Source organism: Streptomyces sp. NPDC050416 (genome assembly GCF_044458845.1).
Taxonomy (GTDB): Bacteria; Actinomycetota; Actinomycetes; order Streptomycetales; family Streptomycetaceae; genus Streptomyces.
This window is the reverse complement of record NZ_JBITII010000002.1, coordinates 843,721-900,114: the sequence shown is the minus strand read 5'-3', so window position 1 is coordinate 900,114 and position 56,394 is coordinate 843,721. Positions and strand designations below refer to the sequence as shown.

Below are 56,394 nucleotides of genomic sequence, written 5' to 3'. Positions count from 1 at the left end.
GACGGAGGGGTTTGCGAACTCCCCCAGCAGCCGGCACTCCATGCTCTGCCACTCGTGCCCGTTACGGTGCGTGCGCACGTCCTCCAGCTTGAGTTGGGAAAGATCGAGCAGTTCCGACTCTATGACGGATTTCGCGTGATCCATGTTCTGCGGCCCTCCCCGTCCCGGGCCGCGCGGCCCGACCCTGCGTTTTCATGATGTCCCAGCACCGCATGACCGGAAACCCCGAGCCGCGTAATCCGGCCTCACGTCCCGCTGCCGTCCTGTTGCTGCGAGAACTCCGGCATCCTCAGCAAGACAGCGAAAAGGACGTCCCGTTCGCGGGTGCCGGTGTCAACGAACGAGATGGCCTCCCACAGCGCCCGCAGGCCGCCGTGGAAGGTGATGCAGGTGTCGATCAGACCCAGCAGTTCGACGCGCAGAACGGACGACCTCGGGATGCTGGTCGCCAGCCGTCGCGGTAGCCGCCGCAGGACGGCTTCCCTGGAGCCCGGATCAGTTATTGCCGGCAGGTCTTCCAGTGCTTCCACAAGTGCCTTGCGCAGGGCCGGTTCCGAGGCCTCGCAGTCGGCCGGACCGGTGGCACGTGGCCGTTCCGCAGGCGGAGTGTGTGGGCCTTCGGGCATCGAAGACTCGGAGGCCGGTTTGCTCCGGGCCCGCACAACCGTGGGAGTACCGGTGCCGCCGGACCGGAGAAAGGCTTCCCCTGCGTGGGCGGCCAAAAGCTGGTACCAGTCCCGGACGTCGGGGGGCAGCACGGAGAAGGTGGTGAAGACCAGAGCACCCGCGACGAGAGACAGCAGCAGCTGGTCCTGCCAGGGTTCGCGCCACTGGCCCATCACCTCGGCAGCGGTGTCCCTGATGCAGTCGACCCGCCGAACGGCGTCCGCCGGGAGCAGGCCGACGTGATCCTGGTGCGGGTCGATGAGGTAGTCCAGCAGTGTCTGCCGCTGCTGCGCCGACTGCGGCTGTCGGACAACGGGTGCGAGCCCGGACAGAACCAGCATGGCGATGTCCCGGCTCAACGCGCCGTCCGCACGGAAGCTGCCCAGATCGATGAGCCGGTAGGCCCGTTCGTTCAGGACACCGCGCCGCACCGGGACGACGATGTTGTCCGGATGGAGATCGCCGTGTGTCAGTCCCGTCAGGACCGACAGGTTCCGGTCGGGGAGGTCGGTGTGCCCGCCGATCATCAGATAGGGGTTGGGGAGGTGCCGGCCCGCCGCCTCGAACCACGGCCGCGAGGTGCCGGCCAGGCCCGCTCGGTGCCGCCACGGACCGAGGGAGCCCTCGGTGACCCCCGCGGTCTGCAGCTCCCGGCGTAAAAACGCCGAACTCCGCATCCGTAAAGGGGCAGTCACGTCCCGGTTCCACTCACTCAGTGTGCCCCGGGCCACGGCTGCGGCTGTGCGCGCGAAGTTTTCCCCCTCCAGCGCGCCCAGCGTGAGGGCGTCGCGCAGGCCTTCTCCGGCGATCGCCTGGAACATCAAGGCGCCACCGCTCTTCAGCGGGTAGGGAGCAAAGGCCTGCTCGACGAGGTGGTCGGATGCGAATTCCCGGGGCGAGAGGCGCAGCGCCTGAGAGTGCCGTCTCGGTTCGGTGCGGTGCGGACCCTCCGGCAGGACCTTGAGGACGATCACCCGAGGTGGCGGTGCGGTTTCCAGGGCGACCAACACGGCGCCGGTGTATCCCGTTCCGGAAGGCAGCCAGGACGGCAGCAACAGACGGACCGACTGGTCGTTCAGTTCGGCCCAATCGAGCACTGCGTGCGCCACGTCCGAGCCCAGGTGGTCGAGCATCTCGGCGATGTCGGGGACCGCAGCCACGTAGCCTCCTGAAACCGCCCCTCGGACACCGGTCCCGCCGCGCAGCCGGCTGGCTGATGGGCGCATCAGTCTTCCATGTGCGGTGCGTCCCTGCCAGAGGCAGCGCGTCCAGGTCGGCCCGGCCGGGGAGGCCGAAGGCCGCGCCGATCCAGGTCGGCACGGACAGCCCGTCCTCGCGCATGGACCGTGCCGTCCTCAGGTGCGACTCCTGGATGTACGCGGGTGGCCTGGAGTCCTCCGGCAGGTCCTTCGCCGTCGCGGCGGTCGCCGGGCTGAGCGTCCATTCGACGCGTCGCCCAGGCCGGACCTCGCAGCGCTGGATGTCAGTGGTTCGCGCGGGGCGTCTCCGTTCGCAGTTGGACAGACCCGATGAGGGCAATGGCGAGGCGGCTGCCGACCACACGGGGTGTCGCCGGATTTCAACGGAACGGATGGCCTCTCGAACGGCGATACGCGGCCCGGGCGGTGTGCTCAGTTGACGGCACCCGAGGTGAGCCGGTCCAGGTAGGCGTGGAGGGCGCCCGCGCCCTCGACCATGCCCCGGGTGCGGGCCGTCAGGGCCGCCCCGCGCGCCGCGATCGTCGCCCGCAGGGCGTCGCTGCTGCCCTCCCGGTGCAGCCCCTGAAGCACCGGGCGGATCTGGTCGAAGAGGTAGTGACTGCGGCGCAGCGTGTGCACGAGCCGGGCGTCGCGCACATCGGCGGGTTCGTAGACGCGGTATCCCGTGCCGCGCTCGCGGCCCGGCGTGAGCAGCCCGGCCTCCTCCCACACCCGCAGCGCGGACGTCCGCACGCCCAGCAGTGCGGCGACCTCCCCGATGCGCAGCCCGCCGGAGCGCGGCAGCGGGGCGGGCGGCTCGGCCGCCAGCAGTTCCAGGGCCTCGCTCGCGGCCCGCAGGGAGACCCGCTCCTCGTGCAGGGCGGCATGCGCGGCGTCGACCAGGGCGAGCGCGCCCGGCACGTCGTCCTCGTGCAGGGCGCGCATGATCCGTGTCGCCGTCAGCGGCCCGTACCCCCGCATCAGGGCCCGGTACGCCAGCAGGGCGCCGCGGTGCGTATCGGTGAAGACGCGGTAGCCGGAGGCGGTGCGCTCGGCGGGCGGCAGCACTCCGGCGTCCTCGTAGTTGCGGATCTGCTGCGTCGAGACACCGGCCAGCCGGGCGAGGTCGACGGGACGGAGACGGCGTTCGTTGGTCATCGATTTGAAGGTTACGGCAGAGGCACCAGCTCTCATGCCCGAAAAGTCTCAACTTCGGGGTTCAATGGAAGACTTGAAGGAATGGACAACAGCATCCGGGTCACCGGCGCCCGCCTCCACAACCTCAAGAACGTCTCCCTCTCCCTCCCGAAGAACAAGCTGGTCGTCCTGACCGGCCTGTCCGGCTCCGGCAAGTCCACCCTCGCCTTCGACACCCTCCACCAGGAGGGCCAGCGGCAGTACCTGGAGTCGCTCGGCATGGTCACCGGCTTCGTCAGCAAACCCGCCGTCGACTCGATCAGCGGCCTGTCCCCGTCCATCAGCGTCGACCAGCACCTCACCAACCGCAGCCCGCGCTCCACGGTCGGCACGGTCACCGAGGTCTTCACCTACCTGCGGCTGCTGTGGTCGCGGATCGGGTCCCGCCCCTGCCCCGGCTGTGGCAAGGGCATCCCGCCGTCGTACGCCAACGTCGCCGAGGCCGGCGCGGCCGACGACGACGCCGAGGGCGAGCACATCCCCTGCCCGCACTGCGGCACCCTGGTGCCCGAGCTGGTGATGGGCTCCTTCTCCTTCAACAAGCCCGTCGGCGCCTGCCCGTCCTGCACCGGCCTCGGCGAGGTCATCCGCCCCGACGTGCGGCGCCTGATCGACGGCTCCCGCTCCCTGGCCCAGGGCGCGGTACGGGGCTGGAACCCGAAGCTCACCGAGTGGAACCTCACCGCGCTGCGGGCCGCCGCCCGCCACTACGGCTTCACCTTCGACCCGGACCTCCCGGTCGACGAACTGGGCGAGCCACAGCGGGACCTGCTGGTGTACGGCGTCGAAAGTCCCGAGTTCCGGCGGCACTTCCCGGCCGTCGAGGCGCCGACGACCGTGGCGGCGGGCCGCTTCGAAGGGATCGCGACCGCGCTGCTACGGCGCTACACCGAGCGCGCCGACGATCCCGAGTACCGCGAACGGGCCGAGAAACAGGGCCTGGTGAAGCAGCCCTGCGGGGAGTGCGAGGGCACCCGGCTGCGGCCCGAGAGCCGGGCGGTGACCGTGCGCGGGCTGACGATCGTCGAGGCGGCACGCCTGCCGCTCACCGACCTCGACGGCTGGCTGGCCGGCCTGAAGGACGGCTCGGCCGGGGACGAGTGGCTGCTCGCGGAGCCGGTCGTCGCCGACCTGGAGGAGCGGGTACGGCGCCTGGTGGACGTCGGGGTCGGCTATCTCAGCCTGGACCAGTCCACGCCGAGCCTGTCCGCCGGGGAGACCCAGCGGCTGCGGCTGGCCGCCCTGCTCGGCTCCGGCCTGACCGGCGTGCTGTACGTCCTCGACGAGCCGACCATCGGCCTGCACCCCTCGGACACCGCCCGCCTGATCGGCGTCCTGTGCCGCCTGCGCGACCTGGGCAACACCGTGCTGGTCGTCGAGCACGACCTGGACGTGCTGCGGGCGGCGGACCACGTCATCGACGTCGGCCCGGGCGCGGGCCGGGACGGCGGCCGGATCGTGGCGGCCGGGACACCGCAGGAGGTGGCGAGGGCCGAGTCCTCGGTGACCGGCGCGTATCTGTCGGGCCGGCTGCCCGCGCCCGCGTCCCGAGGCCGCGGCGACAGCGCCGCGGCGCTCGTGATCCGCGGGGCCCGGGCCCACAACCTCAAGGACGTCACCGTACGGATCCCGCTGAACCGCCTGGTGACGGTCACGGGCCCGTCCGGCTCCGGCAAGTCGACGCTGCTGCTGGACATCCTCGGCCGGGCCGCCCGCCGCCACTTCCACGGGGCGGGGGAACTCCCGGCCGAACACGATGGCATCGACGGCTGGGAGCACCTGTCCAAGGCGGTCCTCATCGACCAGGAGCCGATCAGCCGCGTCCCGCGCTCCAACGCGGCGACCTACTCGGACGTCTTCACACCCATCCGGGAGGTCTTCGCCGCGAGCAGCGAAGGACGCCTGACAGCGGGCCGGTTCTCGTTCAACGTCCCCGGCGGACGCTGCGAACGCTGCGAGGGCGCGGGCGTGCTCACCGTACGGATGCACTTCCTCCCGGCCGTGGAGGTGCGCTGCCCGGCCTGCCAGGGCCGCCGCTTCCGGCCCGAGGTGCTGGCGGTGCGGTACCAGGGGCACGACATCGCCGAGGTGCTGGCGGCGACGGTGGACGAGGCGCTCGGGGTGTTCCGGGACGTGCCGGCCGTGGCCTCCCGACTCCAGCGCATGGCGGACGTCGGCCTCGGCTACCTCCCGCTGGGGCAACCCGCGCCCACGCTGTCCGGGGGCGAGGCCCAGCGCCTCAAGCTGGCGAAGGAGCTGGGCCGCCGGGCGGCCGACCGGACCCTCTACGTCCTCGACGAGCCGACGACCGGCCTGCACGCGGCGGACTCGGCGCGGCTGCTGGAGGTGCTGCAACGACTGGTGGACTCGGGCCACTCCGTCATCACCATCGAGCACAACGTCGACGTCATGCGGGCGTCGGACTGGCTGATCGACCTCGGGCCGGTCGGCGGGGCCGGCGGGGGCCGGGTGGTGGCCGAGGGAACCCCGCGGGAGGTGGCGGCCGTGCAGGCGTCCCGTACCGGCGGGTTTCTGGCTGAGTGACCTGCGCAGGGCTCTCGCGATCGCCCGCTTCCTCGGCGGAGTCCTGCCCCGTCAGCCCTGCCTCTCCAGCACCGCGTAGTCGGCGAAGCTGCGGCGGTAGCGCAGGTGCCGGGTCTCCTGGGTGTGCCTGCGCTGCCACTCCTCCACCTCGGCCGGGGTCTGGCGCGGCCCCGAACTCGCCCCGCAGTCCTCCTCCTCTCCCGATACGCAGTACGCCTGGTACTCCGGGAGTGCCGACGCGTCCTGCACGATCGAGTACGGCACGTACCGGAAGATCCGGCGCCCCGCCGGTTCCCCGCCGTGCTCCTGGCGCTGGTGCTGGCGCAGCAGCACGTTCGCGTCCGTCACGGCACTCCCGTCGAACGCGGCCCGCGCCTGGTCCCGGCGGACGGCCAGCTCCTCGCACACCGCGCACCCGGGCACGGGCACGGGGGGCCGGCTCGGGTCGGCCGACAGCCCTTCCCTGGAACGGTCGTTGGCCGCGCGTACGCCCGCACTGAGCCGTTCCTCCAGGGTGGCCGCCCGGATCCGTGCCGGGTCCGCCTGCCACTCCCGGCCGCCGCCGACCGGGCGCAGCATCACATACGGGCCGGTCCTGTCCTGGTACTCGCCGACCTTGCGCGTCGCAGGGTCGTAGACGAGCGTTCCCGGTTCCATTGCGTGCACCTCCGTAACTCTGGGTGTACCGAGCGTTGCGCAGGGGAACGGTCCGGTTCAATGCTTGGCGTGTGACACCGGTGCACTGTCACGGAGGGGGAAGCCGTGAGCCGACGGAACGGCGGGGCGGAGTCGGGGGCGAGCACGGCGGCCGTGTTCGGCGAGGTGCTGCGGCATTTCCGCGAGGCGGCGCTGCTCACGCAGGAGGGTCTGGCGAGGCAGATCCCGTGCGACCGCTCGCACGTGGCGCGGGTGGAGGCGGGCACGAGGGTTCCGCAGGAGGCGTTTGCGAAGAAGTGCGACGAACTTCTCGGCACGGGTGGGGTGTTGCTGCGGTTGTGGGGGCGGATCGACTGGTATCCGCAGGTGGAGCATCCGGACTGGTTTCGGCGGCGGGCGGAGATGGACGAGGAGGCCGTCACTTTGCGGGAGTACCAGGAGCGTGTCATCCCGGGCTTGTTGCAGACGCCGGACTACGCCCGTGCCTTGTCCTCGCGCTATGTGAGCGGAGTGGAGCTGGAGGAGCGCGTCCGAGCCCGGATGAGCCGACAGCAGCGCTTCCTCGCTGATGGCGGTCCGCTGTACATCGTCGTCCTCGACGAGAGCTGCCTGCGCAACGTGGTCAGTGGTCCGGCTGTCATGCGGGACCAGTGCGCGCACCTACTGAGCGTCGCGCAGCGCCCCAACATCCGTGTCCAGGTCGCGCCCGCAGGTCCCCTCGAGATCATCCGCCCCAGTGGCTCCATGTCGCTGATCACGCTGCCTGAGGGGCGCCAGTGGCTCTACTCGGAGTCACTCAACCGTGGTCACTTCACCAACGATCCGGCTGTCTACGAGCGTTATAACCAGTTCTATGATGTGCTCAGGGCGGACGCCCTGTCAGCTCCCCAGTCCGCCGCTCTGATCCACCATGCGATGGAGAGGTACGGGCACTATGGACCGGAACGAACTCGGCACAGTGACCTGGGTCAAGAGCAGCTACAGCGACGGCAACGGCGGCAACTGCATCGAAATAGCCCTCGATACCCCCGGCGTCGTCCCCATCCGCGACAGCAAAACCCCTGACGGACCGGTCCTGCTCGTCACCCGGTCCGCCTGGTCGGCGTTCACCGGCGCTCTCTGACGACTACGGCTGGTCGTCCCTCTTGTCCTCGTCGTCGAGGGACTTCAGGAAGTCGGGGTTGTCGTCGGGCGCCACCCACTGCCGGGGGCGCGGACGGCCCCCCGCCGCGGCGCCGCGCTTCTTGCCGGCGATCAGCCAGGAGATCGAGCCGACGAGCGGGAACAGCAGCACGAGGATCGCCCACAGCGGCTTGGGCATGTGCCGGATCTCGTCGTCCTTCGTGCTGATGCAGTCGATGAACGCGTACACGCTCAGCGCCAGCGGTACGAGGAACATCAGTACCCGGAGCATGCGCGGCCTCTCAGCAAAGCGGGTGGGCGGTTCAGGGCCAGGGTAGCGGCTCGGGGATACTGGACCGCATGGCTTACGACGATCTTCGCTCCCTGCTCAGGGCTCTGGAGCGCGAGGGCGACCTCAAGCGCATCAAGGCCGAGGTCGACCCGTATCTGGAGGTCGGGGAGATCGTCGACCGGGTGCAGAAGGCCGGCGGCCCCGCGCTGCTCTTCGAGAACGTACGCGGGTCGCGCATGCCGCTCGCGATGAACGTGTACGGCACGGACCGGCGCCTGCTGAAGGCGCTGGGCCTGAAGTCGTACGGCGAGATCTCGGAGCGGATCGGCGGGCTGCTGAAGCCCGAGCTGCCGCACGGGTTCGTCGGCGTGCGCGAGGCCTTCGGGAAGCTCGGCGCGATGACGCACGTACCGCCGAAGAAGGTGAAGGAGGGCCCGGTGCAGGAGGTCGTCCTCACCGGGGACGACGTCGACCTGGACCAGCTGCCGGCCCTGTTCACCTGGCCCAAGGACGGCGGCTCCTTCTTCAACCTGGGGCTCACCCACACCAAGGACCCGGAGACGGGCATCCGCAACCTCGGGCTGTACCGCCTCCAGCGCCACGACCAGCGCACGATCGGCATGCACTGGCAGATCCACAAGGACAGCCGCAACCACTACCAGGTGGCGGCCCGGCGCGGGGAGCGGCTGCCGGTCGCGATCGCCTTCGGATGCCCGCCCGCCGTCACGTACGCCTCCACGGCCCCGCTGCCCGGGGACATCGACGAGTACCTGTTCGCCGGGTTCCTCGCGGGCAAGCGGATCGAGATGGTCGACTGCAAGACCGTGCCGCTCCAGGTGCCGGCGCAGGCGGAGGTCGTCATCGAGGGCTGGCTGGAGCCGGGCGAGATGCTGCCCGAGGGGCCCTTCGGCGACCACACCGGCTTCTACACGCCGCAGGAACCCTTCCCCGCGCTGAAGATCGACTGCGTGACGATGCGCAAGCGGCCCCTGCTGCAGTCGATCGTCGTGGGCAGGCCGCCGACGGAGGACGGACCGCTCGGCCGGGCGACGGAACGCTTCTTCCTGCCGCTGCTGAAGATCATCGTCCCGGACATCGTGGACTACCACCTGCCGGAGGCGGGCGGTTTCCACAACTGCGCGATCGTCTCGATCGACAAGAAGTACCCCAAGCACGCGCAGAAGGTCATGCACGCCATCTGGGGCGCGCACATGATGTCGCTGACCAAGCTCATCGTGGTCGTCGACTCCGACTGCGACGTCCACGACCTGCACGAAGTCGCCTGGCGGGCGCTCGGCAACACGGACTACGCCCGCGACCTGAGCATCGTCGAGGGGCCGGTCGACCACCTCGACCACGCCTCCTACCAGCAGTTCTGGGGCGGCAAGGCCGGTATCGACGCGACGAGGAAGTGGCCCGAGGAGGGCTACACGCGTGACGGCGGCTGGCCCGACATGGTGGAGTCCGATCCGGAGACCGCGGCGAAGGTGGACCGCCGCTGGAAGGAGTATGGGCTGTGACTTCCGCTTCCGCGGCGATCCCGCAGCCGGGACGCACGAAGGCGTTCCTCCGGCTGGTGATGATCGAGCACTCGGTCTTCGCGCTGCCCTTCGCCTACATCGCCGCGCTCACGGCGATGTACCAGTGGGACAAGAACGTCCACTGGGGCCGGCTGCTGCTGGTCACCATCTGCATGGTCGGGCTGCGGACCTTCGCGATGGCGGTCAACCGGATCATCGACCGCGAGATCGACGCCCGTAACCCGCGCACGGCGCACCGCGAACTGGTGACCGGCGCGATGTCGGTCCGGCATGCCTGGACCGGGGCCCTGATCGCCCTGGTCGTCTTCCTCGGCGCGGCGGCCCTGCTCAACCCGCTGTGCCTGGCCCTGGCCCCCGTCGCGGTGATCCCGATGGTGGTCTACCCGTACGGCAAGCGGTTCACGAACTTCCCGCAGGCCATCCTGGGCCTCGCGCAGTCGATGGGCCCGGTCGGCGGCTGGCTGGCCGTCACGGGTTCCTGGTCCTGGGACGCGGTGATCCTCGGCCTCGCCGTCGGCATCTGGATCGGCGGCTTCGACCTGATCTACGCCTGCCAGGACGTCGAGACCGACCGCGAGATCGGCGTCATGTCCGTCCCGGCCCGCTTCGGCATCCCGGCGGCGATCTGGGGCGCCCGCGTCTGCCACGCCCTCACGACGGCCCTGTTCGTCTGGTACGCCCTCACCACCGGCGCCGGCGCCTTCTTCTGGCTGGGCCTGTTGATCGTCGCCGCCGCGTTCCTCTACGAACACACCATTGTCCGCCCCCACGACCTGTCCCGAGTGAACCGCGCGTTCTTCAGCGTCAACGGCTTCATCGGCATTGCCCTGTTCGTGTGCGCGCTGCTGGATCTCTTGGTTCGCGGCCTGACCGTGTAGTTACGGTGCCGCCCATGGGCCGTCTCCGTGCCCAGCTCGCCCGCTTCGAGGACGCGTTCCCGGGGTTTCGTACGGAGATCGTCGAAGGCAGCGTCGTCTCGAGCCCCGTGAGGCCGTTCGACGGGGAGACCGTCCAGCGCCTGTGGGCGATCGTCGAGCCGCAGCTGCCGCCAGGGTGGGACGTCGTCAGCAACGTCTTGTTCCCCTTCGGCCGACTACGAGATGAAGCCCCGGTGGTACGCCTCGCGGGGCATCGCCAACTACCTCGTGCTCGCTCCGCTCAAGGGCCACGTCGTGACCATGTGGAACCCCGGCCCCGACGGCTACCGAGGTCGCGACACCATCTCGTACGGCCCCGAACTGGCCGTCGACTCCCCGCTCGGCAAGCTGTCGATCCCCACCGCCCGGCTCCCGGTGGACCCGAAGGCGCGTTCCTAAGGCGCGAGCGCTCGGCTCGCTGTCGGGCGGCGGAGCAGGAACGCCGCCGCCACCCCCGCCAGCAGGCCCAGCAGGTGGCCCTGCCAGCTGATGCCCGTCTGGGTGGGGGCCAGGCCCGAGAGGATCGAGCCGCCCCAGATCGCGGCGATCAGGATGCCGACCAGGACTCCCCAGGGGCGGCGCTCGACGAAGCCGCTGACCAGGAGGAAGCCGAAGAGGCCGAAGATCAGGCCGGACGCGCCCGCCGTGTTGGTGTGGGCCGGGGCTATGAGCCAGACGCCCAGGCCGTCGACGAGCACGATCAGCGCGCAGACCAGCAGGAAACGCCGCAGGCCCGCCAGCGCGGCGAGGAAGCCGAGGACCAGCAGCGGCACCGTGTTCGCGGCCAGATGGGCGAAGCCGAAGTGGATGAACGCCGACGGCACGACGTCGACCAGCTCGGACGGGCTGCGCGGGGTGACGCCGAGGCCGTCCAGCGCGTGGCCGCTCACCACGTCCACCACTTCCAGCAGCCACAGCAGCGCGATCCAGGCCAGCATCAGCTTGCCCGCGGCCATCGCACGGTCGCCGCGCGACCAACCCGCTCCGGCACCCGACATGGCGACCCCCAGTGCTCGCTCGTCCCTCCGGGGAACGCCCCGCCCCCCTTGGCCGGTTCCCACCCTGCGACGCCGGATAGGCTCGGTGTTGTGAACCCAGTCAAGCCAGGCGAGACACCGCGTACGCCTTGGATCGTAGGGGTGTCCGGCGCCTCCGGCACCCCGTATGCCGCTGCCGTACTGCGGGCGCTCCTCGCCGCCGGCGAGAGCGTCGACCTCGTGGTGTCCCGGGCCTCCCGCCTCACCCTGCTCGATGAGACCGGGATCTCCTTCCGGGACGCCCACTGGCAGGACGACCTGCGCGAATGGCTGTCCCGGGGCGCCGACGGCAAGCCCGGCACGTTCTCCGTGGACATCGGCGCCGTACGGCACTGGAGCGCCGGCGACCTGGCCGCCGGGCCCTCCTCGGGGTCGTACCCCACCAAGGGCATGCTGATCGTGCCCGCCTCGACCGCGAGCGTGGCCGGGGTCGCGCTCGGGCTGTCGAAGGACCTGCTGCAACGGGCGGCGAGCGTGACTCTGAAGGAGGGACGCAAGCTGATCGTGGCCGTACGCGAAACCCCGCTGAACGGCCAGACCCTGCGGCACCTGGTCACCCTCGACGACGCGGGCGCGACCGTCGTGCCCGCCTCACCCGCCTTCTACGCGGGCGCGACGCACATCCAGGACCTGGTGGACTTCGTCGCCGGACGCGTACTCGACGCGGCGGGCGTGCCGCACCGGCTCTACCGCCGTTGGCAAGGTGAGCTCGGCGGCGGATCACACCGCGCCGACTGAGCCACACCCCCTGCACGGCACCTGTACCTCATCACAACCACAGACTTTTCAGACAACTTCAGCGGAAGGCTTCGATCGCAATGGACGCGGTGGACAGGCAGCTCATCCAGGCCCTGAGGGAGAACGGCCGGGCCTCCTACGCGGAGCTGGGACGCCTCGTCGGACTGTCGGGACCCAGCGTCACCGACCGCATCAACCGGCTGGAGGCGGCCGGTGTCATCACGGGCTACCGGGCCACCGTCGACGCCGCCTCGCTCGGCCTCGGCGTCACCGCACTCATCGGCATCTCGCTCTCCGACGCCACCGACCACGAGGACGTGGCCCAGCGGCTGCGGGACCTCTCCGAGATCGAGGACTGCTGGTTCATCGCGGGCGACGACTCGTACATGCTCAAGGTGCGGGCGGAGAACGTGGACGGCCTGGAGAAGATCATCCGGCGGCTCAGCGGCACGAAGGGCGTGTCGCGTACACGTACGACCATCGTGCTCTCCACGAAGTGGGAGAACCGGGTCGGAGAGCTGCCGGAAGAGGTGTAGGCGCGTAGCGCCGTTTGGGGGTCCCCCCGCCCGAAGGGTGGGGGAGTACGGTTGGTCGGGCTGTCGGAGAAAGGTGTGCACATGGACGTCGGGCTCAAGCGCGAGCTGGAGGAAAAGGTCCGTTCCGGTGAGCGGCTGACCCGTGAGGACGGCATCGCGCTGTACGAGTCGGACGACCTGGCCTGGCTCGGCGGCCTCGCCCACGAGGTGCGTACGCGCAAGAACGGCGACGTCGTGCACTTCAACGTCAACCGTCACCTCAACATGACCAACGTGTGCACGGCCTCCTGTGCGTACTGCTCCTTCCAGCGCAAGCCGGGGGAGAAGGACGCGTACACGATGCGCATCGAGGAGGCCGTCAAGCTCGCCAAGGCGATGGAGAGCGAGAACCTCACCGAGCTGCACATCGTCAACGGGCTGCACCCGAACCTGCCGTGGCGCTACTACCCGCGCTCCCTGCGGGAGCTGAAGGCCGCGCTGCCGCACGTCTCGCTGAAGGCCTTCACGGCGACGGAGATCCACCACTTCGAGACCATCTCCGGGATGAGCGCGTCCGAGATTCTGGACGAGCTGATCGACGCGGGTCTCGAGTCGCTGACCGGCGGCGGTGCGGAGATCTTCGACTGGGAGGTCCGGCAGCACATCGTGGACCACCGGACCCACTGGGAGGACTGGTCCCGCATTCACCGGCTCGCGCACGAGAAGGGTCTGAAGACCCCCTGCACGATGCTGTACGGCCACATCGAGGAGCCGCGGCACCGGGTGGATCACGTGCTGCGGCTGCGTGAGCTGCAGGACGAGACCGGGGGTTTCCAGGTCTTCATTCCGCTGCGGTACCAGCACGACTTCGTCGACATGCAGGACGGAAAGGTGCGGAATCGCCTTCAGGCGCGGACGCAGATGGCGACGGGGGCGGAGGCGCTGAAGACCTTCGCGGTGTCGCGGCTGCTGTTCGACAACGTGCCGCATGTGAAGGTCTTCTGGGTCATGCATGGCGTGCAGACCGCGCAGTTGGCGTTGCAGCACGGTGCGGATGACATGGACGGGTCCGTCGTCGAGTACAAGATCACGCATGATGCGGACAACTTCGGTACGCCGAACAAGCTGACCCGTGAGGACCTGCTGGATCTCATTCGCGATGCGGGGTTCCGGCCGGTGGAGCGGAATACGCGGTACGAGATCATTCGGGAGTACGAGGGTCCCGACCCGGAGCTGCGGGAGTCGCCGCAGCCTATGCGGGTGTGATTTCGGGGGCGGGTGCGTGGGGGCTGGTCGCGCCCCGCGGCGGAGCCGCATTTCGACAGGGTCCCGCGCCCCTAGGTGGGGTACCCGGAGGGCATGGTTGCCATCAAGGCGCCTGAGGACGCCTATACCGCTGAACCGTTCGTTCCCGATCGCGGTGGGTTGGCTGCTCTGCGGCGGGCCGCTGCCGAGTGTCGGGGGTGTCCCTTGCACCGGGACGCCACCCAGACCGTGTTCGGGGACGGGAACAAGGACGCTCGCGTCATGCTCGTGGGGGAGCAGCCCGGGGACCAGGAGGACCGGCAGGGGAAGCCGTTCGTCGGGCCCGCCGGGCGGCTTCTGGACCGGGCCCTGGAGGAGGCGGGCATCGATCCTTCCGAGGCCTACGTCACCAACGCGGTCAAGCACTTCAAGTTCACCCAGGCCGAGCCGCGCAAGCGCCGGATCCACAAGGCGCCCAGCCTGCGAGAGATGACCGCGTGCGGCCCCTGGCTGGCCGCCGAGCTCGCGGTGGTGGAGCCGGAGCTGATCGTCGTACTCGGGGCGACCGCCGGGAAGGCGCTGCTCGGGTCCTCCTTCCGGGTCACGCAGGTGCGGGGCACGGTGCTGGAGGAGGAGATCCATGGCCGGCCGGAGCGGCTGGTGCCGACGGTGCATCCGTCGTCGGTGCTGCGGGCGGACGACCGGGAGGCGGCGTACCGGGGGCTGCTGTCGGACCTGAAAGTGGCGGCGCAAGCCCTGGGGTAATAGCTACAATCGGCGCATGCCCCTTACCTTCACCTTCGATCCTGCCGTCACGCCCGAGCTGCGTGACGGCATCCTCGACCTGTGGGCCGACGTCTCCAACGCGGGCGGGGCCGTCGGTTTTGTGCCGCCGGTGACGCCGGAGGACATCCGTCCCTGGCTGACGCGGCACTTCGCGTCGATGGCGGAGGGGCAGGTCAGGCTGCTCGTCGGGCATGACGAGGAGGGGCGCGTCGCGGCGACCGCGTTCCTCACCCTCAATACGCACCACCTCATGACGCACTGGCTGTGGCTCTACACGGTGATGGTGCATCCGCGCCATCAGGGCAACGGGTACGGGCGTGATCTGCTGGCGGCGGCCGCCGACGCGGCCCGGAGCCTCGACGGCATCGAGGCGATCCGCCTGACCTGCCGGGGCGGTCTCGGCCTGGAGCGCTTCTACGAGTCCTGCGGCTACAAGGAGGTCGGCCGCATCCCCGGCGCGATCCGGGTGGCGCCCGGCGACGACCGGGACGACGTCATCATGCTGCTGCCGCTGAACTGAACCCGGCGGCCCCGTACCCCCCCGCAAGATCGGCCGCCCGGCGTGCTTCACTGGACGGTGCCCCTTTGGGTGCGTTCTGGCCGTTCGAACCGGAAGAGTGGATTGAGATGCTCCGCTACACGCTGATGCGCCTCGGCATCTTCGCAGGCTGCCTCGTTGTCGTCTGGGGCCTCGTCTACTCCGGCCTCGCCCCGCGCGGCCTCGGCTCCAGCAACGGCCTGTGGATCGTCATGCTCGCCCTGCTGCTCTCCGCGCCGATCAGCTTCGTCGTGCTGCGCAAGGAGCGGGACCGGGCGTCCGTGCAGATCGTGCAGCGGGTGGACCGGATGAAGGCCAACCTTGAGGCCAACCGCAACCAGGAGGACGCCGCCGACGACGCGTCCCGGGCGCAGGGGCAGACCTCGTAAGGGCCCCGCACCGGCGTACAGCGCCCCGTTTCCGTACTTGCTCGGAAACGGGGCGCTTTGTCATGTGTGGGTGGGGTCGTGTTTCAGCCTGTCAAAGCCAGGCTTTGAGGTCCTCAAAGTTCAGGTGTTAAGGTCGCTGGTATGAAGTCAGCAGTCGCGCCCCCCATGCCCCTGAGCGCTTTGCTCGTGGCGCGCCTGCATGTGGATCTCTGTCGGTGCGCGTCCGCTACCTGAAGTCCCTGACGTAACGCAACCCCCGTCGTCTCCCACGTCAGTCCCTACGCGTCCCCAACGGAGCCCTTCCGTGTCCTCACACACGAAGTCCTTCAAGGTGCCCTTCTGGGCCCAGATCATCGCCGGTCTCGTCCTGGGTGTGCTGCTCGGCTGGCTCGCCCGCAGCCAGGACCTGTCCTGGCTCGTCACGACCCTGGAGAAGGTCGGCGACACCTTCATCGGGCTGCTGAAGCTCGCCGTCGCCCCGCTCGTCTTCTTCGCGATCCTGGTTTCGATCACCAACCTGCGGAAGGTCAACAACGCGGCCCGCCTGGCCTCGCGCACCCTTCTGTGGTTCATGGCCACGTCGCTGATCGCGGTGAGCATCGGCCTGGTCATCGGCCTGCTCACCAACCCGGGCGCCGGCACCGGCCTCACCCCCAAGGACGGTGCGAAGCCCAAGGAAACCGGCTCGTGGATCGACTTCCTGACCGGCATCGTGCCGACCGACGTCATCACGCCGTTCACCGAGCTGAACGTGCTGCAGATCGTCTTCATGGCCGCCGTCGCCGGTATCGCCGCCCTCCAGCTCGGTGAGAGGGCCCAGCCGATCCTCACCCTCAGCGAGTCCGTCCTCGAACTGCTGCAGAAGGCGCTGTGGTGGGTCATCCGGCTCGCCCCGCTCGGCACCGTCGGCCTCATCGGCAACGCCATCGCCACCTACGGCTGGGACCTGATCGGCAAGTACGCGACGTTCACCGCCGACATCTACGTCGGCTGCCTGATCGTGCTGTTCGGCGTCTACCCGGCGCTGCTGGCGACCGTCGCCAAGGCCAACCCGGTCCAGTTCTTCAAGGGCGCCTGGCCCGCGATCCAGCTGGCCTTCGTCTCCCGCTCGTCCGTGGGCACGATGCCGCTGACCCAGAAGGTCACCGAGCGGCTCGGCGTGCCGAAGGAGTACGCCTCCTTCGCGGTGCCGTTCGGCGCGACGACCAAGATGGACGGCTGCGCCGCGATCTACCCGGCCATCGCCGCGATCTTCGTCGCCCAGATCTTCGACATCCAGCTGGGCGTCGGCGACTACCTGCTGATCGCGTTCGTCTCGGTGGTCGGCTCCGCCGCCACGGCCGGTCTCACCGGCGCGACGGTCATGCTGACCCTCACCCTCTCCACCCTCGGCCTGCCGATGGAGGGCGTGGGCCTGCTCCTCGCGATCGACCCGATCCTGGACATGATCCGCACCGCGACCAACGTCGCCGGCCAGGCCCTGATCCCGGTCCTGGTCTCCGCCCGCGAGAACCTGCTCGACCGCGACGCCTACGCCACGGCCGACGGCTCCTCCCTGGACGAGCCGCGCGACGCACGGCCCGAGCAGGTCCCCGCCGCGGCCTGACGCGCCGACGCCGGCCCGTGGCCGGTCCTCGTCGGTTTCCCGACCGAGGGCCGGCCGGGGGGACCGTACGCTAGCGGTATGGGTGCCGTGAAGACCAAGCGGATGCCGCGTGCGGTCCGTGAACAGCAGATGCTGGACGCCGCCGTGCAGATCTTCGGACAACGGGGGTACATGGCCGCGTCGATGGACGAGATAGCCGAACTCGCGGGCGTCTCCAAGCCGTTGGTCTACCTGTACCTGAACTCCAAGGAAGACCTCTTCACCGCCTGCATCCGCCGCGAGGCCAAGGTACTCGTCGAGGCCGTGCGCGCCGGTGTCCGGCGCGACCTGCCCGCCGACCGGCAACTCTGGGAAGGGCTCGGGGCGTTCTTCGCGCACACCGGGCGCAACCCGGACGCCTGGTCGGTCCTGCACCTCCAGGCCCGTACGCACGGCGAGCCCTTCGCCACCGAGGTCGCCGCGATGCGCGAGGAGATCGTCACGTTCGTGACCCAGCTGATCCTCGCCGCCGCGCGCGAGGCACACCGCGACCCCGACCTCCCGGAACGCGAGGTCGCCGGCCTCGCCGAGGCCCTGGTCGGCGCCGCCGAGTCGCTCGCCGCCTGGGCCAACGCCACCCCAGGCGTCACCGCCCGCCAGGCCGCGGCCACGATGATGAACTTCGCCTGGGCGGGACTGGGCGACCTCATGGCGGGGCGGCCGTGGTCACCGCCGGAGGAGCGGACGGGCACTTAGGTGGGGGAGCGGGCGGGGACTGAGGTGGACGAGCGGGCGAGGGCTCAGGTGGAGTAGACGTCCCCCGTCAGGTGGAGGCGGTCCTCCCGGCCCCGGAGTTCGAACCGGCCGTCCTCCGCCGCGTATGTCACCGTCCCGGGCAGCAGGACCGGTGCGCGGAACTCCGCGCGCACGTGGCAGGACTCCCGCGTGCCGTGTGCGGCGAGGCAGCGGGCGACGGTCCACATGCCGTGGGCGATGGCCCGGGGGAAGCCGAACAGGCGGGCCGTGAGCGGGTGGAGGTGGATCGGGTTGCGGTCGCCGGACGCCGCCGCGTACCGGCGTCCGACGTCCTCGGCGAGCCGCCACTCGGCGACGGGAGGCAACTGCTTCCGTACCTCTTCCCGGGGAGCCTCGGCGGGCCGCTGCGTGCGGTGCCGGGCGAGGTACGTGCTCCTCGACTCCCAGACGGCCTCCCCGTCCTCGCGCACCTCGGTGACGACGGTCGCCTCGGTGCCGCGCCGGTGGGGCGCCAACCCATCGATGTACACCGTGAGTTCGTACGCGCCGGTGGCCGGCATCGCCCGGTGCCGGGTCATCGTGATCGACGTGTGGACGAGGCCCAGCAGCGGCAGCGGGAAGTCCCGGCCGCTCATCAGCCGCATGGCGAGGGGGAATCCCAGCACGTGCGGATAGGTCGGCGGCAGCGCGTCCTCCCCGGTCGGGAACCCGCAGACCCGCTCGTACGCCGCCAGCCGCGCGAGGTCGACGCGCAGGCCCGGCAGGACGAGCCGGGTGTGCGGGAACTCCGCGTCGGAGGCCGGGCGTTTGAAGGGGGACAGCAGGGCGCCGCGCGCGAGGAGCGGCGCGAGGGAGGGGGACCCGGTGAGGACGAGAGCGGCGTCGGCCATCACGCCCCCAGCAGGCTCTGGCCGCATACGCGGACGACCTGCCCGTTGACCGCGCCCGAGGCCGGGTGCGCGAGCCAGGCGGTGGTCTCGGCGACATCGGCCGGAAGGCCTCCTTGCGCGAGGGAGTTCATGCGGCGGCCCGCCTCGCGGATGAACAGCGGGACGGCGGCCGTCATCTTCGTCTCGATGAAGCCCGGCGCGACCGCGTTGACCGTCACGCCGTGCTCGGCGAGCGCCCGCGGCGCGAGGGAGCGGACCAGACCGACGATGCCCGCCTTGCTCGCCCCGTAGTTGGTCTGCCCCGCGTTGCCGGCGATGCCCGCGATGGAGGCGGTCGCCACGATCCGGCCGCCCCGGTTCAGCGTCCCGGCCTTCAGCAGCGCGTCCGTCGTGCGCAGCACGCTCGCCAGGTTGACCTCCAGCACCGGGATCCAGCGCTCGGCGGGCATGTTGACCAGTCGCCGGTCCCGTGTAATGCCCGCGTTGTGGATGAGCAGGTCCAGGCCGTCCGGCAGGGCCTCGGCGATCCGCGTGCCCGCGTCGGCGGCCGTGATGTCGAGGAGCAGCGCGGTGCCGCCGAGCCGGTCGGCGACGCGCCGGGCGTCCTGCTCGGCCTGCGGTACGTCGAGGACGACGACCCGGGCCCCGTCTCGGGCGAGCGTCTCGGCGACGGCCTCGCCGATGCCGCGGGCGGCGCCGGTGACCAGGGCGGTGCGGCCGGTGAGGGGGCGGTCCCAGTCGACGGGGGCGGAGGGCTCGTCGCCCGGCCCCGTCTCACCCGCCCCGACCTCGATCACCTGTCCGCTCACATACGCCGACTTGGGCGACAGCAGGAACCGGAGCGTGGACTCGGCGGCCGAGGCGTCCGTGAGCCGCACCAGGTTCACGGTCCTGCCCCGGCCGATCTCCTTGCCCAGGGAGCGCGTGAAACCCTCCAGGGCCTGCTGCGCGGCGGCCTGGTGATGGCCGGCGGGGTCGAGCGGCGCGCCGAGCAGGACCACGCGGCCGCTCGTCGCGACCGACCGTACGACGGGGTGCAGGGCCGCGTGCACCTCGGCGAGCCCCTCGACGTCCCGCACCCCGCTCGCGTCCAGGACGACGGCCGCCGCCCGGTCGGAGCCGGCCGGGGCGATCCCCGTACGGGCGAGGACCGGCGCCAGGTCGAGGCCGGACCTGCCGGCGGTGAGGTGGCGCAGGCCGCCGTCGAGGGCCGGCCGCTCGGGGGACCAGCGGGCCAGCGCCGCGGGCTGGGGCAGGCCGAGCCGTCGGGTGAGGAAGCGGCCGGGCCCGGTGGCGGTGAAGCTCAGATAGCGGTCGGCCATGGCGACTCCCAGCTCGGATGACTGCTCACACTTGCTTACTCTGGAGTAAGGTTACCGTAGGTAAGGCTACGTCACAGGCGAGGAGCGGTCGAGATGAGCACCCAGAAGATGTCGGTGCGGCGTGTGGCGGTCGTCGGCGGAGCGCGCATCCCGTTCGCCCGCTCCGACGGCCCCTACGCCACCGCCTCCAACCAGCAGATGCTCACCGCCGCCCTCGACGGCCTGGTCGAGCGGTACGGACTCCAGGAGCCGGGCGCGGTCGGCGAGTTCGTGGCCGGCGCGGTCCTCAAGCACAGCCGCGACTTCAACCTGGCCCGCGAGACGGTCCTCGGCTCCCGTCTGCACCCCACCACCCCCGCCTACGACATCCAGCAGGCCTGCGGCACCGGACTCCAGGCCGTCATCGCCGCCGCCAACAAGATCGCCCTCGGCCAGACCGAGTCGGCGGTCGCGGGCGGCGCCGACACGGCGAGCGACGCGCCCCTGGGCGTCAACGACAGCCTGCGCCGCATCCTGCTGGAGGCGCGCCGGGCGACGTCGCTGGGCGGGCGCGTGAAGGCCCTGGCGAAGGTGCGCCCGGGCCACCTCGTCCCCGACATCCCGCGCAACGCCGAGCCGCGCACCGGACTGTCCATGGGCGAACACGCCGCCGTCACCGCCCGCGCCTGGGGCATCGGCCGCGCGGCGCAGGACGAACTGGCGGCGGCCAGTCACCAGCGGCTGGCGGCGGCGTACGAACGCGGCTTCTTCCAGGACTTGGTGATCCCCTTCCGGGGCCTGGCCCGCGACCAGAACCTGCGCCCCGGCTCGACCGTGGAGAAACTCGCCTCCCTGAAGCCGGTGTTCGGCCTCGACCACCCCGACCCGACCATGACGGCCGGGAACTCGACCCCGCTGACGGACGGGGCCGCGACCGTGCTGCTGGCGAGCGAGGAGTGGGCCCGCGAGCGCGGCCTGGAGCCGCTGGCGTATCTCACCGCGTGCGAGACGGCGGCCGTCGACTTCGTCGGCTCAGACGTCGCCGGCGGCGAGGACGGGCTGCTCATGGCGCCCGCGTACGCCGTGCCGCGCATGCTGGAGCGGGCCGGGCTCGGCCTGGCCGACTTCGACCTGGTGGAGATCCACGAGGCCTTCGCCTCCCAGGTGCTGGCGACGCTCGCCGCCTGGGAGAAGCGGGGCCTGGGCACGGTGGACCGCGCCCGGCTGAACGTCGCGGGCTCGTCCCTCGCCACCGGCCACCCCTTCGCCGCCACCGGCGCCCGGATCGTGGCGACCCTGGCCAAGCTGCTCGCCGAACGGGACGCGCCCGCCCGCGGGTTGATCTCCGTCTGCGCGGCGGGCGGGCAGGGGGTGACGGCGATCCTGGACCGGGCCTGAGACCGACGGAGTACCGAACCTGAAGGTCCCTCACGTAACCCCCGAGAATGCACAGGCCTGGCTCCGGACCATTCCCTAACCCGCACAAACCCGCCACGTGAGGCCCGTACGATCCCGTTCCTACCGCCAGTAACCCCTTTCTGGGGGTTCAACCGGTTGAGCGCCTCGGCGTGCGAGGCACGTACGTATCGCAGCAAGCAGTTCCTCCGCTGCGCGCCCCAGGAGCCGCCCGTGTCCACTGTCCATCCCTCCTCCGCCTACGGCGACATCTACGGCGGACCGGTCCTGGTCGAGCCCGAGACGCGGCGGCTCGACGGGGCGGTGCGGGAGGCCTCCGTACCGCCGCTGGCGCCGCCGTGGACCCACGGGTCCCTCGCCGACCTGCCGTTCGACAACGCGAGCGCGGACCCGGACGCCGTGGCGCTCAGCCGCAAGGACGCCGACGGACGCTGGAGCGACGTGACGGCGGCGGAGTTCGCCGGCCAGGTGCTGGCCGTGGCGAAAGGGTTGATCGCCGAAGGGCTGATGCCCGGCGACCGGATCGCCGTGATGGCCCGCACGATCTACGAGTGGACGGTCCTGGACTTCGCGGCCTGGGCGGCCGGTCTGGTCACCGTCCCCATCTATCCCACGTCCTCGGTCTTCCAGGCCCGCTGGATCCTCCAGGACTCCGGCGCGGTCGCCCTCGTGACCGAGTTTGCCGGGCAGGCCGCCGCACTCGGCCCGGAGCGCGAACGCCTGCCCGACCTGAAGCACATGTGGGTCGTGGAGAAGGGCCACGTGGACCGGCTGACGGAGGCCGGGGCACACCTCAGCGACCAGGAGGTCGAGGTGCGGCGCGGCATGCTGGGCCCCGGAACCCTCGCCACCCTCGTCTACACCTCCGGCACCACGGGCCGCCCCAAGGGCTGCGCCCTCACCCACGGCAACTTCTTCGCCGAGGTCGACAACGCCATCGAGCTGCTCTACCCCGTCTTCCGGGCCAAGACCAGCGAAGAGGCCTCGGTGCTGCTGTTCCTGCCCATGTCCCACGTCTTCGGGCGCATGGTGGCGATCGCCTGCGTCCGCGCCCGTGTACGGCTCGGCCACGCGCCGAGTATCAAGGCGGAAAACCTGCTGCCGGACCTGGCGAGCTTCCGGCCGACCTGTCTGCTCGCCATCCCGTACATGCTGGAGAAGGTCTTCAACGTGGCCCGCGCCAAGGCCGAGGCGGCCGGCCGGGTGACGTCCTTCGACCGCGCGGTGGCGGTGGCACGGCGCTACGGCGAGGCGATGGAGGCCCAGCAGACCGGCACCGGCCCCGGCCCCTCCCGCGCCCTGAGGACGGCCCGCGTCTTCTACGACCCCCTCGTCTACCGCCGGATCCGCAACGCCATGGGCGGCAGGGTCCGCTACGCCATCTGCGGCGGCTCACCCCTGGGCCGCCGCCTCGCCGCGTTCTACGCCGGAGCCGGCATCGAGATCTTCGAGGGCTACGGCCTCACGGAGACCACCGGCGCGTCGACCGTCACCCCGCCCCTCAAACCGCGCCTGGGCACGGTCGGCTGGCCCCTGCCCGGCACCCGCGTCCGGATCGCCGCCGACGGCGAGATCCTCCTCGCCGGCGACCACGTCCTGCGCGGCTACTGGGACCCCCAGGCCGGTGGCGTCGTACCCGCCGCCCCCGACGGCTGGCTCGCCACGGGCGACATCGGCGAACTGGACGACGAGGGCTACCTGACGATCACCGGCCGCAAGAAGGAACTGCTGATCACCGCGGGCGGCAAGAGCGTCGCCCCGGCGCCCCTGGAGAACTGGCTGCGCTCCCACCCGCTGATCTCCCAGTGCATGGTCGTGGGCGACGGCCGCCCCTTCGTCGCGGCCCTGATCACCCTGGACCCGGACGGCATCACCCACTGGCGCCAGATGAACGGCAAACACCCCGTGCCGCCCAAACTCCTCGTCGACGACGAGGAACTCCGCGCGGTCCTCCAGCGCGCCGTCGACGACGCCAACAAGATGGTCTCCCGCCCCGAGTCCATCCGCCGCTTCGCGATCCTCCCCGAGGACTTCACCGAGGAGGCGGGCCACCTGACCCCGTCGATGAAGCTCCGCCGCGAGGCCGTGATGCGCTCCTTCGCGGCGCAAGTGGAGGCCCTGTACACGCGGTGAGGCACCGAGCCCGCGCCGGTTTCCCCGACCAGGCCTCCTCTCGCCATCCAGGGCGGCTACGGTCCCTGTCATGGGGTGGAAGCCGAAGCGGGTCGAGGCGGGCGGGGAGCGGGCGGTCGGGGCGGGAGGTGACGTCAAGGCCGCCGCGACCGGCGACTACGGCGTGGCCGTGCACATCGAGAACCAGTACGTGCAGCAGACGGTGGAAACGGTCCCCTCCCCCGAGGAGACGGACCAGGCGCTGCGCCGTTACGCCACACGCATCCGCGAGACCTACGGCCGCCTGGACCTGGAAGTGCTGATCCCGACCGAGGAGGGCGAGCACCCTCCGGTCGGTCTGGACGAGGTGTTCGTCGCGCCCGCCGTACGGGCCGACCCGCCGCCCGTGGAACTGCCCCGCGACATCCGGCAGCGGCTCGTGGACTGCGGTGAGTGGCCGTCGAGTCTCCCGCCCGGCCTCGAACGCGAGGCACTGGACCGCGCCCGGCAGGCCTACGCGGAGCGTCCCGCGCGGGACGTCCTGGAGGTGCTGGCCGGCCCGCACGAGGACCGTCTCGTCCTGCTCGGCGACCCCGGCGCGGGCAAGTCCACGCTCGCACGCCATCTCGCGCTGACCCTCACCGGAGCGGTCCGGCCGGACGACCCGCTGGCAGCCCTCGACGGCCGCGTACCCCTCGTCGTCGAACTACGGGAGTACGCCGCGGGGGAGTGGCGGGAGCGGACGTTCGAGGACTTCCTCGAGCACCTGCACACCACGAAGGGCATGGCGCCCCCGTACCCGGTCACCGAGCGGATCCTGGCCGAGGGCCGTGCGGTGGTCGTCTTCGACGGCCTGGACGAACTCTTCGAACCCGCCGCACGGGAACAGGTCGGTCACCGCATCGCCGACTTCGCCGGCCGCTACCAGCAGGCCGGCGTCCGGGTGGTGGTGACCTCGCGCGTCATCGGATACCGGCGGGGCGTCCTGGAGCGCGCCGGTTTCGCCCACTACATGGTCCAGGATCTGAGCAGGCAGCAGATAGAGCTCTTCGCCCGGCAGTGGTACGCCACCGCGTACCCGCACGACGAGGAGCGCGCCGCCCGTCTGTGCCGACGGCTCACCGAGGCGGTCGGGCACTCCCGGCCCGTGGGTGAACTGGCCGGCAATCCCCTCCTGCTGACCATCCTCGCCATCATCGGCCGCCGCAGGGAGCTGCCCCGGGACCGGCAGGGCGTCTACCGGCACGCCGTCGCGGTCCTGGTGGCGCACTGGGACGAACACGCCAAGCACCTGCGCGGGCCGACGGACCTGGAGGCACTGTCCTACCTCGGGGACGAGGACCGGCACGAACTGCTCCGGCTCGTCGCCCGGCACATGCAGGACGGCGAGGGCGGCATCGCCGGCAACCACATCCACCAGGACGAACTGCTCGCCACGTTCAAGGAGTACCTGTCCGAGCAGTACGAACTGCCCGTCGCGCAGGCCGTGTCGGCGGCCCGGACGATGGTGCGGCAGTTCCGGGAACGGAACTTCATCCTCAGCCACTACGGGGGCGGGGTGTACGGCTTCGTGCACCGGGCCTTCCTCGAATACCTCGCGGCCGTCGACATCGACCGGCGCTACACGCGGGAGCGGGAGTGGACCCGGGAGGAGTTCGTCGAGGAGGTGTTCGCCCGGCACGCGCAGGACCCGGCCTGGCACGAGGTCCTGCTGCTCCTGGTCGGGCAGATCGGGGAGCGGGAAGCGGGTGCGGTGATCGACCGGTTGCTGGAGATGCATCGGCGGCGAGCCCAGCCCGACTGGAACACGGCTCTGTTGGTGCTGGCTGTACGGGCATTGGCGGAGGTCCGCAGGATCGGTGTGCTGGCGGGGCAGAGCAGGGCGGTCGTGGACGCCCTCGTCGCGGTCATGGAGCAGACAGATTCGTCGTTTTCGCCGATCGGCGGGATGGAAGAGACTCTGGCCACCCTCAGGACTTTTCCCCCGCACTGGAGAGGGCGGCCCCGGTTCCTGCGCTGGTTTCATCTGCGCGGCCAGTTCGGCTCCCAGTCGCTGTCGGGCCCGTACGCGTCCGTGCTCTACCAGGACTCGGTGATCCCACGGATCATGGCCGGGTGGACCCTTGCCAGTCCTGTCCAGGCCGCCCTCGTCGAAGAGCTGGCAGACCGCTGGGGAACCGAGCGGGACGTCCGCGAGCTGCTGCGCACGTGTGCGGTCGCCGGCCGCTCTGAGCAAGTCCGTAGTACGGCTCTGAAAGCGCTGGCCGAACTCGGCACGGATGTGGAGGACGTCAACGAGCTGCTCGCGGATCGTTCGGTCGCGGACCCCTCGCTGCGGATCCGCGCCCTCGCGCTGTCACACCGCGGTGACAGCGCGTCGGACAAAGGCCTGTGGGCGCCCATCGCCGCCCTCGCCGTCTCAGCAGGGGACAAGTACCAGCGGCACCAGGCGTTGTCCGCGCTGGCTAAGTACCGCAGTGACGACCCCGAGGTCAGGGAACTGCTCTGCCGCCGGGCCGTGGAGGACCCCGACAGCTACGTGCGGCGACAGGCGCTGAGCCATCTCGGTGGTCTGCTGGACGACGAACGCGTAGCGGCGCTGATGCGCAGCCGGGCAGTGGAGGACCCGGACGCCAGCGTCCGGCATACAGCCCTGTCCCGCCTGACCCGTCACTCGGGGGAGCCCGACCTGGCGCGCAGACTCGCCGTCGAGGACCCGTACTGGTTCGTCCGATCGAACGCCCTGTTCAGTCTGCGGAACATCCATGGTGACGACCCCGCCACCTGGGAGCTGGCCCGGCTCCGAGCAGTTGAGGACCCGGACGAAAGAGCCCGCGGCACGGCGTGCATCGTGCTGGGGCAGACGGCGGGATCCCAGCCCGGCACGGCGGAGTTCCTGCGCGAGCGGGCTGTCGTGGACCCCGAGCCGGAGGCTCGGGAGGACGCGCTCTACGGGCTGGTGAGCTTGAACGCTGACGAGCCCAGCACCTGGGAACTCGTCCGCGAGCTTGCCGTCGGCGACACCGACGGCGTCGTACGGGCGGGGGCCCTGAAGCATCTGTGCGGGCACCGCGGTGACGACGCCGGGACATGGGAGCTGGCCCTGGACCGACTTGCCAACGATCCCGAGCCCCGGGTCCGCACGGAGACACTGCGTGGCCTGAGGCACTACGAGGGTGACGAGGCCGCCAAGTGGGCCGCGATCCGTGCCCGCGTGCATGACGACGACTCCGCCCCGGTCAGAAAGCTGGCGCTGGCACTGCTGGCCACGGGCCGGGGCGACGACGCCGCGACCCGCCAGGTGCTCCGGGACCGGGCGGTCGCCGATGCCGATCCCGGGATCCGGGACGACGCCCTGCGCTGGTACGCCGTGTGCGAGACGGACGCCACGGCTGCCGAGTTCCTGCGCCACAGGGCCGTCGCCGACCCCGACCCCGAGCCCCGCATCGCCGCCCTGCAGTCACTCGCCTTCGGCTGGCCCGCCCACCCGGAGACCCTGCCACTGCTGCGGGAGAGGGCCGAGTCCGACGAGGAGGAAGACGTACGGGACGCGTCGGCGCGTGCTCTGGCGGCGGCCGAGTCGCTGTGCCCCCTCAGTGACCGGCTTCCCTGAGAAAGGCCCAACGGCGAGCCGCGCACGGCCTTTGCGAGGTCTTCACACCTGGTCCTTGACGACGCACGGTGTCTCCCCGTTGGCTTTCTGCCACCTCGTCGCGATGCTCCCCCATCGGAAGGCACCACCAGTGAAAGCGCGTACCACCCGTCAGCCCGCTGTGCGTCCCCTCTCCATAGCCCTGGCGGTCACCGTGTCGGCCCTGTCCCTCGCCGCGTGCGGCGGCAGCGGGAGCGACGACTCCGCGGGCGTGAAGAAGGGCAACGACATCACGGTGGGACTGCTGCTGCCCGACCGGGACACTGCACGCTTCGAGAAGTTCGACTACCCCCTGATCAAGAGCGAGGTCGCCGAGCTCACCGAGAACCAGGGCAAGGTCGAGTACGCCAACGCCGAGGCGAGCGTGTCCAGACAGAGCGAGCAGTTCCAGAAGATGATCGCCGACAAGGTCGACGTCATCCTGGTGGACGCGCTGAACTCCAAGACCATCGCGTCGGACGTGCAGAAGGCCAAGGACGCCGGCATCCCCGTCATCGCCTACGACCGGCTCGCCGAGGGCCCGATCGACGCCTACGTCTCCCACGACAACGAACTCGTCGGGCAGGTGCAGGGCCGCGCCATCGTCGGGGAGCTCGGCGACAAGGCCAAGAACAGCAAGATCGTCATGATGAACGGCGACCCCGCCGACCCGAACACGGCACGGTTCAAGGACGGCGCGCTCGGCGAGCTCCAGGGGCAGGTCGACATCGTCCAGCAGTACGACACCAAGGAGTGGAAGCCCTCGATCGCCAAGGCCAACATGAAGAAGGCGATCCGGACCGTCGGGCTGGACAACATCGCCGCCGTCTACTCCGCCAACGACGGCATGGCGGGCGCCGTCATCGAGGCGCTGAAGGAGGCGGGCGCGACCAGGATCCCGCCGGTGACCGGGCAGGACGCCAACCTGGACGCGGTGCAGCGGATCGTGTCGGGGGAGCAGTACATGACCGTGTACAAGTCGTTCCTGCTGGAGGCGACGAACGCCGCGAAGATCGCCGTCGCGAAGGTCCAGGGACGCTCCATCGAGTTCGCCGCGCTGACCCGGGACACGGTCGACAGCCCCACGCAGAAGAACATCCCGGCGATGCTGGTGCCGGTGGTCGCCCTCACCAAGGACAACATCAAGGAGACGGTGATCACGGACGGGGTCTACACGGTCAAGGACATCTGCACGGCGAAGTACAAGGCGGACTGCGCGGCGATCGGCCTCGACTGAACCCCCAACGGGCCGTCGGCGTATGGCTCTTGACTTCGCGAGGTGCCCGCGCGACATTCCCCACCCCTTGAGGTGTCCCGTCGCGCTGGAGACGTCATGACCACTGACATGAACTCCGCACCATCGGCTGCTCCCCCTGGTTCCCCGTCCCGAAGACGAGTACTGGCCGGTGCCGCGGGCACCGGCCTCGCGGTCGCCGCCGGAGTGCAACAGGGCGCCCACGCCGCCGACTTACCCCCGCTCGGCACGTACGACGTCGTCGTCATCGGCTCAGGCGCCGCCGGGATGACCGCCGCGCTGACCGCCGCCGGGCAGGGCCTGAGCTGCGTCGTCGTGGAGAAGGCCCCGACCTTCGGCGGCTCGACCGCCCGCTCCGGTGCCGGGATCTGGATCCCGAACAATTCGGTGATCCTCGCGGCGGGTGTCCCCGACACCCCGGCCAAGGCCGCCGCCTACCTCGCCGCCGTCGTCGGCCCGGAGGTCCCCGCGGACCGGCAGCGCGCCTTCCTCGCCCACGGCCCGGCGACCATCTCCTACGTCATGGCCCACACCCCCCTGCGCTTCCGCTGGATGGAGGGCTACAGCGACTACTACCCAGAGCTGCCCGGCGGCCTGCCGAACGGCCGCTCCATCGAGCCCGACCAGCTCGACGGCAGGCTTCTCGGCCCCGAACTGGCCCGTCTGAACCCGCCGTACATGGACGTCCCCGCCGGCATGGTGGTCTTCGGCGCCGACTACAAGTGGCTGGCCCTGGCCGCCGTGAACACCCGCGGCGCAGCCGTCGCCACCCAGTGCCTGGCCCGCGGCACGAAGGCCGCGGCGCTCGGCCAGAAGCCCCTGACGATGGGCCAGGCACTGGCGGCGGGCCTGCGCGCGGGGCTGCGCTCCGCAGGCGTACCGGTATGGCTGAACACGCCCCTGAGCGACCTGCACGTCGAGAACGGCAGGGTTACCGGAGCCGTGGTCACCCGCGACGGCGCCCCGGGCCTGATCCGCGCCCGCCGGGGCGTCATCGTCGGCTCCGGCGGCTTCGAGCACAACGCGGTGATGCGCGAGCGGTACCAGCGCCGGCCCATCGGCACGGAGTGGACGGTCGGGGCGAAGGAGAACACCGGCGACGGCATCCGGGCGGGGGAACGGCTCGGCGCGGCACTCGACCTGATGGACGACGCGTGGTGGGGCCCGGCGATCCCGGTCCCGGGCCAGCCCTACTTCTGCCTCGCCGAACGCACCCTCCCCGGCGGGCTGCTGGTGAACGGATCGGGCAGGCGCTTCGTCAACGAGGCCGCGCCCTACAGCGACGTCGTCCACACCATGTACGACGTCCACGACACCGACCCGGCCATCCCGTCCTGGCTGATCGTCGACCAGAACTACCGCAACCGGTACCTCTTCAAGGACGTCCTGCCGGCCCTGCCCCTCCCCGGCGCCTGGTACGACTCGGGCGCCGCGCACAAGGCCTGGACCCTGGACGCCCTGGCCGCGTCGATCGGCGTCCCGGCGGCGGCCCTGCGCACGACCGTCGACCGCTTCAACTCCCAGGCACGGCGGGGCGAGGACCCCGACTTCCACCGCGGCGACAGCGCCTACGACCACTACTACACGGACCCGTCGGTCCTCCCGAACCCCTGCCTGGCACCCCTCTGGCTGCCGCCCTTCCACGCCTTCCGCATCGTCCCCGGCGACCTCGGCACAAAGGGCGGCATGCGCACGGACGCCCGGGCCCGCGTCCTGCGCCCCGACGGCTCGGTGATCCCGGGCCTGTACGCCGCGGGCAACGCCAGCGCGGCGGTGATGGGCCACAGTTACGCGGGCGCGGGCTCCACGATCGGGCCGGCGATGACCTTCGGGTACATCGCGGCGAGGGATGTCGCGGGGGTGCTGTAGGGGCGGGAATTTGTCAGACAGGCCTTAGGACACCGGCTCGGGGGGCCTGCGGGCGACCAGGCACGCCTGGCGGACCGGCTCCCCGAGCGCCTCGTCGGGCTCCCGGACGGTCCGGGAGCGCACGACGAACCCGGCGGCTTCCAGCAGGGCGGCGATCCGCTGCGGCTGCCGCCGCAGGAAGGTCAGCGCCACCCGGTGCCCGAAGGCCTCCTCGTAGCGGCGGGGCTCGTCACCGGCCTGGAAACCGAGGAGCAGATGCCCGCCGGGGCGCAGGACGCGGAGGAACTCGGCGAAGACGGCCGGCAGCCGGTCGAACGGGGTGTGGATGGTGGAGTACCAGGACACGACCCCGTCGAGCGAGCCGTCGGGCAGGTCCAGCTCCAGCATCGAGCCCTGCTCGAACCGCAGGCCGGGATGCTCACGCCGGGCGATGGCGAGCATGGACTCCGACAGGTCCACCCCGAACACGGACAGCCCCCGCGACGCCAGATACGCGGTCACCCGCCCGGGCCCGCACCCCAGGTCGGCGACCTCGCCCCCCTCACCCACGAGCTCCGTGAACCCGTACAGCAGCCCCAGATCCAATGGCATCGCCACGCGCGGCTCACTGAAGCGGACGGCGTAGTCCTCCGCCACGGCGTCGTAGAAGACCCGGGTCTCATCCACAAAGTCGAGGTCAGTCATCCTCCGACCTTATGGCGGGGCACTGACACCGCGGGGGCCTCTACGGCGTCAACGTCATCGCACGGCCGTCTTACCGGTCTACGGGAGTACGGGTGTACGGGTCTACCGCTCCTCGTCCGTCTGCCGTGCTCCGAGGCCCGCACCCGCGCCGATCGCCGTGCCCAGGCCGAGGCCCAGGGCCAGGCCAAGGCCGATGTTGTCGAAGACGGTCAGGCCGAGGACGAGTCCTGTCGCCGTCCCGAGGGACAAGCCGAGGCACAGGCCCAAAGCCAGGCGCTTGTCTGAGGGGGTGCCGCTGTCTTCCCCGTTGTGCTCCGGGTCCGGGTCTCTCTGCATCCGGGCATCCTCTCAGGGGCCACGGGGATCAGGGGCCACGGGGCCAGGGGCCAGAATTCGCCGGAAATTCATCGGAGGGCAAGGGGGCGCAAAAGGCAGGAGCCCCGCCGCCTTACGGCGCGGGGCTCCTTGGGTACTACTGATCAGACCGGCGTGACGTTCTCAGCCTGCGGGCCCTTCGGACCCTGCGTGACGTCGAAAGACACCTGCTGGTTCTCCTCGAGAGAGCGGAAGCCGCTCGCGTTGATCGCGGAGTAGTGGACGAAGACGTCGGGGCCGCCGCCCTCCTGGGCGATGAAACCAAAGCCCTTTTCGGCGTTGAACCACTTCACGGTTCCGGTAGCCATAAGCCCTCCTTGGGCTCAAAAGGGTTGCCCTGCTCCAGAACCAGCAAGTGTGAAGATGAATTCTGCACAACTGCATACGTCTGAGAATGACGAGAGCCCGCGGTCACATGCTCCGCAGGCTCTGTACTGCAAGGGAAACCAAACTGCAACTTGCGACGAGCCTAGCACGCAGGCCCCGGAATGCAATAGGGGTCAAGATCACGTCACCCGAATGTTTGAACACCGTCCGCCGACTGGCGGTGAGGGCGCCGGCGACAGGTCCCGGACCCACGGCGGGGCCGGGCGCGGGCCCGTACGCCATGAGGGCTAGCCTCACGATGTGGACAATCCTCGCACCCGGCCGCGCGTCGGCCACATCCAGTTCCTGAACTGCCTGCCCCTGTACTGGGGGCTCGCCAGAACGGGCACGCTCCTCGACTTCGAGCTCACCAAGGACACCCCTGAGAAGCTCAGCGAGAAGCTGGTGCAGGGTGATCTCGACATCGGTCCGATCACCCTGGTCGAGTTCCTCAAGAACGCCGACGACCTCGTCGCCTTCCCCGACATCGCCGTCGGCTGCGACGGCCCCGTCATGTCCTGCGTGATCGTCTCGCAGGTCCCCCTGGACCGGCTCGACGGCGCCCGCGTCGCCCTCGGCTCGACCTCCCGCACCTCCGTCCGCCTCGCCCAGCTGCTCCTCGCCGAGCGCTACGGCGTCCAGCCGGACTACTACACCTGCCCGCCCGACCTCAGCCTGATGATGCAGGAGGCCGAGGCCGCCGTCCTCATCGGCGACGCGGCCCTGCGGGCCAACATGGTCGACGGCCCGCGCTTCGGCCTGGACGTGCACGACCTGGGCGCGCTGTGGAAGGAGTGGACGGGCCTGCCGTTCGTCTTCGCGGTCTGGGCGGCACGCCGCGACTACGCGGAGCGCGAGCCGGCCATCACCCGCAAGGTGCACGAGGCCTTCCTCGACTCCCGCAACCTCTCCCTGGAGGAGGTCGGCAAGGTCGCCGAGCAGGCCGCCCGCTGGGAGGCCTTCGACGAGGAGACCCTCGCCCGCTACTTCACGACCCTCGACTTCCGCTTCGGCGGCCCGCAGCTGGAGGCGGTCGCCGAGTTCGCCCGCCGGGTCGGCCCCACGACCGGCTTCCCCGCGGACGTGAAGGTGGACCTGCTCCAGCCGTAGCGGGCCCGCGCTCCCGCACTACTCTGCTGGGGAGTGCGCGCGTACGGGGTCCGGCGGGGGCCTGCGGGCGCCTACGGGGGAGGGGTGACGCCATGCGGCCGCTCGAAGTCGACGAACCCACCGTCGTGGGGCCCTACCGGCTGCTCGGCCGGCTGGGCTCCGGCGGCATGGGCCGGGTCTACCTGGGCCGCAGCGCCGGCGGCCGTACGGTCGCGGTGAAGATCGTCCATCCGCACTTCGCGCTGGACGAGGAGTTCCGGGCCCGCTTCCACCGCGAGGTCGAGGCCGCGCGCCGGGTCGGCGGCGCCTGGACGGCACCCGTCCTGGACGCCGACCCGGACGCGCGAGTGCCGTGGGTGGCGACGGCCTACGCGGCGGGTCCCTCGCTGTCGGCCGCGGTCACCGAGGGCGGTGCGCTGCCCGCCCACACCGTACGGGTGCTGGGAGCGGGGCTGGCCGAGGCGCTGGCCGCGGTGCACGACCTGGGCCTGGTGCACCGGGACGTGAAGCCGTCGAACGTCCTGCTCACACTCGACGGCCCGCTGCTGATCGACTTCGGCATCGCGCGGGCCACGGACGGTACGGCGTCCCTGACCTCCACGGGCGTGTCGATCGGCTCGCCCGGCTACATGTCGCCCGAGCAGATCCTCGGCAAGGGCGTCACGGGCGCGGCGGACGTCTTCTCGCTCGGCGCGGTCCTGGCGTACGCGGCGACCGGCGAACCGCCCTTCCCCGGGGACTCCTCGGCGGCCCTGCTCTACAAGGTCGTCCACGAGGAGCCGGAACTCGGCGGCCTGGACGGGCAGTTGCGCGAACTCACGGCGGCCTGCCTGACGAAGGACCCGGACGCACGGCCCGCCCCCGCGGAGGTGGCCCGGCGGCTGGCGCCCGAGGGCGCGGCCCGGCTGGTGGCGGGCGGGTGGCTGCCGGGGGCATTGGTGGAGCAGGTGAGCCGCAGCGCCGTACGGCTGCTGAACCTGGAGGCGACGGATTCGCAGGCCGTGGGGCTGTCGGGGCCGGTCGGTTTCAGCAGCCCGTCGGTGGGCGCGGCGGAGACGGGGACGCCGGTGGACTCCGTGACGCAGGCGGACGCCGTGACGCCGGCGGATGGCGTGGCGTCGGCGGATGGCGTGGCGTCGGGTGGGGCTGTGCTGCCGGTGGACACCGTGACCCCGGGTGGGACGGTGGCGCCGGTGGACACCGTGACGTCGGCGAATAGCGTGCCGCCGACTGGTGCGGTGCCGTCGGGTGAGACGGCGACGCCAGCGGAGGCGGGTCCGGTCGGTGTGTTCGGGCCGCCGCCGGTGATGCCCGCGCCGGCCGTACCCACCGCCGTACCCGCCCCCGCACCAGGCCCCGTACCGGCCGCCGCACCAGCCCCCGTACCCGCACCCCGAGACGGCGGTCCCCAGGACGACACCGCCGCCCCGTCGCCCGCCGGCCGGCGCCCCGGCAGGGTGACCGTCTCCGTGGCGGCGACGTCCACGCCGGAGGACGGAGGGCGGGTGCGGAGGCTGAGCTGCACCGTGGCGCTGGCGGTCGCGGGGGCGATGGCGGCCGTGACGATCTGCTCGGTGTTCGTCTTCGACCTCCTGCCGGACCGGACGTCCGACGACGACACGAGCGACTCCGGCGCGGGCCCCGGCTCCCCACCCGCGGCGACAGCGAGTTCCGCCCCTTCCGGTGCGGTTCCCGCCGCCTACGTCGGCACCTGGGAGGGCCAGGGCACCGCCCTCGACGGCAGGCTGCCCCTCGGCACGTTCCGGATCACCGTCGAACGGGCCGCAGTGGGCCAGGAGTTGGGCCGCCTGCGCCAGACCGACCAGATCGGCGGCGTCTGTGTCGACGTACTGACCCTGAAGCAGGTGACGAAGAAGGAGCTCGTCGCGACGTCGGTCGGCGCGAAGACCAACCACGGCGGCTGCAACCCGGCTCCCACGACCGTGCGCCTCACGCCGGTGGGTGACGACCTCCAGTACCGGTCGGAGAGTGAGGAGTCGGGGCGGCCTCAGGCTCGGATGTCGAGGGTGCGGTAGCGGAGGGGTCAGCGGCGCCACCCAGGGGAGGAAGACCAGCGGGGCCGGCCCGGCCGACCGTGCGGCCGGCCGGGCCGGTGCTCGTACCACACCGCGGCCCCCGCCGCCTTCCTCCGCTTCGGCTTCGCCGAACCCACGCTCAACGCCTCACCCCGGGACGACGACCGTGCGCAGCTCCCCGTCACCGAGGTGGAGCATGCCCTTGCCGGGGGCGACCTGGCCGCCGACCATGCTGCGGTTGAGGCGGACGCCGATGAGGTCGCCGCTGGAGGATTCCTGCGGGGAGAGCAGGATGCCGCGGCGGGCCTTCTTCGCGTCGACCTGCCAGCCGGAGAAGCCGCTGCACACGTCCTCCTCGTCACCGGCGATGACGAGGGCGAGGCCGCGCTCGGCGCCGCGCGAGACGAGCTTCTTCAACTGGCTCTCGGCGTCGCAGTCCTCCAGGATCTCGCCGTCGTCGATCAGCACGGCGATCGGCTCCTCCAGGGACGCCTGGTCGACGAGCTCCTCGAACTCGTCCTCGTCGATGTCGTCGCCGGTGAAGACCTTCAGGACGCCTTCCGTGCCGTCGAGTTGGCGCAACGGCGACTGGCGCGGGGCCGCGACGACCAGGCGCGTGCCCTGGGCCAGGAAGGAGTGCGCGAAGTTCAGCAGGACCGTCGAGCGGCCCGACTTGGCCGGGCCCGCGACGACGAACGCCGGTACGCCCTGGGCCAGATCGGGGCCGAAGCCGATGATCTCGTCGCCGCCGATACCGACCAGACCCCACAGGCGCGAGCGGGACGCGTCCGGGTCGCGCATCTCCCAGGCCTCCGGGAAGGAGATACGGCTGGGCAGGCTGTCGACGCGGAACGGGCGGCGCGGACGGGGCACTTCGGCGTCGCGGGCCGTGGCCGCCTCACCGATCGCCGCCAGCGCCGCGGCCTGCCCCTGGCCGCTGGTGTCCTCGGCGAGCAGCGCGAACTGCGTCTCCGTACCGGACTCGTTGCGGAACGCACGCCCCGGCGGGATCTCCTCCGGCACCTTGCGCACCGGGATGCCGAGCGCCGAGAAGTCGCTGCGGTCGGCCAGCCGCAGACCGTACTTGTCCTCGGTGAGGGTCGCGATACGGCCGACCAGCAGGGTCCGGTCGCCGGTGAGGACCAGGTGGATGCCGACGCTCGCGCCCTCGCGCATCATCGTCTGCAACTCGTCGGTCAGCGAACCGTGGTCGATCTCGCCGAGCGTGGGCACCCAGCCCTCCCAGCGGTCCAGCAGCACCACGATGTGCGGCAGCCGCTCGTCCTCGGAGACCGAGGCCCGCTGCTCGCCGATGTCCGCGAAGCCCTTGTCCGACAGCAGGTCCTGGCGGCGGCCCATCTCGCCCTTGAGCCGGTTGACGAGCCGCACGACCCGCTCGGTCTGGTTACGGCCGACGACCGCGCCGCAGTGCGGCAGCCGGGTCAGCGCGTTGAGCGCGCCGTTGCCGCAGTCGATGCCGTAGAGATGCACGTCGGCGACGGAGTGGGTGCGGGCGATGGAGCCTGCGAGGGTGCGCAGCACCTGGGAGCGGCCACTGCGTGGGGCACCGCCGATCATCAGGTGGCCGAAGGACGAGAAGTCCACGACGACCGGGCGGCGGGACTGGCTGGAGGGCAGGTCCTCGATGCCGTACGGGGCCGGCGGCAGCGTGCCGGCGCCCCCGGCGAACGCGGGCACCTCGATCTCGTCCAGCAGCAGCGTCTCGTCGAGGGCGGGCAGCCACGGGCTGTGCTGGGGCGGGATGCCGAGCGACCGGTTGGCGTCCCGGATGGTGTCGACGAGGACCTTCAGGTCGGTGATCTCCTCGTCCTCACGGGCCTCGGCCTTCGGCTTGGCCAGAGCCGCCCGGCCCAGATCCTCCCAGGTCAGCGGCCCCACCCAGGGCATCAGCACGGCAGGGTCGGCCGCACCGGGCCGACGGCCACCGACGCGTCCGGACTGGAAGGGCACCAGCGACGCGTGCCCGAGCCGGGCGTAGGCGCGGCCCGGGGTGTTCTTGGAGATGTGCCCGGCCTCGGGCGAGTCGATGACGTCGGTCGACTCACCGCCGTCCGTCACCCGCAGCGCGATACGGAGGTTGGTGTTGGCACGGATCTCGGGAGAGACGACACCCGACGGCCGCTGCGTCGCCAGCAGCAGGTGAATACCGAGGGACCGGCCTCGCTGGGCGATGTTGACCAGCCCCGTGACGAAGTCGGGCAGGTCACGCACCATCGAGGCGAACTCGTCGATGACGATGAGCAGCCGAGGCACCGGCTGGTGCGAGGGGTCCCGGCGCACCAGGTCCTGGTAGTCCTCGATGTCCTTGGCGTCGGCGGCGGCCAGGATGTGCTCGCGCCGGTGCAGTTCCGCACCGAGCGACTCCAGGGCCCGCTCCACCAGATGGGCGTCGAGGTCGGTCACCATGCCGACCGTGTGCGGCAGATGCACACAGTCCTTGAAGGCTGCGCCACCCTTGTAGTCGACCAGCACGAACGTCATGTTCTCGGGCGTGTTCGCCACGGCCAGCGCCGCCACGATGGTCTGCAGCAGCTCCGACTTACCCGAACCGGTCGTACCGGCGATCAGACCGTGCGGACCGTCCTTGCGGATGTCGATGCCGAACGGCCCGTCGTACGACTCACCGATGACGGCCAGCGTCGACTGCCCGCCCATCCGCCACCGGGCCACGATCGCGTCACTCGTCGGCGGCTCCAGCTGCAGCACGTCCAGCAGCCGGCTGGAGCCCGGCAGGGCCGAGTCCTCGGTCTCACCGCTGATGTCCCGCAGCGGCGACAGCGCCCGGGCGAGCCGCAGACACCAGGCCGGGGTGACGAAGTCGGGCCGTACGTCCTTCAGACGCTCCGCACCGGCCTCCTCCACACGCAGCCGCAACTTCTCGGTACGGCCGGCCTGTTCGGGCTGCTGGTCGGTGGTGTGCCAGGCCTGGAAGGAGGGGAAGGCACCGGCGACCTGCTGGGCCTGCTGCTGGACCTGCTGGGCCTGCTCGTACTCCTCGGCCTTCGGCTCGGCGACGACGTACGCCTGGCACTCGCCGGGCAGGAACCGCTCCTCGGCGTCGAGGCAGATGGCGAACATGGAGACGGAAGGGCCCTCGCGCAGCAGCCGCACCACACCGGGGAGCGACCGCAGCCGCCGCGACCCGTCCCACACGACGACGATGTCGGGGTCGCTGAAGCTCGAACCACCCTGCGACTTGTTCTGCTCGGCGGCCTTCTTGCGCGCGTCGAGGATCTGTGTCAGTTCGCCGATGCGGGCACCGACGGTCTCGGCGTCGGTCCCGATGAGCACGTTGACGTCCTGCCCGCCGGACGGCCGGGCGTGCGGCAGCCAGCGCACCCAGTCCCAGGACTCCTGCGCGGCGTTCTCGCTCAGCACGTAGAACTGCACGTCCATCGGGCTGTGCAGCGCCGCGGCCTGCGCGACGGCCCACCGCCCGAGAGCGCGGGCGGAATCCCCGGGCCCGGCCATGCCGATGACACCGAGGGAGCGCAGGTGCAGCGCGACCGGGGCGTCCTCGATCTTCCAGGTGACCTGGCGACGGTGGTCGTCCTGCTCGGGGTCGTCGAGCACGACCTCGGAGGGCAACTGCCCCGTCCCGACCCGGAGCAGGAGATGATCGCGGTCGGTGCGCCGGCGCTCCCAGAGGCGGGTACGCGGCCCGGTGCCGAGGGCGAGCACGGTCGCCGGGTCGGGAATGGCGTGCCGCCGATCGTTCCGCTCGGCGACGAGGGCGTCCTGTGCGTCCTTCTCGATCCGCTCCTTCTGCTCCTCGTACTCCTGGACCTGCTTGGCGTGCGACTTACGCCCGTGCTTCTTGTCGTTGTAGTAGTTCGCGAAGAGCAGGAACGGGCTCAGCGCGGCCATGATCAGGTAGTACCAGCGCTGGAAGATCATCACGGACACGACGGCACCGACGAGCGGCGTCAGCGCCATCAGCCAGGGCAGCGGCCGGGCCTCGTACTCACGGGGCGCCGAGGGCAGCCGGAAGTTGGTCTGCCGCTCGGGCGGACGCAGCCGCGGGGGGCGGTTGTAGTCGAGGCCTATGCCGTCGTCGGACCACTTGAGGGCGGCGTTGGGGGGTGTGTAGCGGGTGAGTTCGAGGAGGGTGTTGCCGATCCCGATCTGAGCCCCGAGGGGCCAGTCGGTGGGCCCGCCCTTCTTCTTCTCCTCCTTCTTCTTCTCCTGCCCCTTCTTCTTGCCGCTCTTCTTCTTTTCGCTCTGGTCGTCGTCTTCGTCTTCGGCGAGGGACTTGCCGTCGACGGTGACGAGGTCCTCATCCATGTGCACGGCGACCTGGCAGGTCCCGTCGGTGGCGACGGAGAGGGTCAGGGCCCGGGCGTCGACCTCGGGATCGTCGATACGGATGTACGAGGCGGCCCCGCTTCCGATGTCGTAGCGCCCGACGCCGAGCCGGTGCACGAACCCGGCCGCGGGCCCGCCCACGACCCGGAGCTCGACAAGTCCGGTGGGCTCACCGGGCAGACACCCGGAAGGATCCTGGAGGCTGACGACGGCACCGTCGCGCAGGGGCGATCCGACGACGGTGGCGTTCGGATCGACGGCGTACCCGTCCACGTACACGAGGGGCGCGTTGTTGGCCGGCACCTGGCGGTGCTGTCCCAGCGGGATGACCTGCGCACCGCTGTGCCCCACCTGCTTGGCGAGCTCCTGCGCGATGTCCCCCACGGTGGACTCAGGATCGGCATCGAGCACCACGTCGGCGGTACCACCGCCGTACGGGTCGACGACGGTCAGAGTCAGGCGCACGACTAGTCCTCCCCGTGCCACTGGGCCGGTGTGGCCGCGGTGGTTGTGTGGCGGCTGCCCCGTCCGCGTCAGTCACCCGGGTCACAGCCGTAAGGGACGATATCCGTTCGGTGCGGCGGCGAGGCAATGGGGAGGTGCCGTGACGTTCCCGATGGCAACGTCGTACACGACTTCATGACGGCTCGTTCACAGGCCAGGGATGTGGCACCACAGACCACACCCGTAAGCTGCTGACGCAAGAGCGGACGATCACACCGGTTGCCACGTGCGATCGGCAACTCGGCCGGGAGGCCGATGAGTCCGCAAACAGGGAGCCACGGGGGTTGGCCCTGCGGCGTTGTGAGAGGAAGCGGCTTCATGGCCAAGGACCTTGACATCACATATCAGGACATGCGGGAAGCTGCCAAGCATGTCGTGAAGGAGAAGGAAAAGCTCCAGGAGAAGCTCGAGGGCCTCCGCAAGTACATCAACAACCTCGTGCAGTCCGGCTACGTCACGAAGTCGTCGTCGAAGGCGTTCGACGAGAACTTCGACGAGTTCGTGCAGGGCACGAAGACCACGCTGGACGGCCTTGACGGCATGGGTGACTACCTGACCATGGCTGCGGACAAGTTCGAGCAGATTGATGAGGAGCTGGCCAAGCAGGCTCGGAAGTAGGCGGCTTCCGGCTGTCGCGAGCCGGTGCGGCGAGGTGCGGGGCACCTTGCCGCACCGGCCGACTGATGAGGGCGCCTCCCCGGTACGGCCACCTGTGGCGCGAGTCGTGACTGCTTCCCGGGTTCGGCCGTCGGTTGGCCCGTAGCGCCAACGATTAGTTAAGTTCGGGCACTTCACATTGCTGAGCGCGGAGGGCCGCGCAATCGGGGGATCAACGTGAACATGAACGCGCTTGCGATGGTGGCTCGTGGCTGACCGCATGCGGATCGACGACCTTGAGGTCATCCGGAAGATGGGCAAGGGCCTCGGACGGATTCACAAGGCATTCGAAGGCCTGCCGGACATTGTGGAGTCGTACGGAGAAGACTTCGGGCACGATGGCCTGTCCGACAAATTCGAGGACTTCGAGTCGAACTGGAACCTTAATCGGGACAAACTTCAGGAAGAATTCAAGTTTCTGTCGGAGTATGCGCTGGCTGCGGCGAAGACATACAGCAAATCCGATCGCTGAGGGCGCACCTGATGCCTGAGCACTGGAAGGACGAGTCCGCCACCACACCTCCGAAGGACTACCACCTGATCGTCCCTGACGGTTGGTTCAAGCTGTCGCTCGATCCGGAGGACCGCGACCGCAGCATCATCGCCCTGGCGGACCAGCAGTTTCAGGGGATCGACAACGCTCCTCTGCTCAAGGAGCAGATGATGCGCGAGTTGCAGAAGACGGCGAACGACGCTTACCAAGCCGGCGGCATCGAGTTGTACCTTTCGACCCTGCGAGTGGGGCCGCTACCGCTTTCTGCAAGGGGCGACAGATGGAGAACCCGGGTGACTCCACGTCCGTCAAGGGCCGGTTCGGGGTTCGAGACGGCTTGGGTATCGGTGGCGTTATTCTCTGCCTGGTCGTCGGGATGGGCGCCACCCTGCTGTTCTTGGGCCTATGGAAACGGATCGCCCGCGAAACGGTCCCGGTGCTGGTCGACTTGCCCGGTGGACCTTGGACGGCCGGTGGCATCCTCGGGACGATCACTGTGCTCGGGGCAGTTGGCGGGATGCGCCGCGCGTCCGGAATCTCCGGCGGGGGCCTGCTGGTGCGAGGTATGCGATCGGCGAGTGTGACGGTCTGTTGCACAGCCACGTTCGGTCCGCTCTTCCTCATGCTGAGTGGACTGCCCGGGAGGAACTGTCATTCTGCTGGATGTGCCTACATCCCCGGTACCGGCAGCGCACTACTCGCCTACGTCATCAGCGTCGGCGCCGTGGGCTGGCCTCTCAGGCGTTGGAGCCGGGTGCGGGCAGAGGAGCGAGCGGCGCAGGAGCGGCAACGGATACGGCGCCTTCGCAAGAAAGGGAAGGGGAAGAGCCGGGCAGCCCAGGGACGTTAGGGCGGTGGGAGGCATGTCCTGGGGGCGCACTCCGCAGGTCACCCACCATCCGTAGTTGAGCGAGTCCTTGACGCTCTTGTCGCCGAAGTGGCGAAGGCATCGCAGCCCCCGGCCTAAGCGATCGGAGTGGAACTCCGCTATCTCTTTTCGTTGTCTGTCCAGTGCAGAGGCAGGGGAAACCACTCGGTCGGGTCGGCCTCGGACTCGAAGTAGATCACGTGCGGCTCACCGGGACGGCGTCACCAAAGGGGTCCCCGAAGGACACTGTTTCCAACACTGCGGCGGTCATGTCGCAGATTTCCCCCCAGTACTCCATGGCGGCGGTGTCCACCGTGAAGATCGCAACGAAGGGCTTGGAGGGGAAGGGAATGAACACTTGGATCTGACCGGTTAGGAGCTTCGCCTCCTCACCTGTCGCGGTGAGCTCCGCACCGACGGTGACCTCGCGGACGGTGATGTTCGATACAGCCGGCCCACAAGGCAGCGTGATGCGGCGGCTGTCATTCCCCGGGTCGCGGCGAAGGGACTGCTCGAGTGCGCCAGCAGCCTCTTCGGAGGTTGCGTACGGGGACTCGATCGCGCCCACGGTGAAGGAGAAGTGCACGACACCGCCGTTGTCGTCGCTGAACACACCCATCGCCGAATACGCCAGCCCGGCGTCCGCGAAGACTTCGGTGAGTCCGGCGTAAAAGGGCGCTGCCGAGTCCCACAGATGGGCGTCACCTTCGGGGAAGAGCTCACGGGTGAACTGGTCCGCGGCGGACAGCCGGGCACCTGGCTCAGCGTCGACAGGCAAGGCGTGGAAACCCTCCGGTGCCACGAACCAGAGGGGAGGGATGGCCGGGTCCTCGATGATGGTCGGGATGCCGGACGTTTCCATGCGGTTGGTGCTCATCTTCACGCCTTGCTCGGTTCGATGTCTCCGGGGGCTGGTGTCGCGTCCTGGCCGGCGTCATCCATCACGAAACCTCGCGACTCGGAGACGGCGCCCCGTCCGTGGCCGGGAGTTGTCGTCTCGACCCGTACCAGTCCGCTTGGCAATTTCGTGATGACGGGGCGCGTGGCCCCTGCCGGCAAGGAGGCTGCAAAGCTGGCGAATCGCTCACGCTGCCCGGCCGACAGTTCGGACTCGGACAGACGGCGGTGACTTCCTGTGAGGAGGCCGACCAGTTCAGTGGTGCTGTGTGAAGCATTCGTCGTCAGCCTGGCCCATGAACCATCCTGGAAAGTGATTCGGAAGTCCCTACGGCCGATGCTGAAACGCTTGACCGTAGCATCAGCGATGTTTTCCCGAGGTGTCTCCCACAGGTCCTCACCCGACCCGACTACGAGCAGGCGCCGAGTGGTCAACACAATCTCGGTGACGTATCCGTGCGGACGTCGCGAAGGATCGAGCTGCCAAGGCAGAGTGCGTGCGATGTCACCGGCGTCGGCCCACATCACGGGGAAATCCTCCACCTCGTTTTCTCGCTCCTCCAGCTTTCCACGCCCCGGCTCTGGGTTGATCGTGCTTCCGCCCAGCAGGTCGGAGAGAATGCCCCCCGCCACGGCGAACACTCCGGAGGCGGCAGTTCGCACTCGTACACCGATTCTGCCGGGCAGACGGCGAACAGCGAAGGAGTCCCCCTCCGGCCAGCCAGGCAGCTCGGCCTCGATGTCGTTGCGTTGACGGTCACGGAAAGAACGCCGACCGTCCACGGAGGCTGCGGTTCCGGTCGCGAACGAAGCCGGGAAACGAGCCAGTGTCTCCTCACCGGACTGCGGTTGCCAGTTCACAGGGTTTCCGTCCTCGTCAGGAGGCGACCGATTCCTGGAAGCGGTCGCCGGGATTGATCAGTTCGCCGATGTGCGTGGGAATCGACACCAGCTTAGGAGCGATCTTGAGACCGGCGTCGATACCACGTCCCAGGTTGCTCATGGGGTCGATGGACCAGCGGCCGCGGCTGGCCAAGCTGAGACCGCGGGTTCCGAGCCACTGGCCATTGTGGACAGTCTGCTCGGCGACCAGCGTCATCCGCCCCATGAGGCCTTCTGCCTTGATCAGACCGCCGTGCTTGAGACCCCACAAACCGATGGTCTTGCCCTTGACGGTGAAGCTCGCGGCTCCCGCGACGTTGTCGCCTATGCCGACGATATTTCGTCCGATCGTCGTGACACCCCGGAATCCGCTGCCGAGCTGCGTCGCCCGTGCCGCTGCTACCGCGCCGTCCGCGACCTTCACTCCCTTGGCAAAGGCGGTGATACCCGGAATGGCTCCGAGCGCCTCGAGTCCCATGCTGAACCAACTGACGTCGGCGCCGCCTGCCTTGGCCAGGAGGTGGCTGATGAGGGCGATACCGCTGGTCACTGCGGCAGCGGTCGCGAAGATGGCTCCCAAGGGCGGGAACGGCATCGTGATGATGGCCAGCATGCCGAGGATGCCGCTCAGGTCTCCGACCAGGTCGCCGATCGTCTTCAGAAGGTCGGCGTTGTCATGGAGCCAGCCCTTGGTGTCGTCCCAGAAGCTGTCCTCGATGGCGTCGTCGAGTTCATCGCGGATCTTGTCCGCATAGTGTGAGGCGCGCTCGTCCCGCTCGGACGTGATGCGGTTGAGCTGTAGCCGATACTCAATGAGCGGGTCGTGTTCCGTGCCGCTCGGGGACGGGCTCGGCTCGCCCGGACCCGGTTTGTTCGTGGTGGCCTTCTTCTTGTCGGCGTCCGCCTCTTCCTGGGCCTTCTTCGCGTTGGCGAGAACCTTGTCGGCCTGAATCTGGAAGTCCTCCAGCTCGCCGGCCCAGCTGGTCAGATAGCCGTGTACGTTCTCGTAGCGTCCCGCTACCTCTCGAAGCTTCTTCTCCAACCCTTCGGACTCGTCCCGCAGGGAGTTCGCGTACTTGCCCTTGAGTTCGTTGTCGTCGCCTATGCCGCGAAGCAGGCGAGCCTGCTCACGCAGAGAGCTCGCAACGCCCTTCATGCGCTTGACTTCGGAACGTATCTCTTCCGGATCTCCTGGGACGGGATCGGACTCCGCGAGGGGATGCCAGTCGCGGGGCCGGGCCTTGGGAGCCGTCGTCACTTCTTCTTTTCCTTCTTGCGCAGTTCCTTGGCAAGCTCGGCGTCCAAGCCTGTGAACCCGTCGATGGTGGCCTTGATCAACTTTCCTACGGTGTCGATGTGGGTGAGCAGGCTTTCGCGGTAGTCATCCCAGTTGTCCACGAACTCATCCATGGCGCCCGTGATGTCACCACTGCCCCAGTGCTCGCGTATGTCATCGCGATGATTGCCCAGGTTTTTGAACTCCTTCTTGATTTTTCGGAGCCGGGACTCCGACTCCACAAGAAGGTCGACGTTCACCTTGAGATCTGAGTCGTTCGCCACGCTTACTTCTCCGGCCGGGCTCGTGATTCTGTGCGGACAGACGGTTGTCAGCGGTTGACGGACTGGATCTCCTGGACCGTGATGGCCTGGTTGCTGCCGAAGGTGCCGTTCGGGAGGTCGCCGCCCGCGCCGCCGGTGCCGGTCCAGGCGATCTCCCAGGTGATGGTGGCCTGGAGTTTGAACGTACCGTCGCCGGAAGAGCGGAGGTACTTGATCCCGCACGGCGGTGTCTCGTCGGCCTTGCCCTTGGCGTAGGGCTCGCCGATGGAGCCGTCGGCGTTGATGGTGCACTCGCCGGAGGCCGGGTAGGTCTCGGCGTCCTCGGTGCCCGGCTCCAGTTTGAGGGAGACCGGCTTGGCGGTGGTGGTGGCCTGGATGTTGAAGCCGGGGACGTTGAGGGCCGCCGTAGCCTGGACTTCGTCGAAGACGGCCTTGTCGAGCCAGGCCCAGGTCGGCAGGTTCACCTTGGTGTTGGCCTCGGGAGCGAGGATGACCTTGGTGTCTGGGAGCTCCATGTGTTGGTAGGCGAGAGCGGCGAGTATTTCCGGGCTGATGGCCTCTTCGTACCGGGGCGGCGGGGCCTCGCCGTTTTCGACCCAGAAGGGGAGGTCCGTGCACGACGTCCGCTTGAGATAGTCCGGCTCGTTGGGGTTCTCGACGCCGGCCCAGAACATGCCCTTGCCATCGTTCTCGATGTTGTAGTCCTTGTAGCCGGGAGAGCCGTCCCAGCCGAACTCGTCCTCGTAGTGGCGCTTGGTCTGGCCAATCGCCGAACCCGCCGTCCCGCCCATGCCGGGGGTGTTCAGCTGACGCTCGATGTCCTCGGACATCTTCTTCTTGAAGTCCTTGGCGCCGAGGTAGGGGGCGTACCAGCAGGGTGGCGGTGTCCAGTTGATGTCCGAGGACGTCACGTTTCCGGTGCTGCCGTCCTTGGTGACGGCTCCGGAGTACTGGATGCGGGCGGCGGCGTAGATGCCTGTCTTGTCGCCGCCACCTTGCTGCTCCTTGCCGCCGCCTTTGCCGAAGTCCACCGGCTCCGCCGCGGCGTTGGGCGCCGTGAGGATGAGGGCGGTGACCGCAAAGGTCAGGGCAGCAGTGCCGGCGCCGAGGACGGTACGTCCCGACCTGTTCAGCGGCATTTCTCCGCCCCCGTCTCGACGAACACCTTGGATGCCTGCCACAGGTCATCACCCGTGGGGAACTTGACCATGACGATCTTGTAGTAGCCGAAGTCCTTGAGGCTTGGTTCGGTCTTCAGGATCTTCCCCGTCTTGACCTCTTTGCCATAGAACTTCCCGGTGTCCGCGCAGAACGCGACCTCTACGGATTTGCCGTTCGGGGCGGACCGCGTGGTGGCGTCGTAATGACGGCGAGTGCCGGTGGCGGTCCATCCGCCCTTGATCCATTCGTTGATCTGTACCTGCGCGTAGTGGAGCCCCTCGCCGGTGGCGTAGACGGTCACGGCCGCGTCCTTGGTCGTGCGCTTGTCGACGCCCCGATAGATGGCACGGAGGTAGTTCGCCGCGTCGTCCATCGCAGCAGCTTCGTTCTTGTCCTTCGGCTTGTCCCAGTCGAAGACCAGGTTCATGTCCTTCGGCAGGGACACGTCCACGCCGTCCGGCTTGTCCTCAGCCTGTGCCGCCGACGGTTCGGCAGACTCCTTGGGCGTCTCCGCTCCCTGGTCGGCGCCGGCGATCTTGTCGTTGTCGCTGGACTTGTCGTCCCCGCTACCGCAGGCCGTCAACAGCAGTGCTGCCGTCGCCACCAGTGCGGCAGCAACGGGCAATGGGCGGCGCTTCACAGTGACTCCCCGTGAGACAGAAGTGCAGTCAAGTGCACTCACGGTATCGGTGAGGTTCCCGCTTTCACCAGAGCGAACTTGCGCGAAAACAGGGGCGATTCGGAGCGTATGGGGCTCTCGGGCGGCGGTTGTGTCCTGATCGTGAGCGAACGGGGGCGGCCCCGGACGCCAGTCCCGCGGCTTCCGGGGCCATGGTGCCGAGCTGTCTCGATTCGCTAGTGCGGTGTCCTGCATCTCGGGCAAGCGCACGGAGGATACGCCGACCACTTCGCCACTTGTCGTTCCGCTTGTCGCGGGGATAGCGCTGCGCCGGCCTGGTTGAAACTGGGCGGGTGACCGCGTTGCCCTGGGAGTAGTGTGCGAGTGGGCCGACGCCGTGGTCCGGCGTGAGCACCCGTCCTCTGTCCATGGCCCCCCTTCGGCAGTTCGATCTGCCTCAGCTGTACCCAGCGCCCCAGTAGCTGTTCAAGCACCCCTCCACCACGAACAGGACCGGCAGGCCGATCAGGGCCACCGCCCACCCGGGCACCGTGGTCGAGTCGCCGCGCGAAGACCTCGTAGCCAGTCATAATGCCGGTAGGAGGTGATTTGCCGTGTCCGTCATGAGTGACCTGATCGAGCGGGGCGGTATCCCCGAGGGCTACAAGGTCGAGGTCTTCGACGGAAGGGTGATCATGACCCCGCAGAGTCCGGAGCAGGACTGGACCGTCTCAGATGTGAAGGACGCGGTCAAAGCCTCCGGGATTGCGCGTGAGCGGGTCTTCGGTGATGTTCTCATCACCTTCCCCGGAGAGAACGACGCGGCGCCCGACCTGACGATCGTCGGCTTCGATGCGGAGCGCCGGAGGAACAGTTACTCCTGCCTCGACGTGCTGGCGGTGGTCGAGGTGCCGTCCGAGCCCGATGACGAGAAGGACTACGTGCGGAACGTTCGGAAGTACGGGCGCTACGGGATCGAGTTCTACATGATCGCTGACCCTTTCAGGAAGATGGTCACACTGATGACCGAGCCGCGCGATTCCGGCTACGGGCGGAGCCTCGAAATTCCGTACGGCCAGGTGGTGGCCTTCACTCTCGCCACGGGCGAGCGAGTCAGGATCGACACGAGCACCTTTCCCGGGCGTGAAGCGCAGGAAGGATGACCCTTCCCAGAGCAGCCCGGTACGCTGACGGCCGGAAGCTGAGCGTCGCCGCGTTCCTGTGAGAGTTTGCTGTTACGGCCATGCAACCGGCAGCTCATAACTACACTCTCGCCCCATGCGCACCCCCACAACATTTCAGCTCCCGAAGCCGAGACGAGGCGGCGTCTCCCGACGAGGCCGTGCAGGAGTGACCGGGGGCGATGACGCCCCTGACTTCCGCCATTTCCCCACACCCCCGCCACTCGGCGTAGACCGCTAGACCATCGCCCGGGCCAGTTGTCACCTTGGTGGGCGGCTCGGTGATCGCCGCCGTGCCTGAGGTGAAGCGGGCAGCGGAAGAAACTCGACGAGAGCTTCGGTTCGACTTTCTGGATGACCAGGCGGTACTCGAGTTGCTACGCCGGCGGCATCTCGACGAAGAGGACATGTTCAAGGCGGGCTTCGTGCACGGAGTGCCTCTGGCGCTTGTGGGCCTCGGGGCGGTGCTCTAGTGGGCCGGGCCGGCGGCAGCGCGTGGCTGCAAGAACTGTCGTTCGGCTACCTGTGCCTACATCCCCGGCACAGGTACCGCTCTCCTGGCCTATGTCGTCAGCGTCGGCTTGGTGGGCTGGTTGGTTGCAGGATGCCAGTGCCGCCACCTGACTCGCCGGCCGTCGAACCGCTGAAGGTGATCTTGGAGACGAGGCTGGTTCCGTCTGTACCGCCGCTAGGGGTGGCCTTCTGGCCGTTGGACTTACCCGGCGTGCCCCATGCGAACGCAGTGGCCGGTGTGAAAGCGAGAACGCCGGCAATCGTCGTGGCAACGATCCATCGACGCTGACCTCTTATCGCAGGCACGTCTTGTTTCCCCGTTCCGACTCAAGCTTCGTCGTCTGCCACACGCCGCTGCTGTTCTTCTCCAGACGTGTGCTGTACAGCACGAAGGAGTCGTCGGATGCGGGTGTCTTGTCGATCTTGTTGGTCTTGCGATTCTTGTTGAACGCCTTACTTTCATCTGCGCAATATGAGACGCCTGCGGACTTCTTGTCGAACACGCTGATATCGGGTGCGTAGTAACGGACCGCCCCGTGGTAGGTGATCCCGGAATCCACGATTCCCTTGACCCAGTCCCGGCTACCTGCGAGGGCACTGTCCGCCTGATAGAAGCTCAGGACAGGGGCCTCCGGATCACCCTGCGTGACCGCATAGGTCACCGCTGATTGCGCTAGTCCTGCGTCCGCCAGGATTTCGTCCTTGGCGGCGTCTCCGGTGGTCCAGCCCTCGAACGTCTCCTTGACGTCCTTGGGGAGATTCATTCTCGGAGGCTTCGCGTCGCCATCGGATGCGCTAGGCGGAGTTGGCGATGTGGACTCTGCAGAGTCGGCGCCGGCGATCTTGTCATTGTCGCTGGACTTGTCGTCCCCGCTACCGCAGGCCGTCAACAGCAGTGCTGCCGTCGCCACCAGTGCGGCAGCAACGGGCAATGGGCGGCGCTTCACAGTGACTCCCCGTGAGACAGAAGTGCAGTCAAGAGCACCGACGGTATCGGTGAGGTTCCCGCTTTCACCAGAGCGAACTTCCGGCGATGCGTCACCGACGGTGGGGGTGCCCAGGGACTACCAGCTGCTGGTTCCGCGGGAGTGGTTCCGCATCGATCTGATGCAGGATCGCTGGCGCGCTCAGCTGAAGACCTTCGTGGATCGGCAGGCAGAGGGCCGATGTGTGCCCGCGGAGCTCCAACAACGGGCGTGATCATGCTGGTCATGGGCCTGGGGAAGCGATTCGCCCGTGAGGCCGTTCGGGTGTTGGTGGACCTGCCCGGGGGCGCCTGGACGGTCGGTGGCGGCCTTGGTGTGGTCACCGTGCTCGGGGTGGCCGACTGGCTGCAGTGTGCCTCCGGGCTCTCGGACCGGACCCGCCTGGCGCGAGGCCTGCACGCCGTCGGCACGGCGGTCTGCTGCGCGGCGGCGTTCGGGCCGTTCTTCCTGCTGCTGAGCGGACTGCCCGGCAGGAACTGCCGGTCGGAGAGCTGTGCTTACATCCCCGGGACCGGCAGCGCGTTCCTGGCCTATGTCCTCAGTGCCGGGCTGGTGGGCTGGCTCCTGCACCGCTGGACCAATGCGCGGGTGAAGGTACAGGCGGCGCGGGAGCGGGAACGGGTGCGGAGGCTTCGTAAAAAAGGCAAGGGGAAGAGTCGGGCGGCGCGTTAGCGGTAACACGACCTCGAAGCCCGACTCCGGCATGCACGACTTCTCCGCCGGTGAAGGCGGAGGCGAGGGAACTCGCAGCGGAAGCGAGTTGAGTCTGCTCGCTGTGGCGCTTGCGTACGACCACGGGCAGCCCCAACACGACGACCAGCAGCGCCAGTAGGCCAGCTACAGCGAGACCGGAAGCGTCTTCGGCGGATTACCGACGCGCTCACCGTCGCAGGACACTGAGTGCAAGCCATTCTCGCCCTTCACCACGCCTCACCGACCAGGATCATGAGGAATTCCAGGTATCTACTTCCTCATCCGGGCTGATCCGGATGGTGCGGGCGAATTCGTCAACATCGTCGAGAGCCCGGAGGATCCGGCCGGCATCGGGATCAGCCAGGATGATCAGGACGTCCGCGGCTTCCCTGTCCTTCTCGTAGCGCCAGGCGTAACGGAGGCCGACATGCACCTCATTGCTGCCCTCGTCCTGGTAGTAGCGCAGCACCCGCAAGCCGACTCCAAGGAACGGGGAGTCGAAGTCCTCAACGATGGGGGGCTCGACGGCGTAGCTCGCATCGGCATGGGTCAGCTCACGCAGCGCCGTTTCCCGGTCTTCGCCCTCCTCGATCTCCACCAGGTCGACATACGCGGGAAGCGGGATCTCCCGCGGGTGCGGGAGATGGAGGAAGACCTCGAAGTCCGGGAAGGCTGCGGGGGCTCTGATGGCATACATCAACAGGATGTTGGTCAGTAGGTCGACTTCGCCCGGTTCTGGCTTCTCCGACGCGAAATCCTCCCAGAGATGCTCGGCGAAGTAGCGTGCCCACGCCTCAGGCGTTTGTGCCTCCTCGACGCCCTCAAGACCCGGTTCCGGCCACATGAGAGGGATGCGGATCCAAGGGGACAGATCCATAGCATGCTTGACGTTGAGCCAGCTCACTCATAACTCCATCTGAACGTGCCGACCACCGCGTCGAACAACTCGACAAGCACGCCGGTGAATTCACTTTCGAGATCGCCGTCGCCCGGTGTGGAGAAGTTGATGCTGATCCAGCGACCGGGATCGTCCGCCACGGGGAGCACATACTCGACCCGCCGCGTCGGCAGGGCGACCTGCTGTACGGCTTCGGGGGCGGAACTCAGCTTTTCCTTGTCAGGGGTTGAGTGGTAGGCGCGGCGGAGCGCGGGTGCCCCTGCCACGTCAACCTTTGTCGCCGTTCCGCCACGGACGTCCTCGTTGGCCAGTTGAGCGATCACTGCCTGCGGAGGAACCGCATGGCCTTGGCCGATCGGCATCTCGGCAACGATGAAAGAGGCCATGAGGAAGATTCCCCCACGCGGGAGCACCGGAAGGTAGAGGTCAAGGCCGCCGTTTCTCCTGGCCGCACGGGCCTGCTTCTCCATCTGGCGACGCATGTCCAGTCGGAAGCGCATTGCATCGTCCCGGGGGATGCCCTCCGGGACTTGCCCCATGTGTGAGAAGAGGACGTTCTCGAGTGCTTCCTTCGTGCCCTCGCGTAGGGGGATGCGGACCCAGCCGGGTGGCAGCACGAGCTCGTAGCCGCGGGGAGCGGTCACCTCGACAGGTGGCTGTTGCTCCAGATCGGACGTGCTCACGCGGAGGCCTGCTTCTTGAGCTGTCGGTCGGCCACCAGGATTGTCAGGGAGGAGAGCACCGAAATCACGGCCAGCCAGCTGTAGCCGATGGCCGCGAAAACGTTCGGGATCAGGAACAGACAGGAAACCATCTTGATCACCTGGGAGAAGTTGGCACCCCTCCGCGGGTCACGGATCAGCTCTCGGTTCTTGATGAACAGGAGCAGCATCAGAACAGGTGCAATCATCATCGGCCAAGCTGCGTAACCCTTGGTGAGCCAGTCCATCCCCCCATACCTGCTTCCGAGGTCTTGGAAGGCGAAACAGAGGATCGGCGCCAAAGTGAAAAAGGCAAGGAATTTTATGGCCCGTGACTCTTCTGGGCTCTTCGCTGGGACTGTTGCCACTATCTCCCACTCCAGAAAGGTTAGATTCTAATTTTACAGTTCCTGATCACTGTCGGTTGAGCCTTTCGCAGGGCTTTTCACCAGCGGCTCCCGACTTCACGCGTGAGAACATCCTTGATGTCTCCATACGCCTCCCCGCCGAGTTTTTCCCCGGCTTTGTCTCCCAGGTCCACGGCGGTGGCTGCCAGGTAGTTTGCGCGGAAATTCCTTGCAGCCTTATCCATTGCGTCAGCCGCCTTCACCACATCGGGATTCCCACCGAACTCGGCGCGCATGCTCTTGGCGAACTTGCTCGCACTGGCGACCTCCGCTTCACCGCTCAGCAGGCGTTCCAGTCGGGTCGTCCCGGGCCGTGTTTCCTTCGCCCCGATCTGGCGCAGCGCATCCTTCGCGCGCACTGCTTTCGCGCCGCGAGCCGAGTCGGTGCCGTATCGCATGATGTTCTTGTCGAGCAGCTTGCGCAGATTCGAGTACCGCTGGAACCGTCCCGCCCGGCTAGCGGTCTTGAGCGTTGTCGCTGCGGCCTTCACGCCCTTCATCGCGACGCTGCCGAATCCCAGCGTCGCCAGAGCGAAGACGTCCATGGCGACATCTGCCCAGTTCCCGTCACCGGAGAGGGCCAGCAGCGTGTGCCCGACGCCGACGAGCGCCGTGAGACTGAGGGTGGTCACCGTGATGAGGGTCGCCAGCCATCCGACTGGCGTGAAGAGGAGGGCGATAACGCCGATGATGGTCGCTGCCCAACTCAGGATTTCAACGACGGTTTTAATCGTCTCCGCATGCTCGTGCACCCAGTCCTTGAAGTTCTCCCACTTGCTGTCCTTGATGATGTCCGAGATATCCTTGTCGATGTTCTCGGCGTAATGCTGGGCACGGGAGTTGCGGTCGGAGATGACCTGGTTGAGTTGCTTGTGGTACGGCGCCAAGTGGCTGTTGGGGTCGGACTCCTCCGACGCCTTCCTCTCGCCGTCCTTCTTCACCTCGGCTTCCTTCTTCTTCACCTCGGCGGCGTGTTCCTCGTCAGCCTGCTTCGCTGCTCGGAGGACGCCGTCGGCCCGTTCCTGGAAGCCTTCCAGCTCGTTGGCCCAACTGCCGAGGTCGCCGACCACACGTTCGTAGCGGCCCGCCGTCTCGCGGAAGCGCTTTTCGAGCTCGCCGGACTTCTCGCGGATCTTGTCGGCGTACTTGCCCTGCAGCGCGTCGCCGTCGGCGGCCTTGCGCAGGATCGCAGCCTGGTCGCGGAGGGTCGAGGCGAGGTCCTTCATCCTACGGACCTCGTCGCGGATGTCTTCCGGATCGCCGGGAATCGGGTCCTTCTCCGCCAGCGGATGCCAGTCGACCGGTCGGCGCCTGCCCTTACCTGCGGCCATCGGTCACTTTCCCCCTTTCTGTCCGCGCTTCTTCTCGCTCGCGTTCTTGAGATCGAGGTCCAGCTTCTCGAAGCTCGTGAGCGCGGTCTCTACGTGCTGGCTCAAGTCCTTGACATTTTCAAGGAGTTCACGCCGATAGTTGTCCCAGTTGCTGACGAACTGGTCCATCTTGCCGGCGATGCTGTCATGGCCCCAGATGTCATGGATGTCGTCGCGGTGTTTGTCGATGCCATTGAGGGCTTTGTTGATGTCCCTCAGATTTGTCTTCGAAGACTCCAGAAGTTTGTAGTCGACTACCAGGCGTTCGTGCTCCCCCATGGGCCCCTCTGTTTGTACTTACTCTGACTCAGCGGAAGTCCTGCAGGCGGCAGGCGCGGGCGCTGACGTAGCAGCGGGCACCTCGCAGGATCTCCTGTCAGGCTGGCGTTGAACAAGTCGGCGGCGCGTTGTCAGGCTGGTGCCGACCGCTCCCATGGATTGAGTGAGGTCCAACAAAGAGCGGTTGAATTGCGGCGTTCGGATTTGGACGAGCCTTCCAGCCTTTCTGTTCGCTCTCAGTCCCGTCACCTGTTGACGGACTGGATCTCCTGGACGGTGACCGCCTGCTCGCTCCCGAACGTGCCGTTCGGGAGGTCGCCGCCCGTGCCGCCGGTGCCTGTCCAGGCGATGTCCCAGGTGATGGTGGCTTGGAGCTTGTACGTGCCGTTGCCGGAGGAGCGCAGGTACTTGAGCCCACAGGGCGGGGTCTCGTCGGCCTTGCCCTTGGTGTACGGCTCGCCGATGGAGCCGTCGGCGTTGATGACGCACTCGCCGGAGGCCGGGTAGGTCTCCGCGTCCTTGGTGCCCGGCTCCAGTTTGAGGGCCACCGGCTTGGCGGTGGTGGTGGCCTGGATGTTGAAGCCGGGCACGTTGATGGCGGCGGTGGCCTGGACCTCGTCGAAGACGGCCTTGTCGAGCCAGGCCCAGGTCGGCAGGTTCACCTTGGTCTCCGCCTCGGGCGCGAGAGTGACCTTCGTGTCGGGCAGCTGCATGTGCTGGTAGGCGAGCGCGGCGAGCATCTCCGGCTTGATGGCCTCTTCGTAACGGGCCGGCGGGGCCTCCCCGTTTTCCACCCAGAAGGGCAGGTCGGTGCACGAGGTCCGCTTGAGGTAATCCGGCTCGTTGGGGTTCTCGACGCCGGCCCAGAACATGCCCTTGCCGTCGTTCTCGACGTTGTAGTCCTTGTAGCCGGGGCTTCCATCCCAGCCAAACTCGTCCTCGTAGTGCCGCTTGGCCTGGCCCAGGGCCGAACCCGCGGTGCCGCCCATGCCGGGTGTGTTCAGCTGGCGCTCAAGGTCCTCGGACATCTTCTTCTTGAAGTCCTTGGCGCCGAGGTAGGGGGCGTACCAGCAGGGCGGGGGCGTCCAGTTGACGTCCGCCGGCGCCACGTTCCCGGTGCTGCCGTCCTTGGTGACGGATCCGGAGTACTGGATGCGGGCGGCGGCGTAGATGCCTGTCCTGTCTCCGCCGCCTTGCTGTTCCGTGCCGGCGCCCTGGTCGTTCGGCATCGGCTCCTCCGCGTGGGCCGGGCCCGTGAGGCTGAGAGTGCCGAGGGTCAGTGTCAGGGCGAACGCGCTTGCGCGGAGTGCGGTACGCGGTGCCTGGTTCACTGGCACTTCGCCACCTTGGTCTCCACGAACACCTTGGACGCCTGCCACAGGTTGTCACCCGTGGGGAACTTGACCATCACGACCTTGAAGTAGTCGAAGTCCGAGATGCTGGGCTTGCTCTTCAAGACCTTTCCGGTCTTGACCTCTTTGCCGTAGAACTTGCTGGAGTCCACGCAGAAGGCGACTTCGACCGATTTGCCGTTCGGGGCAGAGCGCGTGGTGGCCTGGTAGTGGCGCCGCGTGCCGATGGCCGTCCAGCCGCCGTCGATCCGACCATCGATCTGGGTCTTTGCGTAGTGCAGACCGTCGCCCGTCGAGTAAGCGGTCACGGCAGCGTCATTGGACGTGCGCTTGTGTACGCCCCGGTAGATGGCACGGACGAAGTTGGCGGCGTCATCCATCGCAGCCGCCTGGTTCTTGTCCTTCGGCTTGTCCCAGTCGAAGACCAGGTTCATGTCCTTGGGCAGGGACACGTCCACGCCGTCCGGTTTGCCGTCGGCCGGTGCCCCCGGCGATGCCGACTCCTTCGGCGTCTCCGATCCCTGGTCGGCGCCGGCGATCTTGTCGTTGTCGCTGGGCTTGTCGTCCCCGCTACCGCAGGCCGTCAACAGCAGGGCCGCAGTTGCCGCCAGCGCGGCAGCAACGGGCAAAGGGCGGCGCTTCACAGTGGATTCTCCCCGTGAGACAGATGTGAGGTCAGGAGACAGACGCTATCGGTGAGGTTCTCGCTTTCGCCAGGGCGACTTGACTGAGCGCCGGGTCATTCAGGACGTATGGGGGTGTAGTGGCGTGGGTCGTGTCCTGATCATGTCTCATCGGCGAACGCCCCGGACGCTTGCTCGTTCTGCGTCCGGGGCGTTCGGCGTTGTCGAGTGTTTTGCTATCGCGTCGGCCTGCATCGAGGGCAGGCGCATGGCGGGTATGTGGAGGTGTAGGGCATGGGCTCGGTGGGGCCGCCGGTCACGATTTCGACCTTTCCGTGGTCCTCGGTCACGGTGCCCTTCGCGTTGACCTTGTAGACGTGGAGGGTCATGCGTGAGCGGTGTTGGGGGGATTCCAGGAGTTCGACTGCGCCTTGCAGGGACGGGTAGTGGGTGACGCACTCCTGGCAGGCGTAGATGCTGAGGCGGGGGCCCGTTGGGGCGGGGAACTGTCGCAGCAGGACCGGAAGGACCTGAACACCGGCTCGACCGACGGCCGCCGTACCGACTCGCTGATCGTGCTGCACACCGGGGCGAACGGCACCACCATGCTCAGTCTCCCGCGCGACTCGTGGGTCACCCTCCCGCCCTACGTCGA

Annotated in this window: 53 protein-coding genes and 2 pseudogenes (2 of these 55 cut by a window edge); 28 read left to right on the top strand and 27 right to left on the bottom strand. The window is 68.9% G+C overall.

Annotated elements, in window-relative coordinates; translation table 11 throughout:
• From ACIBL4_RS09260 to ACIBL4_RS09245, 4 genes and pseudogenes are all read right to left on the bottom strand, one after another.
• On the bottom strand, positions 1–144 hold the 5' portion of the coding sequence (locus ACIBL4_RS09260; protein WP_399407949.1) for a hypothetical protein. It extends 36 nt beyond the left edge of the window; only the first 144 of its 180 coding nucleotides appear in the window; the start codon lies at positions 142–144; the stop codon falls past the left edge of the window.
• A 101-nt stretch (positions 145–245) separates the two neighbouring features.
• Entirely contained in the window at positions 246–1,799 is a 1,554-nt protein-coding gene (locus tag ACIBL4_RS09255; RefSeq protein WP_399407947.1) for a hypothetical protein, read from the bottom strand.
• A 1-nt stretch (position 1,800) separates the two neighbouring features.
• Positions 1,801–2,190, bottom strand: a pseudogene (locus ACIBL4_RS09250) (hypothetical protein); the annotation flags it as partial.
• A 107-nt stretch (positions 2,191–2,297) separates the two neighbouring features.
• Positions 2,298–3,023, bottom strand: a complete 726-nt coding sequence (locus ACIBL4_RS09245; RefSeq protein ID WP_399407945.1) for a MerR family transcriptional regulator — start codon at positions 3,021–3,023, stop codon at positions 2,298–2,300.
• An 81-nt stretch (positions 3,024–3,104) separates the two neighbouring features.
• Here ACIBL4_RS09245 and uvrA point away from each other — a divergent pair, with 81 nt between their 5' ends.
• Complete coding sequence (uvrA, locus tag ACIBL4_RS09240; protein ID WP_399407943.1) at positions 3,105–5,606, top strand: excinuclease ABC subunit UvrA; 2,502 nt, start codon at positions 3,105–3,107, stop codon at positions 5,604–5,606.
• Positions 5,607–5,657: 51 nt separating this feature from the next.
• Here the strand turns inward: uvrA and ACIBL4_RS09235 are convergent, their stop codons facing one another.
• Positions 5,658–6,263: a hypothetical protein gene (locus tag ACIBL4_RS09235; RefSeq protein ID WP_399407941.1), complete on the bottom strand. Its 606-nt coding sequence runs from the start codon at positions 6,261–6,263 to the stop codon at positions 5,658–5,660.
• A gap of 105 nt (positions 6,264–6,368) precedes the next feature.
• Here ACIBL4_RS09235 and ACIBL4_RS09230 point away from each other — a divergent pair, with 105 nt between their 5' ends.
• Together ACIBL4_RS09230 and ACIBL4_RS09225 are read left to right on the top strand one after the other, a co-directional pair.
• Positions 6,369–7,328 (top strand): Scr1 family TA system antitoxin-like transcriptional regulator, encoded by a 960-nt coding sequence (locus tag ACIBL4_RS09230; RefSeq protein WP_399407939.1) that lies wholly within the window; start codon positions 6,369–6,371, stop codon positions 7,326–7,328.
• Positions 7,276–7,386: a DUF397 domain-containing protein gene (locus ACIBL4_RS09225; protein ID WP_399408144.1), complete on the top strand. Its 111-nt coding sequence runs from the start codon at positions 7,276–7,278 to the stop codon at positions 7,384–7,386. The genes ACIBL4_RS09230 and ACIBL4_RS09225 overlap by 53 nt, the downstream gene beginning before the upstream one ends.
• Before the next feature lie 3 nt (positions 7,387–7,389).
• Here ACIBL4_RS09225 and ACIBL4_RS09220 read toward each other — a convergent pair whose 3' ends face one another.
• Complete coding sequence (locus ACIBL4_RS09220; RefSeq protein WP_399407937.1) at positions 7,390–7,677, bottom strand: PLD nuclease N-terminal domain-containing protein; 288 nt, start codon at positions 7,675–7,677, stop codon at positions 7,390–7,392.
• Between the two features lie 68 nt (positions 7,678–7,745).
• Between ACIBL4_RS09220 and ACIBL4_RS09215 the strand changes: the two genes are divergently transcribed.
• The 3 genes from ACIBL4_RS09215 (at position 7,746) to ACIBL4_RS09205 (ending at position 10,534) form a co-directional block, all read left to right on the top strand.
• A complete protein-coding gene (locus tag ACIBL4_RS09215) occupies positions 7,746–9,197 on the top strand; it encodes a menaquinone biosynthesis decarboxylase (protein WP_399407935.1) in 1,452 nt (483 codons plus the stop codon).
• Positions 9,194–10,096 (top strand): menaquinone biosynthesis prenyltransferase MqnP, encoded by a 903-nt coding sequence (mqnP, locus tag ACIBL4_RS09210; RefSeq protein WP_399407933.1) that lies wholly within the window; start codon positions 9,194–9,196, stop codon positions 10,094–10,096. The genes ACIBL4_RS09215 and mqnP overlap by 4 nt, the downstream gene beginning before the upstream one ends.
• 222 nt (positions 10,097–10,318) lie before the next feature.
• Positions 10,319–10,534 (top strand): hypothetical protein, encoded by a 216-nt coding sequence (locus tag ACIBL4_RS09205; RefSeq protein WP_399407931.1) that lies wholly within the window; start codon positions 10,319–10,321, stop codon positions 10,532–10,534.
• Here ACIBL4_RS09205 and ACIBL4_RS09200 read toward each other — a convergent pair.
• Positions 10,531–11,133 (bottom strand): rhomboid family intramembrane serine protease, encoded by a 603-nt coding sequence (locus tag ACIBL4_RS09200; RefSeq protein ID WP_399407929.1) that lies wholly within the window; start codon positions 11,131–11,133, stop codon positions 10,531–10,533. The genes ACIBL4_RS09205 and ACIBL4_RS09200 overlap by 4 nt on opposite strands.
• 90 nt (positions 11,134–11,223) lie before the next feature.
• Here ACIBL4_RS09200 and ACIBL4_RS09195 point away from each other — a divergent pair, with 90 nt between their 5' ends.
• From ACIBL4_RS09195 to ACIBL4_RS09155, 9 genes are all read left to right on the top strand, one after another.
• The gene (locus tag ACIBL4_RS09195; RefSeq protein WP_399407927.1) at positions 11,224–11,910 is read left to right on the top strand and encodes a UbiX family flavin prenyltransferase; all 687 of its coding nucleotides are present in this window, start codon (positions 11,224–11,226) and stop codon (positions 11,908–11,910) included.
• Between the two features lie 80 nt (positions 11,911–11,990).
• Positions 11,991–12,446, top strand: coding sequence for an Lrp/AsnC family transcriptional regulator (locus ACIBL4_RS09190; protein ID WP_020270479.1), 456 nt, complete (start codon positions 11,991–11,993; stop codon positions 12,444–12,446).
• Between the two features lie 81 nt (positions 12,447–12,527).
• The gene (gene mqnE, locus ACIBL4_RS09185; protein ID WP_399407925.1) at positions 12,528–13,691 is read left to right on the top strand and encodes an aminofutalosine synthase MqnE; all 1,164 of its coding nucleotides are present in this window, start codon (positions 12,528–12,530) and stop codon (positions 13,689–13,691) included.
• Between the two features lie 93 nt (positions 13,692–13,784).
• The gene (locus ACIBL4_RS09180) at positions 13,785–14,435 is read left to right on the top strand and encodes a UdgX family uracil-DNA binding protein (RefSeq protein WP_399407922.1); all 651 of its coding nucleotides are present in this window, start codon (positions 13,785–13,787) and stop codon (positions 14,433–14,435) included.
• Between the two features lie 16 nt (positions 14,436–14,451).
• On the top strand, positions 14,452–14,976 hold the full coding sequence (locus ACIBL4_RS09175; RefSeq protein WP_399407920.1) for a GNAT family N-acetyltransferase: 525 nt from the start codon (positions 14,452–14,454) through the stop codon (positions 14,974–14,976).
• 107 nt (positions 14,977–15,083) lie between these two features.
• A complete protein-coding gene (locus ACIBL4_RS09170; protein WP_356925293.1) occupies positions 15,084–15,383 on the top strand; it encodes a DUF4229 domain-containing protein in 300 nt (99 codons plus the stop codon).
• A gap of 141 nt (positions 15,384–15,524) precedes the next feature.
• Positions 15,525–15,617, top strand: coding sequence for a putative leader peptide (locus tag ACIBL4_RS09165; RefSeq protein ID WP_399407918.1), 93 nt, complete (start codon positions 15,525–15,527; stop codon positions 15,615–15,617).
• 70 nt (positions 15,618–15,687) lie between these two features.
• The gene (locus ACIBL4_RS09160) at positions 15,688–16,989 is read left to right on the top strand and encodes a dicarboxylate/amino acid:cation symporter (protein ID WP_399407916.1); all 1,302 of its coding nucleotides are present in this window, start codon (positions 15,688–15,690) and stop codon (positions 16,987–16,989) included.
• A gap of 78 nt (positions 16,990–17,067) precedes the next feature.
• Positions 17,068–17,724: a TetR/AcrR family transcriptional regulator gene (locus ACIBL4_RS09155; RefSeq protein WP_399407914.1), complete on the top strand. Its 657-nt coding sequence runs from the start codon at positions 17,068–17,070 to the stop codon at positions 17,722–17,724.
• A gap of 44 nt (positions 17,725–17,768) precedes the next feature.
• On the opposite strand, the gene ACIBL4_RS09150 is transcribed toward ACIBL4_RS09155, so the two are convergent.
• Positions 17,769–18,614, bottom strand: coding sequence for a MaoC family dehydratase (locus ACIBL4_RS09150; RefSeq protein ID WP_399407912.1), 846 nt, complete (start codon positions 18,612–18,614; stop codon positions 17,769–17,771).
• A complete protein-coding gene (locus ACIBL4_RS09145; protein ID WP_399407910.1) occupies positions 18,614–19,936 on the bottom strand; it encodes a 3-oxoacyl-ACP reductase in 1,323 nt (440 codons plus the stop codon). Before ACIBL4_RS09145 ends, ACIBL4_RS09150 begins: the two co-directional genes overlap by 1 nt.
• Positions 19,937–20,029: 93 nt before the next feature.
• Here ACIBL4_RS09145 and ACIBL4_RS09140 point away from each other — a divergent pair, with 93 nt between their 5' ends.
• From ACIBL4_RS09140 to kstD, 5 genes are all read left to right on the top strand, one after another.
• Positions 20,030–21,313 carry an acetyl-CoA C-acetyltransferase gene (locus ACIBL4_RS09140; protein ID WP_399407908.1) on the top strand — a complete coding sequence of 428 codons (1,284 nt, stop codon included), beginning with the start codon at positions 20,030–20,032 and terminating at the stop codon, positions 21,311–21,313.
• A 231-nt stretch (positions 21,314–21,544) separates the two neighbouring features.
• Positions 21,545–23,464, top strand: a complete 1,920-nt coding sequence (locus ACIBL4_RS09135) for an AMP-dependent synthetase/ligase (RefSeq protein ID WP_399407906.1) — start codon at positions 21,545–21,547, stop codon at positions 23,462–23,464.
• A gap of 70 nt (positions 23,465–23,534) precedes the next feature.
• Entirely contained in the window at positions 23,535–27,056 is a 3,522-nt protein-coding gene (locus tag ACIBL4_RS09130) for a HEAT repeat domain-containing protein (protein WP_399407904.1), read from the top strand.
• Positions 27,057–27,186: 130 nt separating this feature from the next.
• Positions 27,187–28,311, top strand: coding sequence for a sugar ABC transporter substrate-binding protein (locus ACIBL4_RS09125; RefSeq protein WP_399407902.1), 1,125 nt, complete (start codon positions 27,187–27,189; stop codon positions 28,309–28,311).
• 108 nt (positions 28,312–28,419) lie between these two features.
• On the top strand, positions 28,420–30,198 hold the full coding sequence (gene kstD, locus ACIBL4_RS09120; RefSeq protein ID WP_399408142.1) for a 3-oxosteroid 1-dehydrogenase: 1,779 nt from the start codon (positions 28,420–28,422) through the stop codon (positions 30,196–30,198).
• A 24-nt stretch (positions 30,199–30,222) separates the two neighbouring features.
• On the opposite strand, the gene ACIBL4_RS09115 is transcribed toward kstD, so the two are convergent.
• The 3 genes from ACIBL4_RS09115 to ACIBL4_RS09105 all read right to left on the bottom strand — a co-directional run bounded on the left by ACIBL4_RS09115 (position 30,223) and on the right by ACIBL4_RS09105 (position 31,565).
• Complete coding sequence (locus ACIBL4_RS09115) at positions 30,223–30,882, bottom strand: methyltransferase domain-containing protein (RefSeq protein ID WP_399407900.1); 660 nt, start codon at positions 30,880–30,882, stop codon at positions 30,223–30,225.
• A gap of 102 nt (positions 30,883–30,984) precedes the next feature.
• Positions 30,985–31,218, bottom strand: coding sequence for a hypothetical protein (locus tag ACIBL4_RS09110; RefSeq protein WP_399407898.1), 234 nt, complete (start codon positions 31,216–31,218; stop codon positions 30,985–30,987).
• 143 nt (positions 31,219–31,361) lie between these two features.
• Entirely contained in the window at positions 31,362–31,565 is a 204-nt protein-coding gene (locus tag ACIBL4_RS09105) for a cold-shock protein (protein ID WP_003992177.1), read from the bottom strand.
• 319 nt (positions 31,566–31,884) lie between these two features.
• On the opposite strand from ACIBL4_RS09105, the gene ACIBL4_RS09100 reads away from it, so the two are divergent.
• Together ACIBL4_RS09100 and ACIBL4_RS09095 are read left to right on the top strand one after the other, a co-directional pair.
• Positions 31,885–32,733 (top strand): menaquinone biosynthetic enzyme MqnA/MqnD family protein, encoded by an 849-nt coding sequence (locus ACIBL4_RS09100; RefSeq protein WP_399407896.1) that lies wholly within the window; start codon positions 31,885–31,887, stop codon positions 32,731–32,733.
• A gap of 92 nt (positions 32,734–32,825) precedes the next feature.
• Positions 32,826–34,769, top strand: coding sequence for a protein kinase (locus ACIBL4_RS09095; protein ID WP_399407894.1), 1,944 nt, complete (start codon positions 32,826–32,828; stop codon positions 34,767–34,769).
• A gap of 147 nt (positions 34,770–34,916) precedes the next feature.
• On the opposite strand, the gene ACIBL4_RS09090 is transcribed toward ACIBL4_RS09095, so the two are convergent.
• Positions 34,917–39,560: an FtsK/SpoIIIE domain-containing protein gene (locus ACIBL4_RS09090; protein WP_399407892.1), complete on the bottom strand. Its 4,644-nt coding sequence runs from the start codon at positions 39,558–39,560 to the stop codon at positions 34,917–34,919.
• A 357-nt stretch (positions 39,561–39,917) separates the two neighbouring features.
• On the opposite strand from ACIBL4_RS09090, the gene ACIBL4_RS09085 reads away from it, so the two are divergent.
• Both ACIBL4_RS09085 and ACIBL4_RS09080 read left to right on the top strand, forming a co-directional pair.
• Entirely contained in the window at positions 39,918–40,217 is a 300-nt protein-coding gene (locus ACIBL4_RS09085; RefSeq protein WP_082319687.1) for a WXG100 family type VII secretion target, read from the top strand.
• A 247-nt stretch (positions 40,218–40,464) separates the two neighbouring features.
• Positions 40,465–40,728, top strand: coding sequence for a hypothetical protein (locus ACIBL4_RS09080; RefSeq protein ID WP_399407889.1), 264 nt, complete (start codon positions 40,465–40,467; stop codon positions 40,726–40,728).
• A gap of 1,085 nt (positions 40,729–41,813) precedes the next feature.
• Here ACIBL4_RS09080 and ACIBL4_RS09075 read toward each other — a convergent pair.
• From ACIBL4_RS09075 to ACIBL4_RS09050, 6 genes are read right to left on the bottom strand one after another with little or no spacing between them, the layout of a single operon-like run.
• Positions 41,814–42,494 (bottom strand): hypothetical protein, encoded by a 681-nt coding sequence (locus ACIBL4_RS09075; protein ID WP_399407887.1) that lies wholly within the window; start codon positions 42,492–42,494, stop codon positions 41,814–41,816.
• A 2-nt stretch (positions 42,495–42,496) separates the two neighbouring features.
• A complete protein-coding gene (locus ACIBL4_RS09070) occupies positions 42,497–43,375 on the bottom strand; it encodes a hypothetical protein (RefSeq protein WP_399407885.1) in 879 nt (292 codons plus the stop codon).
• Between the two features lie 16 nt (positions 43,376–43,391).
• Positions 43,392–44,654 carry a putative T7SS-secreted protein gene (locus ACIBL4_RS09065; protein WP_399407883.1) on the bottom strand — a complete coding sequence of 421 codons (1,263 nt, stop codon included), beginning with the start codon at positions 44,652–44,654 and terminating at the stop codon, positions 43,392–43,394.
• Positions 44,651–44,956 carry a hypothetical protein gene (locus ACIBL4_RS09060; RefSeq protein WP_399407881.1) on the bottom strand — a complete coding sequence of 102 codons (306 nt, stop codon included), beginning with the start codon at positions 44,954–44,956 and terminating at the stop codon, positions 44,651–44,653. Before ACIBL4_RS09060 ends, ACIBL4_RS09065 begins: the two co-directional genes overlap by 4 nt.
• Before the next feature lie 47 nt (positions 44,957–45,003).
• Positions 45,004–46,095 carry a hypothetical protein gene (locus ACIBL4_RS09055; protein WP_399407879.1) on the bottom strand — a complete coding sequence of 364 codons (1,092 nt, stop codon included), beginning with the start codon at positions 46,093–46,095 and terminating at the stop codon, positions 45,004–45,006.
• Positions 46,086–46,757 (bottom strand): hypothetical protein, encoded by a 672-nt coding sequence (locus ACIBL4_RS09050; protein WP_399407877.1) that lies wholly within the window; start codon positions 46,755–46,757, stop codon positions 46,086–46,088. The genes ACIBL4_RS09055 and ACIBL4_RS09050 overlap by 10 nt, the downstream gene beginning before the upstream one ends.
• Before the next feature lie 602 nt (positions 46,758–47,359).
• Between ACIBL4_RS09050 and ACIBL4_RS09045 the strand changes: the two genes are divergently transcribed.
• The gene (locus ACIBL4_RS09045) at positions 47,360–47,899 is read left to right on the top strand and encodes a Uma2 family endonuclease (protein ID WP_399407875.1); all 540 of its coding nucleotides are present in this window, start codon (positions 47,360–47,362) and stop codon (positions 47,897–47,899) included.
• 299 nt (positions 47,900–48,198) lie between these two features.
• A complete protein-coding gene (locus ACIBL4_RS09040; protein ID WP_399407873.1) occupies positions 48,199–48,390 on the top strand; it encodes a hypothetical protein in 192 nt (63 codons plus the stop codon).
• 333 nt (positions 48,391–48,723) lie between these two features.
• On the opposite strand, the gene ACIBL4_RS09035 is transcribed toward ACIBL4_RS09040, so the two are convergent.
• Complete coding sequence (locus tag ACIBL4_RS09035; protein WP_399407871.1) at positions 48,724–49,377, bottom strand: hypothetical protein; 654 nt, start codon at positions 49,375–49,377, stop codon at positions 48,724–48,726.
• A gap of 255 nt (positions 49,378–49,632) precedes the next feature.
• On the opposite strand from ACIBL4_RS09035, the gene ACIBL4_RS09030 reads away from it, so the two are divergent.
• Positions 49,633–50,088, top strand: a complete 456-nt coding sequence (locus tag ACIBL4_RS09030) for a hypothetical protein (RefSeq protein ID WP_399408140.1) — start codon at positions 49,633–49,635, stop codon at positions 50,086–50,088.
• A 271-nt stretch (positions 50,089–50,359) separates the two neighbouring features.
• Here ACIBL4_RS09030 and ACIBL4_RS09025 read toward each other — a convergent pair whose 3' ends face one another.
• From ACIBL4_RS09025 to ACIBL4_RS08995, 7 genes are all read right to left on the bottom strand, one after another.
• Positions 50,360–51,013, bottom strand: coding sequence for a hypothetical protein (locus tag ACIBL4_RS09025; protein ID WP_399407869.1), 654 nt, complete (start codon positions 51,011–51,013; stop codon positions 50,360–50,362).
• Complete coding sequence (locus ACIBL4_RS09020) at positions 51,010–51,690, bottom strand: hypothetical protein (protein ID WP_399407867.1); 681 nt, start codon at positions 51,688–51,690, stop codon at positions 51,010–51,012. Before ACIBL4_RS09020 ends, ACIBL4_RS09025 begins: the two co-directional genes overlap by 4 nt.
• Positions 51,687–51,956, bottom strand: a complete 270-nt coding sequence (locus ACIBL4_RS09015; protein ID WP_399407865.1) for a hypothetical protein — start codon at positions 51,954–51,956, stop codon at positions 51,687–51,689. Before ACIBL4_RS09015 ends, ACIBL4_RS09020 begins: the two co-directional genes overlap by 4 nt.
• A 197-nt stretch (positions 51,957–52,153) precedes the next feature.
• Positions 52,154–53,446, bottom strand: a complete 1,293-nt coding sequence (locus tag ACIBL4_RS09010) for a putative T7SS-secreted protein (protein WP_399407863.1) — start codon at positions 53,444–53,446, stop codon at positions 52,154–52,156.
• A gap of 3 nt (positions 53,447–53,449) precedes the next feature.
• Positions 53,450–53,764 carry a hypothetical protein gene (locus ACIBL4_RS09005; protein ID WP_399407861.1) on the bottom strand — a complete coding sequence of 105 codons (315 nt, stop codon included), beginning with the start codon at positions 53,762–53,764 and terminating at the stop codon, positions 53,450–53,452.
• A gap of 245 nt (positions 53,765–54,009) precedes the next feature.
• The gene (locus ACIBL4_RS09000; protein ID WP_399407859.1) at positions 54,010–55,101 is read right to left on the bottom strand and encodes a hypothetical protein; all 1,092 of its coding nucleotides are present in this window, start codon (positions 55,099–55,101) and stop codon (positions 54,010–54,012) included.
• Positions 55,092–55,760 carry a hypothetical protein gene (locus tag ACIBL4_RS08995; RefSeq protein WP_399407857.1) on the bottom strand — a complete coding sequence of 223 codons (669 nt, stop codon included), beginning with the start codon at positions 55,758–55,760 and terminating at the stop codon, positions 55,092–55,094. The genes ACIBL4_RS09000 and ACIBL4_RS08995 overlap by 10 nt, the downstream gene beginning before the upstream one ends.
• A gap of 437 nt (positions 55,761–56,197) precedes the next feature.
• Between ACIBL4_RS08995 and ACIBL4_RS08990 the strand changes: the two are divergent.
• Positions 56,198–56,394 (top strand): annotated as a pseudogene (locus ACIBL4_RS08990) (LCP family protein); its annotated part runs 634 nt beyond the window's last position; the annotation flags it as partial.

What these genes read in the sequence shown, in the direction of transcription:
- ACIBL4_RS09255 (WP_399407947.1), bottom strand. Translation starts at nt 1,799, where the DNA reads ATGCTCGACCACCTGGGCTCGGACGTGGCGCACGCAGTGCTCGATTGG.
- ACIBL4_RS09245 (WP_399407945.1), bottom strand. Translation starts at nt 3,023, where the DNA reads ATGACCAACGAACGCCGTCTCCGTCCCGTCGACCTCGCCCGGCTGGCC.
- uvrA (WP_399407943.1), top strand. Translation starts at nt 3,105, where the DNA reads ATGGACAACAGCATCCGGGTCACCGGCGCCCGCCTCCACAACCTCAAG.
- ACIBL4_RS09235 (WP_399407941.1), bottom strand. Translation starts at nt 6,263, where the DNA reads ATGGAACCGGGAACGCTCGTCTACGACCCTGCGACGCGCAAGGTCGGC.
- ACIBL4_RS09220 (WP_399407937.1), bottom strand. Translation starts at nt 7,677, where the DNA reads ATGCTCCGGGTACTGATGTTCCTCGTACCGCTGGCGCTGAGCGTGTAC.
- ACIBL4_RS09215 (WP_399407935.1), top strand. Translation starts at nt 7,746, where the DNA reads ATGGCTTACGACGATCTTCGCTCCCTGCTCAGGGCTCTGGAGCGCGAG.
- ACIBL4_RS09205 (WP_399407931.1), top strand. Translation starts at nt 10,319, where the DNA reads ATGAAGCCCCGGTGGTACGCCTCGCGGGGCATCGCCAACTACCTCGTG.
- ACIBL4_RS09200 (WP_399407929.1), bottom strand. Translation starts at nt 11,133, where the DNA reads ATGTCGGGTGCCGGAGCGGGTTGGTCGCGCGGCGACCGTGCGATGGCC.
- ACIBL4_RS09190 (WP_020270479.1), top strand. Translation starts at nt 11,991, where the DNA reads ATGGACGCGGTGGACAGGCAGCTCATCCAGGCCCTGAGGGAGAACGGC.
- mqnE (WP_399407925.1), top strand. Translation starts at nt 12,528, where the DNA reads ATGGACGTCGGGCTCAAGCGCGAGCTGGAGGAAAAGGTCCGTTCCGGT.
- ACIBL4_RS09180 (WP_399407922.1), top strand. Translation starts at nt 13,785, where the DNA reads ATGGTTGCCATCAAGGCGCCTGAGGACGCCTATACCGCTGAACCGTTC.
- ACIBL4_RS09175 (WP_399407920.1), top strand. Translation starts at nt 14,452, where the DNA reads ATGCCCCTTACCTTCACCTTCGATCCTGCCGTCACGCCCGAGCTGCGT.
- ACIBL4_RS09170 (WP_356925293.1), top strand. Translation starts at nt 15,084, where the DNA reads ATGCTCCGCTACACGCTGATGCGCCTCGGCATCTTCGCAGGCTGCCTC.
- ACIBL4_RS09165 (WP_399407918.1), top strand. Translation starts at nt 15,525, where the DNA reads ATGAAGTCAGCAGTCGCGCCCCCCATGCCCCTGAGCGCTTTGCTCGTG.
- ACIBL4_RS09155 (WP_399407914.1), top strand. Translation starts at nt 17,068, where the DNA reads ATGGGTGCCGTGAAGACCAAGCGGATGCCGCGTGCGGTCCGTGAACAG.
- ACIBL4_RS09150 (WP_399407912.1), bottom strand. Translation starts at nt 18,614, where the DNA reads ATGGCCGACGCCGCTCTCGTCCTCACCGGGTCCCCCTCCCTCGCGCCG.
- ACIBL4_RS09145 (WP_399407910.1), bottom strand. Translation starts at nt 19,936, where the DNA reads ATGGCCGACCGCTATCTGAGCTTCACCGCCACCGGGCCCGGCCGCTTC.
- ACIBL4_RS09140 (WP_399407908.1), top strand. Translation starts at nt 20,030, where the DNA reads ATGAGCACCCAGAAGATGTCGGTGCGGCGTGTGGCGGTCGTCGGCGGA.
- ACIBL4_RS09130 (WP_399407904.1), top strand. Translation starts at nt 23,535, where the DNA reads ATGGGGTGGAAGCCGAAGCGGGTCGAGGCGGGCGGGGAGCGGGCGGTC.
- kstD (WP_399408142.1), top strand. Translation starts at nt 28,420, where the DNA reads ATGAACTCCGCACCATCGGCTGCTCCCCCTGGTTCCCCGTCCCGAAGA.
- ACIBL4_RS09115 (WP_399407900.1), bottom strand. Translation starts at nt 30,882, where the DNA reads ATGACTGACCTCGACTTTGTGGATGAGACCCGGGTCTTCTACGACGCC.
- ACIBL4_RS09110 (WP_399407898.1), bottom strand. Translation starts at nt 31,218, where the DNA reads ATGCAGAGAGACCCGGACCCGGAGCACAACGGGGAAGACAGCGGCACC.
- ACIBL4_RS09105 (WP_003992177.1), bottom strand. Translation starts at nt 31,565, where the DNA reads ATGGCTACCGGAACCGTGAAGTGGTTCAACGCCGAAAAGGGCTTTGGT.
- ACIBL4_RS09095 (WP_399407894.1), top strand. Translation starts at nt 32,826, where the DNA reads ATGCGGCCGCTCGAAGTCGACGAACCCACCGTCGTGGGGCCCTACCGG.
- ACIBL4_RS09085 (WP_082319687.1), top strand. Translation starts at nt 39,918, where the DNA reads ATGGCCAAGGACCTTGACATCACATATCAGGACATGCGGGAAGCTGCC.
- ACIBL4_RS09075 (WP_399407887.1), bottom strand. Translation starts at nt 42,494, where the DNA reads ATGAGCACCAACCGCATGGAAACGTCCGGCATCCCGACCATCATCGAG.
- ACIBL4_RS09055 (WP_399407879.1), bottom strand. Translation starts at nt 46,095, where the DNA reads ATGCCGCTGAACAGGTCGGGACGTACCGTCCTCGGCGCCGGCACTGCT.
- ACIBL4_RS09045 (WP_399407875.1), top strand. Translation starts at nt 47,360, where the DNA reads ATGAGTGACCTGATCGAGCGGGGCGGTATCCCCGAGGGCTACAAGGTC.
- ACIBL4_RS09030 (WP_399408140.1), top strand. Translation starts at nt 49,633, where the DNA reads ATGCTGGTCATGGGCCTGGGGAAGCGATTCGCCCGTGAGGCCGTTCGG.
- ACIBL4_RS09015 (WP_399407865.1), bottom strand. Translation starts at nt 51,956, where the DNA reads ATGGACTGGCTCACCAAGGGTTACGCAGCTTGGCCGATGATGATTGCA.
- ACIBL4_RS09010 (WP_399407863.1), bottom strand. Translation starts at nt 53,446, where the DNA reads ATGGCCGCAGGTAAGGGCAGGCGCCGACCGGTCGACTGGCATCCGCTG.
- ACIBL4_RS09005 (WP_399407861.1), bottom strand. Translation starts at nt 53,764, where the DNA reads ATGGGGGAGCACGAACGCCTGGTAGTCGACTACAAACTTCTGGAGTCT.